Below are 57,671 nucleotides of genomic sequence, written 5' to 3'. Positions count from 1 at the left end.
GACCTCGGCGTGCCCACGGCGTCGGCCAGGAAGGCGGTGGCGTCCCGGGCAGCGGCCACGGCGGCCGGTCCCGAGCCGGGAGCCGTCGACACCCCGTCGCACACGACCGCCACGACCGCCGGGCGGGCCGGGCCGGGCAGGTCGGCTGGATAGGCCGGGCCGGCTGGCCCGGGTGGGCCGACGACGGCGAGGGCGAACCCGTCCTCGTTGCTCCGGTGGACGAGGCCGCGGTCCGACACGCCGGCCGCGATCGTCAGGTCGACATCGATCCGGTCGCCGGGCTCGCGGCCGGCCGCCGTCAGGGCCACGCCGCAGCGTTCGCAGAACCGGTCGTCGGGAAGGACCGGCGCCGCGCAGCCGGGGCAGCGTCCCGCCGTGCCGGGGTCCGCCGTGCCGGGGTCCGCCGTGCCGGGGTCCGCCAGGCCGGGGTCCCGTGGCCCCGACGCCGGTCCCGGCCGCTGTCCGGCGTTCATACCAGGGTCCGCGGGCGGACACGGTTGGCGAGGTCGACGAGGGCGTACCGCTCGTCGGTGGTCGCGGCCAGCCGGGCGAGCTCCCGGTAGGCGCGTTCCAGGCCGAAGCGCAGGTCCGCTTCCCGCAGTGCGGCACCGGCGACCGTGACGCCCGGGTCCACCGGGAGCGTGCCGGCCGCCACCAGGTCGAGCGCGGTGGTCAGCAGATCCCGGGTGAGAGCGGCCCGGCGGCCCGAGTCGAGGTCCAGGCCGGCCAGCACGTCCGACGCGGCCATGATGCCGGCCCGGTTGGGGACGCCGGCCACGGTCACCGTGCCGAGTACCCGGGCCAGCCGGATCTGGGCGTCGACGTGGGCGGCCGAGGCCGGTGGTACCCGGCGGTAGGCGGCCACCGCACCGTCGCGGTTGCCCGCGGCGATCCGCACCCGCGCCAGCCCGAACGCCGCGCCGGTGAACGCGTCGTCGGTGCGCGACACCAGGTCATACAGCTGCTGCGCCCGGGGGAGGTCGCCGGCGGCCTCCGCGGTGCGCGCCAGCGCCAGCTTCGGCGCGAGCTCGCCCGGGACCTCGTCGTAGACCCGGTCGAACGCGCCGCGGGCCGCGGCGGTGTCGCCGTCGGCGAGTGCCAGCAGCCCGCGCTGCCAGTCCACCCGCCACTCGAAGGGGTCCTCCGCCTCGATCTCGGCGAGCATCTCGCGGGCGGCGGCGGTCCGGCCCAGGCGCATCCGCAGGTCGGCCAGGTGCAGGCGCGCCCCGACGCTGGTGGTTCCCATCGCACCGAGCAGCTCGGCGAGCTGCTCGGGCGCGAGGTCCGGCAGGGCGGTGAGCGGGTCCGCCGCCGGGTCGTCGGGGTCGGCCCGTAGCCGGGGCAGCACCGACCACGGCGGCAGCGCGGTGAGGCCACCTTCGCCGGTGAGGCCACCTTCGCCGGTGAGGCCACCTTCGCCGGTGAGGCCACCTTCGCCGGTGGGGTGGAGGTCGCCGGTGAACCGCCGGCTCGGCGCCGGCGCCGGGGCCGGTGTCCCGCGTTCGGCCGCGACGATCTCCCGCAGCACCCCCAGCAGTTCGTCGTGCATCTCCTCGGCGCCGGTGAAGCGGCGGTCGGGATCGGGCGCGGTCGCCTTGAGCAGGAACCGGTACAGCGACTCGTGCCGGGCGAGGACGGGATGGTCCGCCGCCGGTGGCATCGTGTGCAGGTAGGTCGAGGTGTTACCGCGGAAGTCCAGGATGAGGGTCGCGAGAGTGCGTCCCACGGCGAACAGGTCGGAGGCGACCGAGGGGCCGGTGGTGGGCACCTCGGGTGCCTGGTAGCCGAGGGTGCCGCAGCCGGCTCCGGCTACTGCGCCGTCGTCGATGCGACGGATCGCGTCGAGGTCGATCAGGCGCGGTGTCTCCCGGCCGAGCATCACGTTGTYGGGTGTGAAGTCGCCGAACACCAGGCCGTTTCGGTGCAGGTAGGCGAAGGCGGGCAGCGCCGCGAGGAGGTAGGCGACGGCCTGGGTGACCGGCAGCGGGTCGGGCCGGCCGGCGTCGGCCCGACGCCGGCACAGCACCTCCCGCAGCGAGGTGCCGCCGATGTACTCCATCACGATGTAGCTCGTGCCGGCATGCTCGACGAAGGTGAAGATCCGCACGATCGCCGGATGGTCGACGGAGGCCAGGAACCGGCGCTCGGCGATGGCCGCGGCCTGTGCCTCGCGGTCGCCGGAGTCGAGCAGGCCCTTGAGCACGACCCAGGAGCCCTCCGCGACGCTCGGGTCCCGGGCGAGGTAGATCCAGCCCTGGCCGCCGTGCGCGAGGGCCCCCGCGATCTCGTACGGCCCGACGCGGTCACCGGCGTGCAGCGTGGGACGGAACGAGAACGGCTGGCCGCATCCCGGGCAGAAGCCCTCGGGACGCGCGGGCCGGCGGCCCCGGGCGCGTCCCACCGGCGCGCCGCACCCGGCACAGGCCCGCCGCCGTTCCGGGATCTGCGGGTCCGCCAGCAGCATCGACGCCGGGTCCGGCACGTCGGGCTCGGGCACGTCGGGCTCGGGCACCTCGACCAGACCCGCGCCCAGCCGGCTCGGTGCGGTCCGCGACCCGTCCTCGACGACGCCGCCGCAGTCCGGCTCCGGGCAGGGGATGACCGCGTTCACGCACGCTCCTCGGTTGAGATCGTGGTTGAGATCGTGGTTGAGATCGGGGTTGAGGTGAGGGGTGGGCGAGGGGGAGCGCCCCCCGAACGCAGCCGGGTCAGGACCGCGTCCATCTCCCACCGAGAGATCATCATCGGTCAGTCCCGGTAGCGGGCGACCGGTGGCGTCGGCGGCGGGGCGAACGGTGCCGACAGCCACCGCCGGGCCAGCCGTTTCCAGGTGCCGTCGGCGATCGCGCGGGCCAGCACGCCGTTGACGAAGCGGGTCAGTTCCGGATGGTCGAGGCTGACGGCGACCGCGTCCGGCTCGTCCGACAGGGCCGGTCCGACAACGTACAGCCGCGGGTCCTGGGCGGCCATCCCGTTGAGGATGGCCGTGGTGGTCATGACGGCGTCGACCTCCCCGGCCTGGAGCAGCACGAGGCAGTCGGCGATGTTCGGCACGGTGCGCAGCACCGGGCGCGACGGTGCCCGCCGGATGGTCGCCGCCGCGCCGGCCGCCGCGCCGGCCGCCGTGCAGACCCGTCGCCCACCGAGATCGTCCATCCCCTGGTACGGCGAGTCGCGGGGGACCAGGACCCGTTGCGTCTCGTTGTAGTAGACGGCGGAGAAGTCCACCAGCGCGCGCCGCTCGCAGTTCGTCGTCATGGTCGCCACGACGACGTCGACGGCGCCGTCGCGCAGGACCGGGATGCRCTCGGCGTAGGTGACCGCGCGGAACCGCACGTGTCCGTCCGCGCCGAAGATCCTCCGGCCGACCAGGTTGGCGATCTCCACGTCGAAGCCCTCGAACTGGCCGGTGAACGGGCTGATCGACCCGAAGGGCGGGACGTCGGCCAGCACCCCGGCGATGAGGTAGCCGCGGCGTTCGATCGTCTCCAGGACGGTGCCCGTGGGCATCGCGCCCGGCGAGGGCAGCCGGCCCGGCGGGCGCCAGCTGGCCTGCGGATCGTCGCAGGTGGGTGTCGGCGTCACGGCCGCGGCGGCAGGCGTGAGGGCGGCAGGCGTGAGGGCGGCGGGCCGCGGGGGCGTCGGCGTCGCGGGGGCCAGGGGTCGGGCCTGGGCCGGCAGCGGACTGTCGACCGTGCCGCAGGCGGTGACGCCGACCGCCAGGGCGACGGTAATCAGTACCGTCACCGCTCGCGCCGTCGCGACCCGGATGATCATCATCGGCTCACCGGTAGTCGTTGATTCTCAGCTGGATGCCGACGAAGGCCAGGGCCGCGGCGAGCCCGAGCGCCACGGTGGCGCCGAGCGGCAGGCGGTTCAGCGCCTCGCCGGCGGCGGACAGGCGCGCTTCGAAGCGGGTACGGCTGGTCGTGAACACCGCTTCCGAGGCRTCGTCGAACCGGGTGAAGGAGGTCGTGCCCTCGCCGAGCGCCACGGCCACCGCCTGCTGGAACCCGCCGACATCGGACACCAGGTTACCGACCCGCAGGCTTGTCGCCTGGTATCCGCGCCAGGCCGGTTCCAGGGCGGCGCGGGCCGGGCCGTCCGGGCCGCGCAGGGCCACCGTCGCCGGCAGAACCCCGGTCCCGCTCCGGCGCCCCCTGTCGTCGTAGCCCAGTCGGGCGGCCGCGGCGCGGGCGTCCTCGTCGAGTTCCACGCCGTTGCCGTGGGCGACCAGCGACAGGCTTTCGTCACCCCATGCCCGTAATGCCAGCACCCGGGCCTGCGCGGTCAGCGTCATCGGGACGTACCCGTGGTCCCGGCTTTCGACGAGACGGCCACGTTCCACGCCGAACGCGGTCAGCGTCAACCCGAGGATGATCGCGGTGAGCGCCGTGGCGGCGAGCAGCGGCAGATTGAGGATCCGGTGGGTGCGCCGGAACAGCCGCACCTGCAGCGCGACGAGCCCGGCGAGCGTCGCGGCGCCGACGGCGCCGACCAGGAACACCTGGTGCCAGGAGCTCGCCCGCCGGTAGCCGTGGTCGATGTCGGTGGCGTCGGCGGTGGCCAGCGCGTCGGCGGCGGGCAGGATGGTGTCCCGCATCAGCGCGGACGCCTGCCGCAGGTAGGCCCCGCCGACGGCGAGGCCGAGCCGGTTGTTCGCCCGGGCCCGTTCGACCAGGCCGGTGTAGACGGGCAGTTGCGCGCAGAGCACGGCCAGGGGCTGGCGCGGACCACCGGCGCGGGCGAGATCGACGACGCGGTCGCCCGCCGCGGCGATGCTGCGCGCGTAGGCGGCACGCTGCCCCGGTGGTTCGACGCCGCCGGCGAGGAAGGCACGGGCCGCCGTGGCGTCCGCCGCCCAGAGCTCGGCGCGCAGGCTCTGGGCGGCGATGAAGGACGCGCCGCTGTCCTTGGTCAGGGTGTCGATCGCGTGCCGGCGGGTCTGCGTGGCGCCGAGGGCGGTAACCCACAGTGCGACGAGCGCGAGGACCACGAGCACGGACAGCAGGCGCAGCCGGCCCGGCGGGGTCGCCGCCCGGCGCCGTACCCCCGTAGCCACCGCGGTCATGGCTGGTGAGCGTATGGCCTGCGCAACCGCCGGGTAGCCACACTGTCACCTTGGCGTCACCCCGGCTGGTACCTCGTGCTGGCGCTGCGGCTGTGGGGCCAGCCGGTAGCCGCCACGGGCTCAGCCGAGCCGCCGGGAGGAGGTGGCCGGCACCGGTTCCGGTTCGGCGGCCGTCGGCCGGTGCGCGGAGTGCTCCACCCAGGCGGCCCCGGCGGTCGTGGTGGGATGGCCGAGCAGGTAGCCTTGGCCGTAGGGGATCCCGGCCGCCATCGCCGTGTCGAGCTCCATCGGGGTTTCGATGCCCTCGGCGATGACGCAGCCGCCGATCTCGCCGGCGACCTGCACCAGTCCCGTCGCGATGGCGCGCCTGGCCGGATCGGTGTCGATCCCGTGGGTGAGGACCCGATCCAGTTTGATGATCTCCGGGCGCAGGTGGATGAGCTGTTCCAGGCCCGCGTAGCCGGTGCCGACGTCGTCGATCGCGATGCGGACCCCGCGGCGGCGCAGCACGCCGACGGCGACCAGCAGCTCCGAGTCGTCGCCGATGTGCTCGTGCTCGGTGATCTCCACGATGAGGCGATCGGCCCCCCGGTCGGGAAGGATGTCGACCAGGCCGGAGGTGATGGTGGACGGCGAGGCGTTGACGGCGAGGGTGAGGTCGGACGGGAGCGTCGGCAGGACGGTCAGCGCGTGGCGGATCGCCATGAGTTCCAGTTCGATGCTCAGGCCGACGGTTGCGGCGTCGTTGTACCACTGCTGCRCATCGCCGGTCGTGTGGGGGAAGCGGGACAGCGCCTCGACCCCGACGATCCGCTCGTCCGTGAGCCTGAAGATCGGCTGGAAGATCATCTTTGGGCCGCCCGCGTCGATGAGGTCGCTCACCTCCTGCCAGATGCGGCGTCGCTGTTCCCACAGGCGGTGCAGGTCGAGGACCGCGTCGCTCAGGAAGGCCGCCAACAGGTGCAGGAAGTGCACGTCGCGGTCGCGTGGGTGGGGGAGCGCGTCGTGGGCGAGGCAGCCGACTATGCCGTACACCTCGCCGTCGTTGTCGGCGACCGGCGCCGCGGCGTACGCGCCGACGCCCAACTCGCGGACGACGCCCGCGTCCGCGGTGCGCGGATCGGTGCGCGTGTCCGCGACGATCTCCGGTATCTCGCCGGACAGCACCCGCCCGAGCAGRGCATGCTCGCGGCGGATCGTCGAACCCGGCGCCAACCTGAACCCCCGTGCGTCCCCGCTGAGAACCTGCAGGACAAGCAGATCCCCGTCGATCCGGGCCAGCCCCGCGACGTCCATCCGCAGATGCCGGCGCAGGATCTCGAGGAGATCCGTCACTACTGTGTCCGGCTGTGTGACGCCTGCCGGCGGGCCCAACGTCGACAGCGCATCCGTCATCCGGACCACCTCCATGTTCGGCATGCCCGAAACCACCCGCTGTCATGCCGGGCCGGAGCGCTGTCATGCCGGGCCGGAGCTCAGGCCAGGGCGGCCTCGACGGCGTCACCGACCAGCTGGCCCAGCCGCGGTGGCGCTCCGCGACGCACGCGCACGTGCAGGGGTTCGGGCGCAACGGCGGGCAGGTCGTGGCGCCGTTCGAGCCCCGGGGGAACCGGCCCGACGTCGGCGAGCAGAGCCACCCCGACCCCGGCGCGGGCGGCGTGCAGCACACCGGCGAGATGGCCTGCCTCACCGACCACCCATGCCGTGCGCCCGACCCGCGCCAGGGTGCTCAACGCCTGGCTGCGAATGGTGCAGGGATCGTTGATCGCCACGAGGGGCAGCGGCCGGTCCGGCGGCGGAGGAGTCCAGCCGGCGGCGGCGTACCAGGCGAGGGGAAGGCAGCCGGCGGGGCGGGCCACCGCGCCCCGTGCCGTTCCCAGGAGCACGGCGACGTCGACGGCACCCTGGTCGAGGGCCTCGGTGAGCCGGGCTCCCCGGTCGAGGCGGAACCGGATCTGAGCCTCGGGAAAACCGGTGGTCAGGGTGGACATCCACAACGGCAGCAGATGGTCGGCGGCGTGCTCGGTCGCCCCGACGGTGATCGTCCGAAGCTCCGCGGGCGCGCCGCCCTCCCGCCGGCCGACCCCCAGCTGCTCGAGCGCGCYGTCGTGCAGGGCGAGGATCCGCCGGGCCGCGGTCAGGAGCAGCTCACCATCCGGAGTGAACCGGGTGGCGCGACCGTCCGGCTCGACCAGCKGGCGGCCGATCGCCTTCTCCAACCGGCGGACATGCTGGCTCACGGCGGACTGCGAGATACACAGCAGGTGCGCGGCGCGGCGGAAGCCCCCGCAGTCGGCAATGGTGACGAAACTTCGCAAAGCCGTTACATCGAGCACGGGGGACACGGGCGCACTATAACACGAATTGATTACGTTTCGTGATTAGTTCGATCACGAATCCGCGTTGGACATTGGTTGGAAAAGGCACCACTCTCAGGAACATGGTCGGCAGGTCGAGCGCATCCGAGTATGGGCTGGTCATGGMGTACGGGCTGGTCACGGCCCGGGCCGGGGCCTGCCGTCGGGCGCGGGACCCGCTCGGCCGGTGCGTGCTGACGCGGCGGCGAGTCGTCGACTTCGGGATCCTCGCATCCTCCTGCTGTCGCTGCTGTTGACGCGGTCCTCGCCGCCCGGCCCGACGGCGCTGCGCTCCCGACGGCGCTGCGCTCCCGACGGCGCTGCGCTCCCTGATGACCGTCTTCCAGCACGTGCGGCAGGCCCGCGATCCCTTCTGGCCCGACGATCTTTACCGGACGATGATCGCCGACTCGCTGACCCGGCCGGTCCTGCTCAACGCCGTCCGGGCCGAGCCGGAGCTGGGCGCCCCGGTCCGCGGCGGACTGCCCGCCACGAAGATCCGTCGTACCGCCGACGGTTGGGTGCTGACTGGGCACAAAGGCTACGCGACGAGCTCRGAGGGCCTGAGCTACCACCTGGCATGGGCGGCGACCGAGGACGACGACCCGTTGCTGGGACACGCGATCGTGCCGRCTGACAGCCCCGGAATCCGCATCGTGCGCACCTGGGACCACTTCGGGCTGCGGGCAAGCAGCACCCACGACGTGATCTACACCGACGTCGAGATCCCCACCGGGAACTTCCGGGGGGTGYCCCGCTCCGCCCAGCCTGCCGACACGAGCCTGGCCGCCGTCACGATCGGCRCCACCGCCCTGTATGTCGGGGTGGCGCGGGCCGCACAGGAGTTCTTCGTGCGCTTCGCGAACGAACGCGTTCCGACGTCGCTGGGCCGGCCGATCGCCACCACCGAGCGGATCCAGACGATCGCCGGGGAGATCGAGGCGCAGCTCGTCGCCGCCGAGGAGGTCGCCTTCGGGGTGGCCCGCCGCTTCGATGAGGGCGCGCCGGACGCCGCGGAGCGTGCGGTGCTCGCGAAGCCCCTCGTCGCCCGGRCCGCCATCACCGCCGTGCAGACCGCCGTCGCAGCCATCGGCAACCCCGGCCTGACGCGGCACAACCCGCTCGAACGGCACCTGCGCGACGTGCACTGCGTCCGCGTCCATCCCCCCCAGGAGGACACGGCGCTGCTGATCGCCGGTCGCCGGACCCTCGCCACCGCAGCTCCCGCTGTGCGGTCCCCTGCCCCGCCCGCACCACCCGAATCGACGCCGACCTCGTCGTCTCGTCCAGGAGCACCTCCAGGAGCACCTCCAGGAGCACCATCACCATGACTACCCCGACTACCCCGACTACCCCGCACCGGCACCGAACGACGCGAAGGCTGGCCGCAGCGGCCGTCTCCGTCCTCACGACCGTCACGCTCGCGGCCTGCGGGAACGGCGGCGGCAGYACGGCGTCGGGCGGGACCCCCGTCCCCGGCGGGCGGCTGAAGATCGCCCTCTGGTCGGACCTCCAGAACTGCGTCGACCCCAACCAGGTGTACTGGATAGAGACGCGCAGCCTCGACCGGAACATCGCCGACTCACTGACCGATCAGGATCCCAGCACCGGGAAGATCGTTCCCTGGCTGGCCAACAGCTGGACGGTGAGCCCCGACGCCAGCGAGTACACGTTCTCGCTGCGTAAAGGTGTGACCTTCAGCGACGGCACCACGCTCGACGCGGCTGCGGTGAAGACGGCCTTTGACGGGTTGCACGCGCTCGGCGCCAAGTCGACGCTGGGCCTGAGCTACCTGGCGAACTACAAGGCGACGACGGTCGTCGACCCCACCACGGTGAAGGTCGCCTTCAAGGGCGCCGCCCACCTCGACGGCATCGACGTCACCTACATCGCCGAGGACAGCGTCCGCGTCGGCCTTGACGATCCCGTGCCCGGGCAGTACTTTCGCCCCCTCTGGGACGCGCTGCACCTCGACTTCGGCCTCTCGCTCACCCAGAACACGACCGTCGGCGCGCTGCTCGCCGACAAGCTGCCCACGACCCTCGCCCTCGCGGCGGTCGCCGTCGTGCTCATGGCGGTGCTCGGCGTCACGGTCGCCTACCTCGCCAGCTACCTCCAGTGGGGGCCGGCGCGGGCGCTGCTGCCCCGGCTGCCCGCCGTCGCCATCTCGCTGCCGCCCTTCTTCGTGGGGCTGCTGCTCATCCAGATCTTCGCCTTCTCCCTCGGCTGGTTCCCGGCCACGGGCACGGACGGGTGGCGCAGCCTGGTGCTGCCCGCGCTGACCCTGTTCGGCGTCCTCGTCGGCCACATGGTGGCGAACGCCGTGGTCGTCGAGACCGTCTTCTCCCGCAGCGGCATCGGGCTCCTGGCCCAGCAGTCGGTCCTCAGCCAGGACGTGCCTGTCGTGCAGGCGATCGTCCTGATCGCCGCGGCCCTGTTCGTCACCGTCAACCTGCTCGTCGACCTGCTCTACTCGCTTCTCGACCCACGCGTCGCGTGGACGCCCCGGGTCAACTAGGCAGGAACTGATGCCCGAGAACATCCTCGCCAGGAATCGCGACCTCGCCCACCGAGAAGCTGCGCGGCCCGAGCCTCCACCACCTGTTCGGCACCGACGAACTCGGCCGGGACCTGTTCACCCGGGTCATCCACGGCTCCGCCATGACGGTCCGGGCAACCGGGGCGTCCGTGCTCATCGCGGTCGTCGTCGGTCTCGCGATCGGTGTCCTCGCCGGATTCTTCGGCGGCTGGATCGACGTGTTCCTCATGCGCGTGGTGGACGTTCTGCTCGCGATCCCGCTGCTGCTGGCGCTCGCGATCGTCACCGCCCTCGGGTTCGGCCTGGTGCCGATGGCGGTCGCGGTGGCGGTGGCCCTCGTGCCGCAGTTCGCGCGGACCACCCGGGCCCAGGTGTTCCAGGTCAAGGGCCAAGCCTACGTCGAGGCCGCCCGCACCGGGGGCGCATCCTGGGGTCGGGTGCTGTGGAAACACATCCTGCCCAACTCGTGGGGTCCGGTGGCGGTGCTCGCGGTCCTCGACTTCGGGACGGCCGTGCTCGTCATCTCCTCGCTCAGCTTCCTGGGCTTCGGTGCCCCGCCACCGGCGGCAGAATGGGGGACACTCATCTCGAACGGGCGCAACTTCCTCATCACCAGCCCCTGGCTGTCGCTGCTGCCGGGTCTGTTCGTCGGGCTGGTCGTGTTCAGCCTCAACCACATTGCCCGCACGATCGAAGAGGTGCAGCGGTGAACATGGTGAACACGGTGAGCGCGTGAATGCCGTGAGCACGGTGAGCACGAAGGCGGACGCCGTGGYGGGCCGGAACATCGTGGAGCTCACCGGGCTGTCCGTCGCGGGCACCGGCGTGACCGGCGCGTCCGAGCGGGTGCTGCGGACGATCCGCGGCACGGTGATCGGACTGGTCCCGCAGGACCCGATGGTCGGGCTCAACCCGACGATGCGGATCGGCGGGCAGGTGGCCGAGGCCGTGCGCCGCAGCGGCGTTGACAAGCGGCTCGTCTCCGCCGAGGTGGTCGAGGCGCTCGACCGGGCCGGGCTCGACAACCCGGTCCTGCGGGCCCGGCAGTACCCGAACCAGCTCTCCGGCGGCATGCGGCAACGGGTCCTCATCGCGATCGCGATCGCCGCGCATCCGCGCCTCATCGTCGCCGACGAACCGACGAGCGCGCTCGACGTCACCGTGCAGCGGCGGATCCCCGACCATCTCGGCCGCCTGGTTGCCGAGTCCGGCACCTCGCTGCTCATCATCACCCACGACCTCGGGGTCGCGGCCGACCAGGCCGACCGGGTCGTCGTGATGCGGCGCGGCCGGGTCGTCGAACGCGGGGCACCGGCGTCGATCCTGCGCACCCCGCGCGACCCTTACACCCGCCACCTCATCGAGGTGGCGCCGGCGTTGTCGTCCACCGGCGGCCTCGTCCCGCGCTTCCCCGAGGCGCCCCCGGCTCCCGAGCTGCTGCGGCTAGAGGGGATCACGAAGGACTTCCGGCTGCCCCGGACCCGGGGCGGGGAGCGGGTCTTCCGGGCGCTGGACGAGGTGTCCCTGTCGGTGCGGGCGGGCCAGACCCTGGGCCTCCTCGGCGAGTCCGGGTCGGGCAAGACCACCGCGCCGCGCATCGCGATGGGCCTGGAGAAGCCGACCAGCGGCCGGATCCACCTCGACGGGCAGGACATCACCTCCGCCGGCTGGTCGCAGCTGCGGCCGCTGCGGCGGCGGTTCCAGCTTGTCCACCAGAACCCGTTCTCCTCACTGGACCCGCGGTTCACCGTCGGGGAGAGCATCGCCGAGCCGCTGCTCTCCTTCCGCGTCGGCGACCGGGCCAGCCGCGCCGCCCGGGTGCGCGAGCTGCTCGATCAGGTCGCCCTGCCCGCCGCGTTCCGCGGCCGCCGGCCGATCGAGCTCTCCGGCGGCCAGCGCCAGCGGGTCGCGATCGCCCGGGCACTCGCGATCGAACCCGAGCTGGTCTTCCTCGACGAACCCGTCTCGGCGCTCGACGTGTCGGTGCAGGACCAGATCCTGACCCTGCTCCTGCGGCTGCAGCAGGAGCTCGGGGTCGCCTACTTCTTCATTTCCCACGATCTCGCCGTCGTGGCCCAGCTCGCCCACGAGGTCGCGGTGCTGCGCGCCGGCCGCATCGTCGAGAGTGCTCCGGCGGCCGACGTCCTCACCGCGCCGACGCAGGACCACACCCGCGAGCTGCTCGGCGCGATTCCCGGGCAACGGTTCGCGGCCGCACTCGCCGCCGCCCAAGGAAAGGACGCACGATGAGTCGCAGGTACGCACGCACGGTGAGTCGCGGGTACGCACGCACGGTGAGTCGCAGGTACATCGTCATCGGAGCCGGGGCCGTCGGCGCGACCGTCGCCGTGGAGCTGCGGCTCGCCGGGATCGACGTCGTCGTCGTGGCCCGGGGCGCGAACCTCGCGGCGCTGCGGGCGGGCGGGCTGCGCTACATCCGACCGCCGGCCACGCCCGGCGGTGAGCCCGACGAGCGGCGGATCCCCCTCGACGTCGTCGGCGGCCCGGACGAGGTCGACCTGCGTGGTGACGACGTGCTCGTCCTCGCCACCAAGTCGCAGGACTCCGAGGCGCTGCTCGCGCAGTGGGCATGGCGGCCGGTTGACGTTGACGGCACGCGGCGCACGGCGGCGGAGGCGCTGCCCGTCGTGCTGCTTCAGAACGGGATCGAGAACGCCCGTRCGGCGTTGCGCCGGTTCGCCACGGTGATCGACGCGGTCGTCCTCAGCCCCTCCTCGCACGTGCGACCCGGCGAGGTCGTGTCCCCGGCGGCCCCGCTCGCGGCGGCCTTCTACCTGGGCCGCGCCCCTCGCGGCGCCGTTGACGACCCGACCGCCGAGGYTGTCGCGGCCGACCTGCGCCGAGCCTCGTTCGCCGTCGCGGTCGTCGCGGACATCGACCGACGCAAGGCCGGCAAGCTGCTGGGCAATCTGGCCTACAACCTCGACGCGATCTACGCTCCGAGCGAGCTGCGCGACGCGGCGGCTGCCGTGCTGGTCGAGGAGGCGCGGCGGGTGTTCGCCGCGGCCGGCGTGGAGACCGCCGGCGTCTGTCCGGACGACGGGCTCGACCTGTCCGGCCTCGTTCCGCACGAGATCCCCGGCTTCTCCCGGGAGGGCAGCTCCACCTGGCAGAGCCTGGCGCGTGGCGGGTCGGTCGAGTCGGACTTCCTCAACGGCGAGATCGTGCTGCTGGCCCGCCTGCACGGGCTGGCGGCACCGGTCAACGCCGGGGTGCAGCGGCGGATCGCCACCGCGGCGCGCACCGGCACGCCGCCGGGCGGATTCGACCAGGCCGACCTCGCCGCCCTGCTGGTCTCGGCACCTGCCGGCGTGGTCCCCTATGCCGGCGTGGTCCCCTATGCCGACGTGGTCCCCTATGCCGACGTGGTCCCCTATGCCGACGTGGCCCCGGATGCCGGCAGGACACGTGCCGGCGTGGCGCTCGGGGAGGTCCTCGTCAACGTGAGACGTCTGCACGACGAGCTGCTCTCGCCCGGCCCRCCGCTGCTGCTCGACGTCCGCTGGGCCCTGGGTGACCCCCACGGGCACGACCACTACCGCGAGGGCCACCTGCCGGGCGCGGTCTACGTCGACCTGGACACCGAGCTCGCCGCCGCACCGGGCGGGACCGCCGGGCGGCATCCGTTGCCCGAGCTCGTCAACCTCCAGCAGGCCGCCCGGCGCTGGGGGCTGACCGCCGGGCGTGCGGTCGTGGTCTACGACGCGGTCGGCGGGCTGTCCGCCGCCCGGGCCTGGTGGCTGCTGCGCTGGGCGGGCGTCGCCGACGTCCGCATCCTCGACGGGGCACTCGCGGCCTGGCAGGAGGCCGGGTTCCCGCTCGAGACCGGCGAGATCATCTCGGCGCCCGGCGACATCGTCCTGCACGCCGGTCAGCTGCCGGTGCTCGACGCGGACGGCGCCGCCCGGGTGGCCCGCGAGGGTGTCCTCCTCGACGCCCGTGCGGCCGAGCGGTATCGCGGCGAGGTGGAACCGATCGACCCGCGCGCCGGCCACATCCCGGGAGCGGTGAGCGCCGCGACGGGGGAGAACCTCGACGCGAGTGGCCGGTTCCTGCCCCGGGACGAGCTGCGGGCCCGGTTCGCGGCCCTCGGCGTCGGCGGCGGCGGCGACGTCGGCGTCGGCGGCGACGGGAACGGGGCCGGCGGGCGGGCGCGGCCGGTCGGGGTGTACTGCGGATCCGGAGTGACGGCCTCCCACGAGATCGCCGCGCTCGCCGTCGCCGGCATCGACGCCGCCCTGTACCCGGGTTCCTGGTCGGCCTGGTCGGCCGACCCCGACCGGCCCGTCGCCACGGGTCCGCAATGACCCCGGCGCGGTTCGCGGTCGCGCTGCCGGCCGGGCAGTGGAGCACCGATCCGGCCGTCGTCAACGCCCACCGGTGGGACCGGTCCGGCTGGCAGCCCGCGGGCCGCCCGATCGGCGTCGCGTTCGCGCGCGAGGTGACCGACGTCCAGGCGGTGCTGCGGGCGGCGAGCGCGGCGCGGGTAGCGGTGACGGTGCGCGGCGCCGGTACCGGCCTCGCCGGGGGAGCCGCGGCCTCGGCGGGCAGCGTCGTGCTCGACCTGTCCGGAATGAACCGCATCCGCGAGCTGTCGGTTACCGACGCGGTCGCGGTCGTCGAGCCTGGCGTGATCACCGCCGATCTCGATCGGGCGGCCCGCGAGGTCGGCCTGTGCTACGCGCCGGATCCGGCGAGCGCGGCCATCTCCACCATCGGCGGGAACATCGCGACGAACGCCGGGGGCCTGAGCTGTGCGAAGTACGGCGTGACCCGGGAGTCGGTGCTCGGTCTGGACGTCGTCCTCGCAGACGGCGAGCGCATCAGCACCGGGCGGCGAACCGTCAAGGGGGTCGCCGGCTACGACCTGACCGGGTTGTTCGTCGGATCGGAGGGAACTCTCGGGGTGGTCGTCGGCGCCACCGTGCGGCTGCGGCCCGCGCCGCGCTCCACGGTCACCCTGGCGGCCTTCTTCGACACCTTCGCCGAGGCCGCCGAGGCCGTCACCGCGCTCGGCGTCGCCGGGATCGTCGTGGCCGTGGCCGAACTGCTCGACGGCCGCACGGTGCGGGCCGTCGACGCCGCCACCGGCAGCGACCTTGCCTCCGCCGGCGAGGTCTTCCTGCTCGTCCAGACCGACGGGTCGGGCGCGGGAGAGGAGGCCGATGCCGTCGAGGGCATTCTCGCCGAGCGGGCGAGGAGGGTCCGGCGGTCGGTGGACGAGGCCACGGCGGAGGCGCTGCTCGCCGCGCGCCGCTCGGCGCTACCCGCGCTGGAGCGCCTCGGCCGGGTGCTCATCGAGGACATCGCCGTGCCGCGCGGCCGGATGGCGCAGGCCGCCGCGCGCATCGTCGAGATCGGCGCCGCCACCGGCGTGGACATCTTCACTCTGGCCCACGCCGCCGACGGCAACCTGCATCCCATCATCGTGGTCGACCCCGTCGACCCCGTCGACCCCGTCGACCCCGTCGACCCCGCCGACCCCGCCATCCCCGAGCGTGCCTGGCACGCCGCCGAGCAGATCTTCGCCACCGCGCTGGACCTGGGCGGAACGGTGACCGGCGAGCACGGCGTCGGGGTGCTCAAACGGCGCTGGCTCGCCACGGAGCTCGGCTCACGCAGCCACGACCTGCAACTCCGGCTCCGTCAGGTCTTCGACCCGGCCGGCATCCTCAACCCGGGCCCCGCGATCTGACCATTGACCGGCCCGCGCCGCCGTGAGTGTCGCTTCTCGCACGGTGGGCGGGGACCGGGCGAATCTTCCCAGCGCTCCCGATGGTGAGAATCGCTACCGACAGTGAGAATCGCTACCGATGGTGAGAACAGTCCCAACGGCGAGAACACGAGAACGGGGACAGTCTCGGCCGCGCGCSCCATCATTGTCGATGTGGGCAGTGGGGCCGGGCGCGCTGTTCGCCTCATGACTTCGTCGTCCCGAGGAGAAGACCATCATCAAGGGCACCTTCCGTTCCTTGTCCGTCTACAATTTCCGGCTCTTCGCGGGTGGCCAGGTGTTGTCCGTGACGGGAACCTGGATGATGGTCGTGGCCCAGGAYTGGCTCGTCCTTTCGCTGAGCGGCGACTCGGGAACAGCCCTGGGCCTCGTGACCGCCCTGCAGTTCACCCCGATGCTGTTGCTGACCCTCTACGGCGGAAGGCTCGCGGACCGCTACGACAAACGCCGGCTACTGACCGTCGCGAACCTGGCCTCCGGACTGCTCGCCCTGGCGCTGTCGCTGCTGGTGTTAACCGGCACGGTCCGGCTGTGGCACATCTGCCTGTTCGCACTGGGCCTCGGTCTCGTGAACGCCGTCGAGATGCCGACCCGGATGGCATTCGTGAGCGAGCTGGTCGGCGCCGAACTCCTCCCCAACGCGTCGGCGCTGAGCGCGGCGTACTTCAACGTCGCCCGGGTCGCCGGCCCGGCCGTCGCCGGCCCGTTGATCGGCGGCTTCGGTACCGGCCCGGTCATGATGTTCAACGCCGTGAGCTACCTCGCGACGGTGGTGGGTCTGCGGATGATGCGCCCGGCCGAGATGCACCGCGACGCGCGCCGGGCGACCTCCACCCGCGTCGTCGACGGACTGCGGTACGTGCTCGGCCGGGAGGACCTGGTGCTCGTGCTTGGACTCGTCGCGACGATCGGGCYGTTCGGCCTGAACTTCCAGCTCACCGTGCCCCTGCTCGCCAGGACGGTATTTCATGCCGACGCGGCGGCCTTCGGGCTGCTCACCAGCGGGCTCGCCGCCGGATCGCTGCTCGCGGCCCTCGTGACGACCGCCCGCCGCACCCGCCCGTCGGCCGGCACGGTGATCGGATCCGCGCTCGCGTTCGGCCTGCTGGAGACGGTGACCGGCTGGGCGCCCAGCTATGCCACGGCGGCCGTGCTCCTGATCCCTACCGGCTTCGCGACGATCTACTTCGCTCAGGCGGCGAACCACCGCATCCAGCTCGGCAGCGATCCGCAGTACCGAGRCCGGGTGATGGCGATCTATACCCTGATCCTGCAGGGATCGACGCCGCTAGGTGCCCTGTTCGTCGGCTGGCTCACCGAGCACCGTGGCGCCCGCGCCGGGTTCTACATCGGAGGTCTCGTTTCGGTCGCCGCCGCGATCGCCACACTGGTGGTGGACCGCATGCGGGCCGCGGCCGTCGACGACCCGCCACGCCCCGGCGCCCCGGCGCCCGGCGCCCGAACTGTAGAGGGTTAGTCACGGTCCACAGTCTCCGCCATTGCTAACCCGCCACACTTTCCCGTTTCCCACACCGGGCCGCCCGCCACCTAGTGGTCCTGTTGCCGGAGGTGATGTGTCGAACGCCGAGTCGAACGCCGAGCGGAAAAGAGCCCCGGGAACCCTTGCATCGCCTAAGCTGGAGACTGAGGGATTCCCCGGATAATTCGATTCCATCACGAGAGCGGTGTACTATCATCATGCGAGTATCCGACCGCGGCGGTGGCCGTGTCCAGTGACGTCGATCTGTGGCTGAGGCGTTTCCATCCGGCGTCGGCGAGCGCCCCGCGGCTTGTCTGTTTTCCCCATGCGGGCGGCGCGRCAAGCTTCTACGTTCCGCTATCCAGGGCATTGTCGCCGGTCGCCGAGGTGCGTTCGGTGCAGTATCCGGGCCGCCAGGACCGGCGGACGGAGAGGCCCGAGACGGCCATCGAACCCCTCGCGGACCGCATTGCCGACGTGCTGCGTCCCCTCACCGACCGCCCGCTGGCGTTCTTCGGTCACAGTATGGGGTCGACCGTCGCCTTCGAGGTGACCCGCCGGCTGGAGGCGGCGGGCGGCCCGGTGCCGTTCGTGCTGTTCGCATCCGGCCGCAGAGCCCCGTCGGCCTCCCGCGCYGAATCCGTGCATCTCCTGGACGACGAGGGTTTTCTGCGGGAAATCCGTGCGCTTGGTGGAACCGACCCGCGCATCCTCGCCGATCCCGAAATACTGAAGCTGATCCTGCCGCCCACCCGGGCGGACTACCGGGCGATCGAAACGTATTCTGCCCCGTCGGACGCGGTGATCGGTACGGCGATTACCGTGCTGGTCGGGGATTCCGACGCCAAGGCCACCGTGGCCGAGGCCGAACAATGGCGGGCGCACACGACCGGTGCGTTCACGCTGAAGGTCTTTCCCGGTGGCCATTTCTATCTGTCGGACCAGCAGGCCGCCGTCATCGACACCGTCTCGGCCGGGCTGGTTCCCGCGGCCACCGCGGGGCCCTCGCTCTGACCCGTCGGCTTGCCCCGCCGGCTGGCTCGTCGGTCAACGTTGTCGACCTGGACGTGTCGACCTGGACGTGACCCCCACCACGGGCACCGGCGGCACCCCGGGCGGGATTCGCGTCAGCGTATTTCGTTCGGGGCCGTGGCACCGCGGCTACGCTTCGACCGTGCGGTACGGGTCGGGACGCGAGGGACGCGAGGGACACGAGGGTGTGGTGGCCGGTCTGCTCGCCGCGGCCGCGGCCGAGACGGGCGCGTCCGTGGGGACCCCGCCGGCGCGGGCGATGTCCCGCGCCTACCGGGAGTTGTCCGACCGGTATCGCGCGAACACCGCCACACCGGGTGACGGCGAGCTGACGGCGGATCACGTCCAGGCCTACCTCGCCGCCCGACTGCCCGCGACGCTGGCGGTCACCCGCGCGGTTCTCGGTGAGGTGGCGCTGCGCCGCCCGGACTGGCGGCCCGGGTCCGTCCTCGACCTGGGCGCGGGTCCCGGGACGGCGACCTGGGCCGCGCTGGCGGTCTTCCCCGGCGTGACCCGGGCCGTCCTGGTCGAGCGGTCCGCGCTGATGATCGACGTCGGTCGCCGGCTGGCCCGCCGCGGTGGCGCGCCGGCGCTGGGCACCGCGACCTGGCAGCGCACGTCCGTGCTCACCCCGCCCGGCGACGGCGCGGACCGGGCCGACCTGACAGTGGCGGCCTATGTGCTGGGCGAGCTCGCCGACGGCGACCGGGCCGCAGCCGTGGCCGCGTGGTGGCGGGCCACCGCGGCGGAGTTGGTCATCATCGACGCGGGAACCCCGGCCGGCTTCGCGCGGATCCGCGCCGCGCGCTCGGCGCTCGTCGAGACCGGCGCGACCATCACCGCGCCCTGCCCCGCCGACGACGACTGCCCGATGACGGCGGGGGACTGGTGCCACTTCGGCCGGCGGGTCGAGCGCAGCGCACTGCACCGGGCGATGAAGGACGGTGCGCTCGGGTACGAGGACGAGAAGTACTCCTACCTCGTCGCGTCGCGCCGGCCGCCCGCGCACGCCGCCGGTCGGGTGCTGCGCGTGCCGCGGGCCCGCTCGGGCCATGTCCGGCTGACGGTCTGCGAGGCGCCGCGGCAGGGTGACGTGGTCATGCCGCGGCAGCGTGACGTGGTCGTTTCCCRCAGCGAGAAGGAGGCATACCGCTGGGCCCGGCGGGCCTCCTGGGGGGACGCCGTCCCGCCCGGCACCGGGCCGCGCTGACCCGCTGTCAACGTCGGGACCCGCCGGTGACCGGAACCCGGTGACCGGAACCCTTTGACCTGGTACCCGGCAGTCATGGCCAGTTGCCGGCTGTCTACGCTTATGTCTGTTATGCCGTTGTCTGTTATGCCGTGTCGGTGTGCGTCGAAGCCGGTCCATCAGATGGACGGCGGGTCGACGGCGGCCCGCCGCCGGGCCCGCCGGTCGGGCCGCACGCCGGCGCTGATCGTCGCGGCCATCTGCGGGTGTTCGTTTGTCGTCAGCCTGGTCCTGCAGGCGACGCTGTACCGGCACGGCTCGGGTGACGCGGACGAGGCGGCCTACGTCCTGCAGGCGCGCATGCTGCTCGACGGCCGCCTCACCCTGGACGCGAACACCGTCGAGCCGTTCTTCCGGCCCTGGCTGACCGGGGAGCACGACGGGCGGGTGTTCACCAAGTACCTTCCCGGGTGGCCGGCGCTGCTCGCCGCGTCCCAGGCGTTGTTCGCCACCATGGCCGTCGCCCCGGCCCTGGTGGCGGCCGGCTGGGTGGCCGGGACGTACCGGCTGGCCCGCGAGCTCTTCGACGACGCGGTCACCGCGGTCACGGCGGCGGTGTTCGTCGCGCTGTCCCCGCTCGTCCTGGTACACACCTCGCTGCCCCTCGCCTACGCGTGCGGAGCCGCGACGCTGACCCTGGCGTGCGCGGCGCTGCTGCGTGGCGGCCGGACCGGGGCGCGGCTGTCGCTCATCGGCGGCGGGGCAGGCCTGGGATTCGTCCTGCTCCTGCGGCCCTTCGACGCGGTGATCGTCGCCGTTCCCGTCGTGGTGTTCGTGCTGGCGCGGCTGTGGCGGTCCGCGGGTGGCCGGTCCGCGGGTGGTCGGTTCATGCGTGCCGTGGCGCACCGGACCGCCTGGGCACTCGCCGGCCTGGCGCCGTTCGTTGTCGTGCTCCTGGCGTACTGCCGGCGGGTGACCGGTTCTGCGCTCCGGGCGCCGCTGTCGGCCTCCGATCCGCTGGACCGCTTCGGTTTCGGGCCGCGTCGCATCCTGCCCTCGGAGCCGACGTTCCTGTTCACCCGCCGGCTCGCCCTCGAGGCCCTGCACGGCACCGTCGTGGCGGCCCCGAGCTGGGTGTTCGGGGGCGTCGCGGTCCTCGTACTCGCGATCTTCGGCGCGCTGCGGGCGCACCGCCGTCCCGAGCGCGTCCTGCTGGTCGTCATCGTCGCCGCCGTCGGTGGCGGCTACTTCTTCTGGTGGGGTTCGGCGTTCGCGATGCCGGGCCTGCTCAACGGTCTCGGTCCGCACTACCATCTGGCCGCGTTCGCCCCGATCATGATTCTCGCCGCCGACGGCGCCCGCCGGGTGTGGTCCATGAGCGAACGGTGGTTCTCCCCGTGGCCCGGCACCGGCTCTCCGCCGGCCCGACCCGTCCCGCGGCGACCCGTTCTGCGCGGATCAGGTCTGCGCAGACCCGTCATCGCGGTCCTCGCCGCCGCGGGCCTGATCCTCCTCACTGTGGACGCGATCCCGGACAAGGTCGCCGGCCAGCGATGGGTGAACGACCGCAACGCGTTCCTTGACGCGCTGCTGCCGGACCGCTACCCGGCCCCGGCGGTGGTCGTCGTGACGCCCGGCGTCCCGAGCCGTTACACCCAGGTGCCGTACCAGATGCTGCGGAACACCCCGGACCTCGCCGGGCCGGTGGTGTACGCCGCCGACATCGGTGCCGGCACGGYCACCCTGCCCGACCGGATGCCGGGCCGGGCGGTCTACCGGCTGCGTCCCGACGAGATCGTCGACCCGGCCGCGCCCGCGAGCTACTTCGGGTCCTTCACCGCGCTGCGCCAAGTCGCCGGCAACCGCGTCCGCGTCCAGGTGACGGCGCGCGATCCCGGTGGTGCTGGTGGCTCCGGTGGCACCCTATACATCCGGTTGGGTGCCACGACCAGAACCGTCCAATTCGGGCCCGCGAACGCCGGGCCCGCGGACGCTCCCGGGATCACGCACACCTTCACGGTGACGACCGGCACCCCGCTCGGACCGGACGAGCTCGGCATCGCCGGTGCGACGCTGCCCGACGAGCTCGTCGTCGGGTTCACCGTGCCGACGGGAGCCGGTGCGGCACGCTGGGAGGAGCGGATCCCGCTGGCCCGGCGTCCCTCCGGAGAGCTGGCCCTGCTCGTGCCCGGCCTGGGCTGGCGTCAGGTGCCGAACCGGCCCGGAGCGGGATGGCTGCCCGCCCCGGTCCGTCCGGCGCTGGCCGTCTCGGTCGGTGCGACGTGACCGGGGAACGGATCGTGACCAGATAATTCGATGGATTTGACCGGTGCGGCGCCGGGGTCAGACCCAAATCCGCCAGTAGCGTGATGGTGATTGTTTGCCGGTCGGTTTCGTGATCGAAATCGGTGGGGAGGGCTTCCCGGCCGGTTTCGGGTACGCCGAGAGCCCGAATGTTGCTCCGGGCGGGCCGGGGTCCTTTCCGGGGTGTGGGGGTGGCTGTGAGGTCGGGGTGGGGTGGTGCGACGGGTGCGCGGGGGCTCGGCGGCCAGCTGTCAGGTGGCGGCGGGCAGGGCGTCGAGCCGGTCGAGGGCGGCGGCGAGGTGCCGGTCACGCCCTGGTGGCAGCCTCAGCCGGCCAACATCACCCCGCTACTGGCGTAGCTGGGTCAGAACAGCGGCACGCTTCCGCTCTCGGACTGGCCGAGCCGGTGGCAGGTGTCGCTGTCGCGCAGGTAGCCGAAGGAGAAGGCCTGGGCGCGTTGACGGGGGGTGCCGTGGGCGCCGGGGGCGGAGGCCGCCTCCTGGTCGAACCAGCCACTGTCGCGGGTGTCGCCGATGCTGTAGAACAGCAGCGCGCCCTGCAGCGCGTCGGTGAACGCGATGCGCTTGGCGTCGTGCGCGCTCTTGGCCTGGCGGCCGGCGAAGCAGTCGGCCTGGTTCTCCTCCGCGCGCGACACCACGCCGATCGTCCCGCCGATCCGGGCGCCCCGATGGCCCAGCTCGTGCATGATCACAAACAGCGGGTAGGACGCTCCACCCGCCTGGAACAGCTCCGTCATGAAGTCGACGCTGTAGGCGACGGTGTCGTCGAGCTGGCAGTACAGTGCGTTGTCCGCGAACTGCTTGGGATCGTTCACCTGCGCGCCGCAGGCGTCCTGCGGAACCTGGCCGTCCCGGTAGGGGACGAACCGCGGTGGTGTCCACGCGTCGCCGAGTTCGCCGTGCCAGAAGCTGTTCGTGCCGCCCGGGCAGCCGACCGGTTCGGAGAGGAGTTTCTCGACCCCGGCGAGGTCGGTCACCCTGCCTCCGCACTCCCCGGCGGCCGCGATCGGCACCGCCGACGTGCTCACCGATGTCCCCCCCGCGGCCGCGTCCCCCGCGGCCGCGTCCGCCGCGGGGGACGCGTTGCAGCCGGTCAGTACCCCGACGGACACGACGATCGCGGCCAACGCCGCCCAGATGACCCGCACGAGGCATCACCGTAGAGGTCCGCCCCGGTGTGTGGAACCCGACGTCGTCACCCTGACAGGCGCCGACGCCCTGACCTCGCCTAACTGCCGGTCGACGGCCCGGCCACAGGCCCCGRTGGGCGCCCATCGGTGGAACCGGGTGAACCCGCCCGCGCCCGTCAGGCCACCGGCCACGAGGCAGAGGCGGTCCGGGGGCGTCAGGCGAACAGCTCGCGGATGTCGTCGGCGTCGAGCGTCGAGCTGAACACGTCACCGTCGTCCATGACGCTGGAGAACAGCCGTGCCTTCCGGTCCTTCATCGCCATCACCTTCTCCTCGATCGTGTCCCGGGCGACGAGGCGGTAGACCATGACGTTGCGGGACTGCCCGATGCGGTGCGTCCGGTCCACCGCCTGTTCCTCGGTCGCGGGATTCCACCACGGATCGAGCAGGAAACAGTAGTCCGCCTCGGTCAGGTTCAGGCCGAACCCGCCGGCTTTCAGGCTGACGAGAAAAACCGGGGCCGACCCCGTCTTGAACCGCTCGAGCACGGTGGACCGGTCGCGGGTCCGGCCGTCGAGGTAGCAGTGCTCCACACCGAGGGCGGACAACCGTTCGCGTACCTTGCCGAGAAATCCGGTGAACTGGCTGAAGACCAGGGCCCGGTGACCACTGTCGACGACGTCGGTGAGCTGCTCGAACAGAGCGTCGATCTTGGCGCACGGCAGGTCTGYGTGGTGGTCGTCCACCAGGCCGGCGTGCAGGCTGAGCTGGCGCAGCAGGGTCAGCGAGCGCAGGATCGTGAAGCGGTTGCGGTTCATGTCGTCGACCAGGCCCAGTACCTTCTGCCGTTCCCGTTGCAGATAGGTCTGGTAGAGCCTGCGGTGCCGCGGGTGCAGGTCCACCTCCAGGACCTGTTCCTGCTTTGGCGGGAGCTCGGGCGCCACCTGTTCCTTGGTGCGGCGCATCATCAGCGGCCTGATCCGCCGTCGGAGCTGGGCGAGCAGCTCGACGTCGTTCTGCTTCTCGACCGGCCGGGCGTAGTAGTCRCGGAAGCGGATCGGGTTCGGGAACAGGCCGGGCGCGGCCACCGACAGCAGCGACCACAGCTCCATCAGGTTGTTCTCCATCGGGGTCCCGGTGACGGCCAGTTTGAACGGCGCCGGCAGCAGCCGGGCGCACCGGTAGGCCTTCGCCTGGTGATTCTTGATCATCTGGGCCTCGTCGAGGATCAGGCCCGACCAGGCCAGGCTCGCGTACTCCTCGTGCTCGAGGCGGAAGAGCGTGTACGAGGTGATCACCAGGTCGGCGCCCGACACCGCCTCGTCGAGGGCCTCGCCACGCCGCCGCTGCGTGTCGCGGATCGCCACCGTTCGCAGCCCGGGCGCGAACCGGGCCGCCTCCGCGGCCCAGTTCGACACGACGCTCGTCGGCGCGACGACGAGGAACGGCGCGAGCTCGGGATCGGCCTGCCGGGCGTGGCAGACCAGCGCCAGCGTCTGCAGCGTCTTTCCCAGGCCCATGTCGTCGGCGAGCACCCCGCCCAGCCGGTACTTCCAGAGGAACGCCAGCCACCGGAAACCGTCGAGCTGGTAGGAGCGCAACGTCGCCGCGAGCGTCGCCGGCGGCTCCTGTTCGAGCTGGCCCTCGGCACCCAGCTCCAGCAGCCCCGTCACCTGCTGGCGCCACGACCGCGCCTGGCGCTCGACCACACCGAGCCCGGCGAGCTCCTCCCACAGCCCGACCTGGAACCGACTGATCCGCAGCGGGCCGCCGGGTGAGTCCTGCAGTGCCCGCGCCTCCTCGATCAGTCGCCGCAACGACTGCAGCTCGGGCTTCTGCAGGCTGAAGTAGGCGCCGTCGGCGAGGAGCAGGTGCGACTGCCCCTGACTCAGCGCCAGGAAGACGTCCGTGAACGGCACCTGCCGGCCCTCCACGGTGACGGTGACCCCGAGATCGAACCAGTCGGTCTCGCCCACCACATCRTCGGTGGACAGGCCGATGAGCAGCGAGTCGCCGGCCTCCCGGTAGGCCGCGGGGTCACCGCTGACCTCGACGGCCACCCCGGGCCGGTCCGCCAGCAACGGGAGCAGCTCCGTCGTCGCGCGCATCGTGTCGACGCCGCGCAGCCGCACCCGTGGCCGCAGACCGGAACCCTGGTCACCGGCGAGCAGGGCGGCCGTGCCGGAGGGCAGATCCAGCGCCGCCAGCACGTCCCGCAACGCGTCCTGCTCCTGGCGCGGATCCCGTAACCCGTCCGGTTCCGCGGCGGGAGGCGTCGCGGCGGGCAGCATCGTGCCGTCCGGTTCGGTGCCGTCCGGCTCCGTCGCGTACAGCGGCACGTGGATCCGCTCGCCGCCGACCTCGTAGGCCCATCCCCAGCTGAGGTCGAGTTCGTGGTCATCGCCGTAGGAGGCGTGCAGCACCAGGGCCGGCGGCGGCACCTCCGGCGGCTCGAAGGAACCGTCGCTGGACACCACGGGGGCCAGGCGCCGCAGGCGCGGGTAGAACTCCGCGCGGAAGCGGGACTCCTCGCTGCGGGGCACCCGCAGGCTCCGGTTCCCGACCGCCATCCGCTGCAGCCGTGGCGGCACCGGCTGGGCGAGCCGCGCGAGCCGGACGTGCCAGTCCCGATGGTCGTCGGAGGTCAGGACCTCCGCCCGGTCGACGTACACGACGCCGTGGCCGTCGCGGCCGATGAACGAGAACACGGCGGCGTCCGTCGCCGTCCCGCCGAGGTGGAGCAGGGGAGCCACGACCAGCGACTGCGTGCTCTCGTCCTGGGTGACGTTCAGGCACAGTTCCGCGGAACCGTAYCGGCTCACGTCGCCGAGCTTCTTGCGGGCATGCACGAACCGGAGGCCGACCGCCTCGGCCTCGTCGAGCATCGACCAGAGCTGCCGGCTTTCGAACGCGCAGAGATCGAGTCGTTTCGCGCCGSCGGAAGAGTAGGAGGAGTAGTACGAGTACCCATACCGCTCCTCATGGGCCCGGTACACGGCGAAGAACTCCTGCAGCAGCCGTACCTGCGGCTGTTGGTACTCGCGGGTCTGGTACGCCGCGTTGAGGGCGTCCCACCCGATGGCGTTGACCCAGCCGTTCCGGCCCGGCTGCACCAGCCGGGCCGTGACCCGCAGGCCCAGCTCGGRCCCGCCGCCGTGGGCCGGCGGATCCGCCGTGAAGCTCAGCTCGACGGCCAACGGCGTCGTCCCGGCGGCCCCGCCATGGCCGCCGCCGACGGCGGGCGAGGAACCCAGCAGCTCTCCCAGGTCCTCGGTCCAGGCAGCCGACCGGGACGGCCGCGGCTGAGCCGGCCGGGGCCGAGCCGACCGCGGGGAGGACCCGGACCGCCGCGCCGATGGGCCGGGGGCCGCCGCACCCGTTGCCGCGCTCGCCGTGGCCGTCGCGCCTGTCGTGGCCGTCAGCACCAGCGCCACGACGTGCTTGCAGTCGGCGCCCACCGGGCAGGTGCACGAGCCGTACTGGAACGTCCAAGAGGACGGACCGTCACCCGAGAACTGCGCGTTCGTCGCGTAGACCTCGCCGCCGCTTCCACGCACCCGGCCCTGGAGGGTGTTCTCGTCGGGGTCCCAGTCGATCCTCGTGACCGCGCTCTGCTGGGCGTAGTGCACACCTCTGGCATACGAACGTTCGCTGACGGCYGTCYGGAGACCGGCGGTGCCGGGTCCCTGCCACGACACGGAGAGCATGCCGTTAAGGTAGCAGGCGGTGACGGAAGGTCGCCAAGCAGCCCGACTCGGCCGTCGACAGGCATGGCCTATCGCGTCGACGGTGAGAGGGTGCTGGGGATACGTGCGCCCGAGACGAGGCTGCGGTCGAGGTCCGCCACGGTCGCGGCGCCGAGCAGTGCCATCGCGTGGTCGAATTCCACGCGCAGCAGTTCAATCATCCGTAGGACACCGGCCTCGCCGCCCGCGGCGAGGCCGTACAGGTAGGGCCGACCCACGAAGACCCCTGCGGCGCCGAGGGCCAGCGCCTTGACCACGTCGTTGCCTCGCCGGACACCTCCGTCGAGGAACACCGTGAGTCTGCGCGCCGCCGCGTCAACCACCTCCGGCAGAATATCGATGGTCGCGGGGACGCCGTCCAACTGCCGCCCGCCATGGTTCGAGACCACGACACCGTCGACGCCCAGCTCGACGAGCCGGTCGCACTCGTCCCCGCGCATCAGGCCCTTGAGGAGCAACGGGCCTTCCCACAACGACCGGATCCGCTCGACGTCCTCCCAGGTGACGCAGTCCGACGACGATTTGATTGTCGCTCGGGTCTGGTTGAGGCTTAGCCGGGACGGGCCGCCGGGACGGCCGGCGCCGAATTGGCCGCGCATGAAGTCGAATTTGCGCATGAAGTCGAATTTGYGCATGAAGTCGAATTTGCCGCGGATGAAATCGGTCGCCCACGCCGGCTTGCTGGCCCCCTGCAGCAGCATCTTGGGATGCGGCGGCCGACTCATGAGCTTGTTGCGGGTGTCGCGTTCACGGTTGCCCAGGACCGGCGTGTCGATGGTGATGGCCAGGGCCCGGTAACCCGCCGCCGCGATCCGCCGGACGAGGTTCCCGACCTCGGCGCGGTTGGGGGGCAGGTAGAGCTGATACCACAGCGTGCCGGTCGAGCGCGCGGCGACATCCTCGAGCGGGAAGGCTGCCACGGTGCTCTGCATGTACACGATGTCCGCCCGCGCCGCGGCCCTCGCCACAGCGATCTCCGCGGACGAGCGCGCGAGGCGGCCCGCGCCCGTGGGCGCCAGCATGATCGGCATCGACAGCCGCTCGCCGAACACGGTAGTCGAGAGGTCTCGTGTGGCGACGTCGGCGAGCGGCCGCGGGCGGAACTCGATGCGGTCGAACGCCGTGCGGTTACGCCTGAGCGACACCTCGTCGCCGGCGCCGCCCTCCATGGCGTCGAAAACCGCCCGGGGAAGCCTGCGGCGCGCCAGTTCCCGGAAGTCCTCGACATTGATTGCGTCCTGCACCCTCACGAACACGGACCTTTCGCTGTCGGCCTGGCCACGGGATCGCGTTCTCCCGGTCGCCAGGATTGCCAGTCACTCCGGAAGCACTCAAGCGGCAGCCGTTCACGCCTTGCGGGAGCTGGTACAGCCAGCGAGGACCGCCCGGATGTCGGCCGCGATCTCGCTTACGACGGGTTCGCGCAGCACGGTGTCGTGGTCGCCGCCCACGGTGCGGTAGGTCGTCTCGCCGGTCAGCAGCGGGCGCCAGGCCTCCGTACGGTGCGGCGGCGAGGCGGCCGCCAGGTAGACCAGCGCCCGCCCGTTCCAGGGCTTGGGCCGGTAGAACCTCGTGAGCACCCGCGACTGGTTGTAGAAGACGTCGTACTGGTTCATGCCCTTGAACTGAACGACGCCAGCCAACGGGAGTTGGGCCGCCTGCCGGGCCCAGCCGAGCAGGACCCGTGCGGCAGCCCCCGCGCGCGCCGGGCCCATAGCCGATCCCCTCGCAYGGTCCAAGGCTGGGGCCGGATTCGAGCTCCTGGTCGGGCCCCCCGGAACTGGAAGCTGAGAGGGCTGCACTCCTCCCGCGAAGACGCCGGAGGACGTGTCGGGCAGGAAGCTGTCGATGAGGACGAGCAGTTCGACGTGCTCGCCGGCCTCGGTGAGGAGTCTCGCGGTTTCGAGGGCGACGAGGCCGCCGAAGGAGTGGCCGGCGAGGTAGTAGGGGCCGGCGGGTTGGAGTAGGCGCAGGGTGCGGGCGTGACGGCGGGCGGCGGCGTAGATGGACCAGTCGGGGAGACCGCGGTATTCGAGGCCGTGGGCTTGGACGCCGTAGACGGGGCGTTCGCCGTCGAAGTGGCGGGCAAAGCCAAGCATGCCGACAGCGAGGCCGCCGGCGCCGCAGAAACAGAAGAGGGGCCCGCCGCTGCCGGTGGTGCGCAGCGGGACGACGGTGGGGTGGCGTAGGACGTCGGTGCCGGCATTGCGCAGGCGGGCGGTGAACTCGGCGACGGTGGGGGCGTCGGCGACGGTGGAGGTGGGGAGTTTGACACCGAGTTCGTCGGCGACTCTGGTGAGGAGCTCTTCGGCGATGAGGGAATCGCCGCCGAGTTCGACGAAGTCGTCGTGGATACCGACGTCGTCGAGGTGCAGGGCGGCGGCCCACACACCGGCGACGGCCTCTTCCCACTGGTCGCGGGGCGGGTCCTGGCCGGGTTTCGGACCGGCGGGGGGCAGGTTCAGTCGGTCGACCTTGCTGCGGTCGGTCCTCGGTAGCGCGGTGACCAGCATGACGGTGGCCGGCACCATGTAGGACGRCAGCTTGGCCCGTAGCAGGCGCCTGATCGAGGCCGGTGAGACCCGGGCGCCGGTCACGGGGACGACGTAGGCGACCAGGCGGGCCCGCTGCGTGGTCCTGTCGGCCACGACGACGGCTTCTAGCACATCCGAGCTCGCCAGCAGGGCGGACTCGATTTCGATCGGCTCGACGAGGTACCCACGGATCTTCACGGCCGCGTCGTTGCGGCCGACAACCCTGAGCTGGCCGCTGGCGTCGATGCGCCCGAGGTCTCCGGTGCGGTAGGTGGGTGTGCCGTCCGGCCCGATGCCGAACCGCGATGYGCTCGCCGCCGGCGCCCGCCAGTAGCCCCCCGTGATGAAGTGGCCCATCACGACGATCTCCCCCGTCTCACCGGGCGGCATCTCGATGCCATCCGGCGAGACCACCCTCACCGCGACGTCAACCACCGGCCGCCCGGCCGGCATCACGCCGTCGGGCAGGTCGTCGTCCGACCAGATCGGGGCACAGGTCGCCGTGCCGAGCTCCGAGGCTCCGTAGGAGACCAGGAACGCCGCGGCCGGCGGTAGGTGGTGGCGGGCCAACTCGACGTCGCGGGCGTAGATCGCCTCGCCGACCGACATGACGAATCGGAGGTCGTCGAGCACCTCGTCCGGCTCAAGGCAGCCGAACACGATCCGGATCAGCGCCGGCGTGGCCACGATGCCGGCCGGCCGGGTGGCGCGCAGCCAGTCGGCCAGGTCTCGGACGCCGCGGACCCGAGGGTCGTACATCTCGAGGGTGGTGCCGAAGACCAGGCCACCGACCGTCCGGTTCATCCCCGAGATGAAGGAGTAGGGCAGGAAGAGCGGCAGGCGGTCGCCCGGAACCAGCCGCATCACGTCCTGGACCTGGATGGCGTAGTGGATGCCCAGCAGGGCGCGGTGGTGCCACACGACACCCTTCGGTACTCCGGTCGACCCGGAGGTGAAGATGAGCACGGCTGGATCGGTATCGGCCCGGCGCGGCGCGGTCGACGCCACCCGGTCAGCCAGCGCCGGGGACCAGTCGGCGACGCGCTCGTCGCCGACGTCGATAGTCTCCACGATCCCCGGCAGCGCGGCGGCAGTCCGCTGGTCGGCGGAGCCAGTCGGTCCGGTGACGCACACCGAGGCCCCCGCCAGTCCCACGACCTGAGCGAGACGGTCGGTGGGATGCATCCTGTCGAGGGGCACGCAGGGCCGGCCGCTCGCGATGACGCCCAGGACGGCGGCGATCCCGCTCGCGCCGTGGGGCAACAGCACCGCGACGGGCGTGTCCGGGTCAGCCGCGGCGGGCTGMCGAAGGATGCGGTCGGCGACGACGTCCACCCAGGCGACGAGCTGGGCGAAGGTAACGGCACGGTGTTCGTCGCGGACCGCCACGACGTCGTGGCAGACCATGGCGACGGTGCGGATCCGGTCGACGACGTTTCCGAACCGGTCGTCGGGACGCAGCGGCGGCGGTACCGGCACCGCCTGGGTGACCTGGCCTTTCCTCATGCCAGGCCTTTCCTCGCGCCAGCCAGGTCAGTGGCCCCAGGGACGGGCGGYGTTGTCATGGCGCCTCCCGGGCGGGCACTGGTATTGGAGCCGTGACCGCGCTCCGGTCCGTTCAGATCCGTTCATATCTAACACGAACGGCTTTGCGACCGACCATCCAGGCCATATTAATCATTAACGTAAGGGTATGGTTGCCATAAGGACCTGGCGCCCGCGATACGGCTCGACGCGAAGCGCCGCTTCGTCTCCCTATTGGCCGAGCCGGGTCTGTTGCGGCAGGGTCGGTGGAAGCGGTCGGCATGATCRACCGATATGTCTCCGCGCCGTCGGGCCGTTGGTGCCGGTGCCAGAGTTCGCAAGATTCCGGTGGTACTCGCGATTGGCCCGGTCCGCTCGGGATACCGAGGAACTGCTCACCAGGAGTGGTATCGACGTCGACCACGTTACTGAGCCTTTCCGCGTAACCATCTGTTGCATTGTGTAGCATTAATGGCGTGTTTCTGCGYGGTCTCAATAGGTCAGTGCACCACGTGTGGATCCAGTCACAGGGCTGGATCTGATAGGACGTGGTGTCCCTTGACCTGGAGGCGCGGTGCGCCGTCCCAGGCCACCTCGAAGGCCACCTCGAAGGCGATCWGATCATCGGCAAGGGTGRCAAGAGCCAGATCGCGACCCTCGTCGACTGAGTAGGTAGCCGCGGGCGCCGGTGCGTGGAGCGGCGAACACGAATTCGTCCTCGCCGTACATCGGCCAGCCACAACGCCCCCGAAGGGAGCGGTTCATACAACGCCTAACACCTGGTGGCCCGGAGGGAGCTCGAACAGCTCGAACCCCGAGGCGGCCTCGAACCCCGAGGCGGCCTCGAACCCGCGGGAGGGGGACACCGTCCCGCGGGCCCGAGGCGGAGAGGTCCTTCGCCGGATCGTGGGATGCCGTGGCGGACCTCGGCTAGGGGCCTCGGCCAGGGGCCTGGGTCAGGGGGCCTGGGTCAGGGGGCCTGGAATCCCGCGTTGGTCAGCACGGTGCTCGCCTTGTCGGACAGGATGAAGTTGACGAACGCGGTGGCGCCGACGGCGTTKGGCGCGTTCTTCAGCGCGACGATCGGGTAGTCGTTGATCGCCTTGGCGGATTCGGGGAACTCGACGCCGTCCACCTTGCCCGCCGACGCCTTGACGTCCGTGCGGTAGACCAGCGCGGCGTCGACCTCACCGAGGGTGACCTTCGACAGCGCGGACTTGACGTCCTGCTCCAGGGTGACCGGGGTCAGGTTCACTCCGGTGGCGGCGAGCGCCTTCTTCGCGGCGGCTCCGCAGGGCACCTGCTCGGCGCACAGCGCGACCTTCACCCCAGGCTTGGTCAGGGCGGGCAGATCGGTGATGCCCTTCGGGTTGCCCTTCGGTACGGCGATGACGAGCTGGTTGCGGACGAAGACCTTGGGCGCGCCGACGTTGTCGCCGGCGTCGGTGACGGTCTTCATCGTGGCCGGGCTCRCCGCGGCGAACACGTCGGYCGGGGCGCCGGAGGTGATCTGCTGGGCCAGCTGCGAGCTGCCGGCGAAGGAGAAGGTCACCTTCGATCCGGGGTTCGCGGCCTCGAAGTCCTTGCCGAGCTGGGTGAACGACCCCGTCAGCGAGGCGGCGGCGAGCACCTTGACGGTCCCTTGTACTCCGCTCGCGGCGCTGCTGGCCGTGGCGGAGGGTGTCGCGGCAGCGCCRCCGTCGCTGCCGCCACATCCGGCGGTCGCGAGAAGCCCGGCGCCGAGCACCGCCAGGGCCACCGTCTTCATCCTGCGAAATCTCACGTGTCCCGTTCCTCCACCCGTTCACCCGTTGTCCGACTGCCGCAGCCGCGGACCATGTCGCTGAGCTAATCCGCAGATACGAAACTCTGTGCATGATAGTTCCGCATCTGCGCGCTGAACAGGTGGGTTGTTCCGTGGTGTGCCGATGCGCGGCCGGGGCCTGCGCCACGGCGACCGGAGCCCCGCTCGGCGGGCGATGTCGAGAGCGGTGCCGAGAGCGGTGCCGAGAGCGGTGCCGAGAGCGGTGCCGAGGGCAGGGTCGAGAGCGGTGCCGAGCCGGTTGAGCCGGTCATGCTCCTCTGGCCGGCCGCGGGTTACGATGGCAGGACGTGGAAGGTCCGGTCGTGGTAGATGAGCGGGGACGCCTCCGGGTCGGTGTCMGCCTCAAGGACCTGGCCGATGACGAGGAAATGGTCCCCGGCCTCGACGGGTGGCCGGGCGGAGCAGCGCAGCCACGCCCGTCCCCCGTCGAGCAGGGGCTCGCCGGTGGGCAGCCTGGTCYAGCGGGTCGGCGAGGCGAATCGGTCGATCCCGCTGCGGGYGAAGCGCCGGGCGACCTCCTCCTGCTGGGAGGACAACAGGTTCACCACGAAGGTCTCCGCGACCCGCAGACGGGGCCACGTCGATGACACCCAGACTCTGGTCCTCGACTCCGTGCAGGCCAGACGAGTCGCAGCGCTGATCACCTGGCAGCATGCCGTCGGGGGGCAGGCGCACTGCTTGGCCCGGCTGGTGCTGCGCGCCGCACCCGAACCGCCGGTCGCGGTCCTGTCCGAGCTGGCCGACAACCCCGACCGTCTCGGGATCAGCGGAGATATGGCCGGGGTCGCCGTGGCGTTCCTCGCGGCCATGCGGCCCTACGCCACCCTGGACCCCGCATCGCTGGTCTGGATCACTCACCACGGGCCGTTCTCCTTCCCCGATGACGACGGCGGGCCCCAGACCTTCACCCGCGTGGACCTCGACTACCGCGATGGCGCCTTCCGCGACGACCTGCGTGCCGCCCGCAAGGCCGACATCGTGGTCTCCGCCACCGGACAGCCCACCTGCTCACCGGCGAGCACATCGGCGAGCACATCGGCGCCCACCAGTGCCTCGTTGTGGACTCCGGGTTCATGCCGCGCGCCGACGGGTCGGTGGCCGGCGACATCCACCCCAGCGCCGTCGGGATCCCGTAGCGGATCACCCCGGTGCCCGGTGGGGTCGGCCCGGTCGAGATGGCCGTGCTGATGGAACGCATCGTCCGCCAGGAGGCCGACCCGAACCTGCGCCCCTGGGCGCTGCCCCCGGCGTCGCCCCGGACCCGCGCCCAGACCACGACGCGCGCCGCCTTCCCGACCCGCAACCCGTCCCCATCTCGTACCCCACCCCGGCGGGAACCGCCACCTCCTCCACCGATCCCCACCCCGCCCCGGCGGCCCCGGTGAGCGGCGGACTGTCCGCGCTGCGCATCGCCGCCCTGGTCCACGCCGGGGAGCTATCCGCCGAGCAGATGACCCGCGACGCGCTTGCGCGTATCGCGGACGGCGATTCGGCGGTGCGGGCCTTCGCCGCCCTGTGGCCCGAGCAGGCGTACGCCCACGCGGCCGACGTGGACCGCCGGGTCCGCGCGGGCGAACGGCCGCCGCTGGCCGGGGTGCCTCTGGGGGTGAAGGTTACCGAGGGGCTGACCTCGACCCAGACCCGCCGGCTGCTCGCGGGCGGCTGCGTACCGGTCGGTGCCACCGCCACCCCGGGCCCGGGCACTACCTGGCAGACCTGGGGGCACACCGACCGCGGCCCGACTCTCAATCCGCACGACCCGGCTTGGAGCCCCGGCGGGTCGTCCGCCGGATCGGCCGCCGCCGTCGCCGCCGGCCTGGTTCCCTTGGCCACCGGCAGCGACGGCGCCGGTTCGGTGCGCATCCCGGCGGCGTGGTGCGGCGTCGTGGGCCTGAAACTCACGGGCGGCCGGGTGCCCGCCCGCGACCGCGCGGGTCTCAACGCTGCCGGCGTGCTGGCCCGCGAGCCCGCCGACGCGGCCGCCTACCTCGACGCCGTCGCGGGCACCGCGACCCTGCCGGCGCTGCGCCGCCCCGACCGGCCGCTGCGCACGGCGTGGTCGGCCACGCTCGGTTTCGCCGATACGGCCCCGGCGGTCGCCGAGGTGGCCCGCACCCACCTGGACGCCCTCGCCCGAGCCGGCGCGCTCGCGGTGACCGATGCCGTGCCGTGCTTGCCCGACCCGGCGGACTGCTGGGTGTCCCTGCGTCACAGCGGCCAGGACACCGCCGGTACCCGGGCCGCCCTGCTGCGCTCTCTCGGTGGCCTGTTCGCCGGGCACGACCTGCTCGCCACCCCGACCACACCCAACCCCCCGCACGGCCACCAGGGGCCCGGGGAGACGATGAGCGTGGCACTCACCTGGGCGTTCAACATCACCGGCCATCCTGCGATCAGCATCCCAGCAGGCCTAACCGGTGTCGGGGAACCGGTTGGCCTGCACCTGGTCGCCCCACCGGGCCGCGAGGCCGACCTTCTCGCCGTCGCTCTGGTGGCCCGCGCCATGCCCACCGCGCCCATCCGAACATGGCGACGACGGCTACCGGGCCCGGGACTCKGGTTCGTGCCTTGACGGCGCCGACCTCGTCCTGGTCGCCGAACTCCTCGGCCACGCCCGCGTCGACACCGTCCGGATCTACACCCTGCCCACCGACGACGACGTCCAAGACGCCGTCGACCGGGTCACCGTCGACTACGAACCACTCCGAAACGGACCATGCCACTACAGAGAGCTACTTTGCGGCTGGTGGCACGAACCCGAGTCCTGGGCCCTCCAGCGCTGTCCCGTTGCTGTCCCGTGCCGTTCAGAAGATCCCGAAACGTCAGAAGATCCCGAAACGTACGACGCACAGGGCACCGGCCACCAGGCAGTAGACGGCGAAGGGGGTCGCCGTGCGGGTTTCGAACCATCGGGCCAGGAACCGGATGKACACGTAGGCCACGACGCCGGCGACGATCGCCCCGAACAGGGTCTGACCGCGAACACCGTCTCCGAGCGGGCCGAGGAGGTCGGGGAGTTTCAGCAGGCCGGCGGCGAGGATCACCGGGGTGGCGAGCAGGAACGCGAACCGGGCGGCGTCGAGGTGGGAGAGTCCCCGGGACAGRCCGGCGATCATCGTGACGCCCGACCGGCTGATTCCCGGAGCCAGGGCGGCGGTCTGCGCCACCCCGACGAGCAGGGCGTCCAGGCGCGGCAGCGCGGCGAGCCGCCGGTCGGCGTGCCGGGCCGCTGTCTCGGCTTCGGGTAGTGCTGTCTCGGCTTCGGGTAGTGCTGTCTCGGCTTCGGGTAGTGTCACATCCTCGGCTTCGGGTAGTGCCGTCTCGGTCGTCACGGCCTTCGAGTGGTTGCCGGGCCCGGACCCGGGTGCGGATCCGTGAGCTACCAGGGGACCGGAGGCCGGGCGCGTCCCGACCCTGCGGCCCGTGACCGGCGCCGAGCGTGGTATCGGCATGGTGTGCTCGTCCCGGTATCCGGCCGGCCCGGGAGCGCCGCCGGTCGTCGACCGGCGGCGCAGACGCTCCCCCAGCAGCATGATCATGCCGTTCACGGTGAGGAACACGGCGGCCGGCAGCGGCCGGCCCAGGTGGGTGCGCAGCGGATGCTCGAGGAGCAGCCCGACGATGCCCACCGGAACGGTCCCAAGGATGATCAGCCAGGCGAGCCGGCCGTCGGCGGTGGTGACCCGCCGGTCCCGGACCGAGACGGCCAGGCCCGTGATGATGCGCCGCCAGTCGTCACGGAAGGCGACGATAAGCGCCGCGGCGGTGGCCACGTGCACGGCGACGATGAAGGCGAGGTAGGGCGACTCGGGCGCGGAGACGTCGAGGTCCGCTGCCCATCGGCCGCCGATGAGAGCCGGCACGAGCACGCTGTGACCAAGGCTGGACACCGGGAACAACTCCGTGGCGCCCTGCAGGGCACCGATCACGCCCGCCTCGGCGTAGCTGAACGAGGACATGCCCGGCACCGTGCGCCTTCGATCATGTGAACATGKTGTGATGACCGAGTCCCGCGGCGCCACCGGCCGTGACACCGGCCGCAGACCGGAGCGGTTCTGCGCTCGCAGCAGCTCTACGATCCGTTCCATGCGGGTACTGGTCGTCGAGGACGAGGCGCGCACCGCCGCCCTGCTCCGCCGTGGCCTGGTCGAGGAGGGCTACGCGGTCGACGTCGTCGGTGACGGCGCCGACGCGGTCTGGCAGGCGACCGAGATCGGCTACGACGCGATCGTCCTGGACCTCATGCTTCCCGGTCTCGACGGATTCGAGGTGTGCCGCCGCCTGCGCGAGGCGGGCCGCTGGGCCCCGGTGCTCATGCTCACCGCCCGGGGGGACGTTGACGACCGTATCCGCGGTCTCGACGCGGGTGCCGACGACTACCTGCCCAAGCCGTTCAGCTTCGGGGAACTGACCGCCCGGCTGCGGGCGCTCGTGCGGCGCGGGGCCGTGGAACGCCCCACCGTCCTGCGGATCGGGGATCTTCGCCTCGACCCGGCCGAGCACCGCGTCCTGCGGGCTGGATCGCCACTCGACCTGTCCGCGAAGGAGTTCGCGCTCCTCCACCTGCTCATGCGCCATCCCGACGAGGTTCTGACCCGTACCTATATCGTCGATCACGTCTGGGACTTCGCCTTCGACGGCACCTCCAACATCGTCGACCAGTACGTGCGCTACGTCCGCCGGAAGATCGACATTCCGGACGGTCCGTCGCTCATCGAGACCGTCCGCGGGGTCGGATACCGGCTACGGACCCCGGCCGAGACGCCGCCCGGGAGGTCCCGCACACCTGATGTGTCTGCCGCGCCCGGTGCGTCTGCCGCGCCCGGCCCGGTCGTCGACGGGGGATCGTAGCCCGACGTGCCGATCCGGGTGAGGCTGACCCTGCTGTTCGCGCTGGGGACCGCGATCGTGCTCGCCGTCGCTGGCGTCCTGTTCTACCTGCTGCTCCGGGTGAACCTGCGGGACTCCGTTGACGCCGACCTGCGGACCCGGTCGGATCTGCTGACGGTCAGGCTCGCCGATCGGTTTGATGCCGCCCGGCCCGGGGGCGCCGGGGGCGTTGGTCGAGCCGATGCGGCCGATCTGCTCGTGGGCGGCGGATCGATCGCCCAGGTGCTCCGGGCGGACGGGACGCCGATCGTCTCGTCGCCGGACGCCGGGTCGCGGCCGCTGCTGACCGCGGACCAGCTCGCCCGGGCCCGGGCGCAGCCGACCCTGGTCACCCGGGAAGTGCGGGCCGGCACCGGGATCAGGCCGACCGGAGATGTCCGCGTCCTGGCCGTGGCGGTGCACACGGGCCGGGCCACCATGATCGCGGTCGTCGGCACGCCGACGCACCTCACCGACAGGGCCGAGGACCGGGTCCGCAACGTGATGGTGGTGGCGACGGCTCCGACGATCGCGCTGGCCGGCCTCGCCGCCTGGCTGCTCTCGGGGGCGGCGCTGCGGCCGGTGGAGCGGATGCGCCGGCAGGCGGCCGCCATGGCGGCCGCGGAGGTGGTCGCCGCCGGTCCGGTCGCCGCCGGTGGCGGCGACCCGGTCACCGCCGGCAGGAACGGCGAGCTGGCGGTGCCCGCGACCCATGACGAGATCGCCGCTCTGGCCAGAACGATGAACGACCTGCTCCGCCGGCTGAACGCGGCCCGTGCCCGGGACCGTGCCTTCGTCGCCGACGCCGGCCACGAGCTGCGGACGCCCCTGACCGTGCTCAAGGCCGAGCTGGAGCTCGCCGCCCGTCCCGGTCGCACGCGCGAGGAGCTGATCGAGGCGATCGTCAACGTCTCGGACGAGACCGATCGGCTCATCCGGCTGGCCGAGTCGTTGCTCACGCTCGCCCGGATGGACGGTGGTCTCGTCGGACAGGGGCGGGTCGCGCTCGACGAGGTACTCACCCGCTCCGCCCGGGCAGCGACGGGCTTTCTCCAGGCGCGCGGGCTACGACTCCGGCTTGGCGTCGCCGACGCGCAGCGGCCGCTGGAGGTCCTCGGCGACGGGGACATGCTCCGGCGGGCGGTCGACAACCTGCTTGCCAACGCCGCGCGTCACGCACCCGCGGGCAGCGTCGTCGAGCTGCGGGGATGCCGCACACCGCGGCGGGTCGTCGGGCCGTGGGTGGGTGTGGACGGGCCGGGCGAGGTCGTCATCGTGCAGATCCGCGACCGCGGCCCCGGGTTCCCCCCCGAGTTCCTGCCGCACGTGTTCGAACGGTTCCGCCGCGCGGACACCGCCCGCACCCGGGACCACGGCGGCGCCGGGCTGGGTCTCGCGATCGTCGCCGCGATCATCAGTGCACACGGCGGCACCGTCGAGGCGGCCAACTGTCCGGACGGCGGCGCGGTCGTCACCGTCACCCTGCCTGCGACCGCCTGGCCTCCCGGTCCGCCGTCGGCGAGCCTGGCCTCCCGGTCCGCCGCCGACGAGGGTGCACCGGGTCGTCCGGGTGAGCCCCGCCGTCCCGACGGGCCCGCGCGTCAGCCGTCGGCGAGGGATCTCCGGTCCCGGCGCAGGGGATGATCGGGCGGGATCTCCACGACCACGATCGGGACGCCGTCCGGATCCTCGATCCACATCTCGTCGAGTCCCCACGGCTCACGCCGCGGCTCCCGGGTGATGACGACACCCGCCGCGTTCAACCGGGCGTGTTCGGCTGCCAGGTCACGCACCTGCAGCCAGAGCCGCGCCGTCCTCACTGGTTCCCGGCCCGTGCCCGCCGGTTCCCGGCCCGTGCCCACCGGCCGTGCCGGCCGCGGCGAGTGCCCGGACACCTCCAACAGGCCCTGGCCGAGGAAGAACACCAGCCCGGGTTCCTCCGGCGGCCCGAACTCGCGGTAGACCGCCAGCCCGAGGGTCTCGCGGTAGAAGTGATGACTGCGCTGCGGATCCGTGGGCCGGAGCAGGATGCGGCTACTGAGAACCTCCATCCGGCGAGTCTGCCCCGCCCGCGGACCGCCGTCGTCAACCACCGGGGGCAGCGACGGGGAGCAGGTCGCGGTCGGCTCCGGTTCCTCACGAGCGCGCGACGAGCGTGCGTAACGCGTTAACGGCCGTCCAGGTCCGGCGTCAACCACCGCGTAGCATTCTGGTGATTTCGGCGGCGACCGTCGTCGCGAGCGTCCAACCGGCGGCGATGAGGAAGTAGGCGAACCAGACCGTCGCGCCGCGCGGGGTGAAGTGCTGCTCCTGCCCGAAGTCGATGAGGGGCAGCAGCAGGTCGAGGGTGTAGACRGGGGCGTGGAAGGCCGACGCGGCGGTGTCGTCGACCGGCGCCGGCGGCCGTAGGTCGAACAGCACGCTGCCGGCGACCACCAGAAGCGCGATCCACGAGGCGGCCCGCACCGGGCGGAATCCGTATCCCACGAGAAGGTCCTGCAGGTGGCTCCATATCTTCGCCGCCGGCGCCAGCGTCTCGCGTCGATGCCGTTGTTTCACGAGCAGAACCATCCGTGCGTCGGCATCGTGGCCGTGCGCCTGGTAAATGGCCACGAGCTGTTCGTACACCTGCGGTCGGTAGCCGCTGGGGTCGAGGCGCAGCCATCGCCGCCGCACGTCGCCATCCCCGAACGTACCGAGGCTGTCGTAGTGCAGCCCGTCGAGGCGCAGCACGGCGGGCTAGGTCGCCGGATCGCCCCGCAGCCGGACCGGACATCCAAGGACGCTGTGGGAGAGTCGGCGTGGCGCGCATCGAAGCGGCGTCCGGTTCATCCGCGAGGTCCGGCCGGCTACCTGCCGCGGCAGCCCAGGGCGATGCCGTGATGCTCGTGGGATGACGCCTGTGGGATGTTGTCGGGGTGTGGGGGATGCTCGGCAGGCCGGTCCGCGCCCACGTTCCCACGGCCCGGTTGTTCCCGCTCCCGGCGGGAGAGGTGTCCCTGCGGCGAGCGCCGTCCGGAAGGTGTGTCCCGCGTTGGCCRTCACCGAGCACGAACAGCGTTCTTCCAGCCCCCGTCGCCTGCGTTCCTGGATGCTGGAGGGCGCCGATCGGGCGCAGCGGCATGCCGGCCCGCATGCCGCGCCGTCCGGCGAGTACAGGCTGCACCCGTGGTGGCGGGTGATGTGCCTGACCGGTGTCGACTACTTCTCCACGCTCGGCTACCAGCCGGGCATCGCGGCGCTGGCGGCCGGGAGCGTCAGCCCGATCGCGACCGTCGTGCTGGTGGCGGTGACGCTGTTCGGCGCGTTGCCGGTCTACCGGCGGGTCGCCGGGGAGAGCCCCCACGGGGAGGGCTCCATSGCGATGTTGGAGAAGGAGCTGTCCTGGTGGAAGGGCAAGCTTCTCGTCTTGGTGCTGCTCGGCTTCGCGTGCACCGACTTTCTCATCACGGTGACGCTGTCCGCGGCCGACGCGACCGCGCACATCCTGGAAAACCCCTACGCCCCTTCGGTGCTGGCGGGCCATCGGGTGGTGGTGACACTGGTCCTGCTGGCGCTGCTCGGCGGGATCTTCCTGATGGGCTTCACCGAGGCCGTCGGCATCGCCGTCGTGCTCGTCGTCGCCTATCTGGCGCTCAACGCGGTGGTCGTGGCCACCTCCCTCGGCCGGGTCGCGGCCCATCCCCGCGTCTTCGACAACTGGCACGCGCTGCTGGTCAGCGAGCATCCCAACCCGCTGCTGCTGGTCGGTTTCGCGCTGATCATCTTTCCGAAGCTGGCGCTGGGCCTGTCCGGATTCGAGACGGGGGTCGCGGTGATGCCGCTGATCCGGGGCGGACCGGGCGACAGCGAGGAGAACCCGCTCGGGCGCATCCGCGACACCCGCAGGCTGCTCACCACCGCCGCGGGCATCATGGCGGTGTTCCTCATCACCAGCAGTTTCAGCACGACGCTACTCATCCCGGAGAAGGACTTCGCCGCTGGCGGCCCCGCCAACGGCCGGGCGCTGGCCTACCTCGCCCACCAGGAGCTCGGCGCCGTCTTCGGCACCGTCTACGACGTCAGCACGATCCTGATCCTCTGGTTCGCCGGCGCGTCGGCGCTGGCCGGGCTGCTCAACCTCGTTCCCCGCTACCTGCCGCGTTACGGCATGGCGCCGCACTGGGCCCGGGCGGTGCGCCCGCTGGTGGTCGTGTTCACCCTGATCGGCTTCCTGGTGACCGTCGTGTTCCGGGCCAGCGTCGACAAGCAGGGCGGGGCGTACGCCACCGGGGTCCTCGTCCTGATCACCTCCGCGTCGCTGGCGGTCACCCTGTCCGCGGCCCGTCGCGGCCGGCGCCGGCTGGCGGTCGCCTACGGCGCCATCGCGGTGGTCTTCATCTACACGACCATCGCCAACATCATCGAACGGCCGGACGGTCTGATCATCGGCTCGATCTTCATCATCGCCATCATCGCGGTATCGTTCATGTCCCGGGCGGTGCGTTCTCTGGAGCTGCGGGTGACCGGGGTGCGCCTTGACCCGGCGGCCGCCTGCTGGGTCGGCGAGGCCGCCGCTAGCGGATCACTGCATCTCGTCGCCAACGAGCTCGACGTCGGCGACGCCGCGGAGTACCGGGACAAGATCCGCAAGGTCCGCGAGGAGCTGTACGTCCCGGCGGGCGTGCCGTTGCTGTTCATCGAGGTGGAGGTGCCGGACTCCTCCGAGTTCGAACGCRAGCTCGAGGTGCGGAGCGAACAGCGCCACGGCTACCGGGTCCTGCGCGTCACCAGCACCTCGGTGCCGAACGCCATCGCCGCCCTGCTACTCCACCTGCGCGACACCACCGGGGTGCGCCCGCACGTCTACTTCGAGTGGACCGAGGGCAATCCGCTGCTCAACCTCATGCGCTTCCTGTTCTTCGGGGTCGGTGAGGTCGCCACCGTCACCCGCGAGGTGCTGCGGGAGGCCGAGAGCGACCCGCGGCGGCGCCCCTTCGTCCACGTCGCGTAGCGTCCCGTTGTTCCCGTTGTTCCCGTTGTTCCCGTTGTTCCCGTTGTTCCCGGGCCCGGCGGCCGGTGCCGTCCGTCCCGGCGGGGCGGATCAGCCCTTGCTAGATTGATCGAATGTGCGAGCCCGCCGGCCGGCGTGAGCGCAAGAAGCGGCGCACCCACGACGCGCTGTCCGCGGCGGCCATCGCGCTGTTCCTCGACCGCGGCTTCGGTGCGGTGTCGGTGGCGGAGGTCGCAGCGGCGGCCGGGGTGTCGAAGCCGACGCTGTTCACCTACTTCACGAGCAAGGAGGACCTGGTCCTGCACCGGATCCTCGACCATCGTGGGGAGTTCGCCCGGGTGGTGGCGCAGCGCCCGGCGGGCAGTTCGCCGCTGGCCGCCATCGAGGAACATCTCGCCGCCGGGCTCGAGCGYCGGGAGCCGGTCACCGGTCTGAACGACGACCGCGAGGTGCTCGCCTACCACGGCATGGTCTTCTCCACCCCGAGTCTGCTCGGCAGGCTGGCCCAGCACACCGGGCAGGATGAGGATGCCCTCGCCGCCGCGCTGGCCGCGGCGGTGCCGGCGGCCGGCGAGCTCGCGGCCCGGCTGGCTGCCGCGCAGATCATCGCCGTCCGGCGGGTGCTGGCCCGGGAGAACTGGGCCCGGCTGGGGGAGGGACGGTCCGCCGCGCAGGTGTTCCCGGACGCGCTTGCCGCCGCGCATCAGGCGTTCCGCGCCCTGCGGCGTGCCCTCCCCGACTACGCCTGAGTGCCTGCCATGTCCTGACTGTTCCTTCATGATCGCGGGTTGCGGCGGGGAGTGCCGCCTTCGTCCGGATAGTATTCCTTACCGAGTTAAGAAAGGGGTGCTCGGTGATGATTGACGGCATGAACGCCGAACCGGATGCGGATCCGGTCGACCTGGCCGTCGATGTGGCTGTCGATGTGGCCGGACCGGACGCGGAGCTGGCCGCGGAACGCGAGCACCTCCGGCGCAGCCGGCGGGCGCTGGCGGGGATGCGGGCCGAGGTCGAGGGAACGGAGATTGCCGCGGGCGACGCGGTCGTGGACAAGGTGACGAACGCCTACCTGAAGCTGGCGAAGCAACGGCGGCTCGCCAGCTTCACCGAGCAGGAGCATTCGACGCCGCTGTTCTTCGGCCGGGTCGACTACGGGCCCGACGCGCCCCGGGTCCCCGGCCAGCGCTTCTACCTCGGGCGGCGGCACGTGCGCGAGGCTGCCGGGGACGATCCGCTGGTCGTCGACTGGCGCACCGAGGTCGCCCGGCCGTTCTACCGGGCGCATCCGGGCGACCCGATGGGGCTCACGGTCCGACGCAGGTTCGGCTACGACGGGGCGGAGCTCACCGCGTTCGAGGACGAACCGCTCATCCCCCGCCGCTCGGGGGCGGGGACGGCGGCGGGAGAGCCGGCGGCGGCGGGAGAGCCGGCGGGGGAGGCGACCGGGCCGGCCGGCGACCTGCTGGACCGGGAGATCGAACGGCCCCGCACCGGGCCGATGCGCGACATCATTGCGACGATCCAACCCGAGCAGGACGAGATCGTCCGGGCGGATCTCGCCGTGAGCGTGTGCGTCCAGGGCGCCCCGGGGACGGGAAAGACCGCCGTGGGGCTGCACCGGGCCGCCTATCTGCTCTACGCCCACCGTGAGCAGCTGCGGCGCTGCGGGGTACTCGTCGTCGGCCCCAACCGCGCCTTCCTCGGCTACATCGCCGCGGTGCTGCCCTCCCTCGGGGAGTTCACGGTGCGGCACAGCACCCTCGACGACGTGGTGGGCGCGGTCGCCGTGCGCGGCACGGACCCCGACGACGTGGCCGCGCTCAAGGGCGACGCCCGGATGGCGACGGTGATCCGTCGGGCGTTGCACGGGGCGATCCKCCCGCCCACCCGGCCGGTCTCCGTGGACACCCGGGTCGGCCGGTGGACGGTCGGCGCCGACGAGTTCGTGGACCTGGCCGCCGACCTGATCGCGCAGCTGGGCGCGGGCGCGTTGCGCTACGGTACCGCCCGGGCACGCCTGGCCGGCCGGATCGCCGAGTCTGTCCGTCGCCGGGCCGAGGCGAGCGGACACTTCTTCACCGACGGGGCGCTGCGCACCCTCGCCCGCGGCCGGGCCGTCCGCGAGGCCGTCGAGGCGGTCTGGCCGCGGGCCGACGCGCCGGGCCTGGTGCACCGCCTGCTCACCGACCCGGCGTTCCTGGCGTCGGCGGCCGACGGGGTGCTCACCGACGACGAACAGCGCCTGCTGCTGACCGGCGCACCGCGGGGCGGGGTCCGGACGGCGCGCTGGTCGCTCGCCGACGCGTTCTGCGTCGATGAGGCCCGGGACCTCATCGAGAGCGGACCGGGCTTCGGGCACGTGATCATCGACGAGGCGCAGGACCTCTCCGCGATGCAGTGCCGCGCGCTCGGCCGCCGCTGCGCGGACGGCTCCGCCACCGTCCTCGGGGACATCGCCCAGGGCACCACCAGCTGGGCCGCGACCTCGTGGCCGACGTTGCTGGCCCATCTCGGCAAACCCACGGCGCACCTGGAGGTGCTGACCCGCGGTTACCGGGTGCCCGCGGAGATCCTCGACTTCGCGAACCGGCTCCTGCGCCACATCGCCCCGGATCTGCGTCCGGCGACCTCGGCGCGGACCACGCGCGGCGCGCTGACGACGGCCCCAACCACCCCGCAGGGGCTCACCGCCGCGGTGGTCGACCACACCCGCCGGACCCTGCCGCACCCCGGCTCGCTGGCGATCATCGTCGCCGACCGGGAGGTGGCGGCACTCGCGGCGGCGCTGGACGCCGCGCGGCTGCCGATGCCGATCGTCCCGCTCGACGGGGACACCCCACCCGGGCGGGCCTGCCTCGTGCCCGCCTCGCTCGCCAAGGGACTGGAGTTCGACCATGTCATCGTGGTGGAACCCGCCGCGATCGTGGCGGGTGAGGCGTGGCTGTTGCAGGGGTTGCGCCGGCTCTATGTCGTCCTCACCCGCGCCGTGAGCGCCCTCACCGTCGTGCACGCCGACGCGCTGCCCGCACAGCTGCGGTGAGCGACCTCGCGGGCCCGATCCGGGTGGTTGCCGTGTCGCCACCGGACGRGTGGGAGAAACTGTCGATGTGGCAGATGAACGGAACGTTCTCGGTGGGGAACTGGAGCCCTGCGGCACCGATCCGGTGACCGGCTTCTACCRCGACGGGTGCTGCAGCACCGGTCCGGAGGATCTCGGTAGCCATACCGTGTGCGCGGTGGTCACCACCGAGTTCCTACGGCACCAGCGGCAGGTCGGCAACGACCTGTCGACGCCCCGACCCGAGTACTCCTTCCCCGGCCTGCGCCCGGGTGACCGCTGGTGCGTGGTCGCGGTACGGTGGCTGCAGGCCTATGAGGCGGGGGCCGCCGCGCCTGTCGTGCTGGCCTCGACGCACGAACGCGCCCTGGAGGTCATCCCGCTGGAGGCGCTGCGCGCCCACGCCGTTGACGTGCCCGCCGACCCACGATCACTCGGCTGACCTCGGCCGGCCCCGCCGGTCGCCGGCCCTGTCAGTCGATGATCTCGTCAGTCGATGATCTCGGGTTCGAGGCCCACGGTGAGCCAGTCGACGTAGGACAGGCCGGTGATCTCTTCGAGGCGGGCGATGTCGTCGACGAAGTACGGCAGCACGGCGCGGTGCTGCTCGGCGGTGAGCTTCGGGCGTCCGCCCTTCTGCCGCTGCAACGCGGTGAGCAGCGGACCGCGGAAGGTCCTGCGCGCGGGAACCGGGAAGTGGTGCCCGATCCGCCCGCCGGTGCGTAGCGCCGCGCGCAGCACGCTGTTCACGGGGGTGTCCGCGACGAACGGCGTGACGTTCTCGGCGGGCACCAGGTCCACCAGACCCGTCTCGACGCCGAGGAACTCGCAGACCCGGTCCAGCGTGGCGGCGGGGGAGTCGCGCAGGTCCCGGTAGCGCAGCAGCAGGACCTGGTCGCGGGAGAACAGGGTGAACAGATGGCTGAGCTGCTCCCCGTACAGGCCGAGGGAGACGTAGTGCCAGAACTGGGCCCAGCCGGCGTCCCGGCGCTCACGCTCCAGAGCACAGGCCCGGACGAAGTCACGTTCCGACTCCAGCCCCGCCGCCCACAGATGGGTCCAGTTCGAATGTGCGCGGTCGACCGGGTTGCGCAGCATGACGATGATCCGCGCCTTCGGCAGGAGCCGCCTGATCCGGTTCTGGGCGTCCAGGTCGTAGAGGTAGAACGGAGTGACCTCGCCCTTGAGCGTCCCCGCCGGAGCGGCATCGAACAGCGCTTCGTAGTCGGCCCGCCGCCACACGTGCTCCTGGTACGTCTGGGCGTCACCGGGGCCGCCCCGGGCCGGCGGCGGCCCCTGCGACAGGAAGAACTTCGGCTCCTTCACCGACGGGAGGAACAGCGCCGGGTGTCGGACGAGTGCCGCGTGCAGCGCCGTCGTTCCGGCTTTCGGCACGCCGATCACGAGGAAGTCGGGAAGGGCCATATGACGGGCGCTCCTGGACGACTGGGGTCGGTAAGCGACTGGGGTCGGTGGGCGGCCCCGGGGTACGTACCTCGCATACTCCAGTAATCCGACCGGGGACCTCAAGATAGTAGCGGTCAGGGCAGGACGGCGTGAACGGAACGTTCGTCATCCTTACCCGGCCGGTAGGGTTGCCGCGTGGTAGTGAGCAAACAGCACTTGGCGGCGACGGCCGTACCGCTCCCCGGGCTGAGGCCCGCCGTGACCGTGGTCGCGCCGCCCGGTGACGGCCCGGGGTACTGGGCCGGCGCGCCGTGCGCCATCGCGGTGGGCGGCGTATTTTACCTGGCCTATCGGCTGCGCCGTCCCGTTGGGATCGGCCGGGGCTTCGGCGTCGTCATCGCCCGCTCCACCGACGGGGAGAACTTCACCGAGATCGCCGTCGTGCCCCGGGACCCGTTCGGAGCCGAGAGCCTGGAGCGGCCCGCTCTGGTGGTGACCCCGCAGGGATCATGGCGGCTCTATGTGAGCTGCGCGGCTGCGGGCAGCCCGCACTGGTGGGTGGACCTGCTGGAGGCCGACGACCCCGCGGCGTTCGACCCGGCCCGCCGCCGTACCGTCCTGCCCGGCGATCCGGCCRGCCTCGCCGTCAAGGACCCGGTCGTGGTCCATTACGACGGGCAGTGGCATCTGTGGGCCTCCTGCCATCTGCTCGACGACCCGCTGGCGACGGACCGGATGGACAGCCGCCACGCCACGAGCCCGGACGGCGTGACCTGGACCTGGACTGGAACGGCGCTGGCGCCCCGCCCCGGCTGCTGGGACGCCCGCGGCGTGCGGATCAGTTCCGTGCTCACGGGCGGCTCCCAGCCGGTCGCCCTGTACGACGGTCGGGCCACCGCGGCRGAGAACTGGGCGGAACGCACCGGTCTCGCCGTCGGGGTGACCGTCGACCGGTTCCACGCGGTCGGCACCGAGCCGGTCGCGGTCTGTCCGGACGGGGACGGCGCCCTGCGCTACGTCAGCGTGGTCGAGCTCCCGGACGGCGGCCGGCGGCTGTACTACGAGGCCTCCCGGCCGGACGGCAGCCACGAGCTGCGCACGGAGCTGCATCCGGCCCCCTGAGCCGCCCCCGGTGCCCTGAACGCCGCCGTTTTGCCTGGTTGGCGGCATCCTGGCGGGGATGCTGCCGGTTTTAGGGAGGGGTCGCGTTTGAGGGGCCGGGTTCAGGGAGAGGTGTGGCGGCGCTCGCGACGAGGGCGTGCCCTGCCCGCGGATTTTGGGTCAGGCGATGGCCGCTCGGATGGGTTCGCGGTCGGTCAGGCCCACGCCGCCGCGCGGAGCGTCGGTCTCCCCCTTCATCTGACGGAAGATCGAGTCGTTGTCCCAGTACGCGCGCTCGGCAATGATTTTGCCCGGTTCCTGGCCRCTGAAGATGTAGAGCACAACGCCTTCGAAACGAACCGGACGACCCCGAGGGRCAATGCCGGCGAACTCGCCCTGATGTGTCCCTACCAGGGTCACCTCTCGCCAGGAGTAACCGGGGAGGTCGTATTCTCCGGTAACAGTGATGATGAAGTCCGGTAGGGCAAGGGCGAGCATTTCGTAGAAGTCCTGCACACCGCGGATGCCTTCGTAGCGGGCGTTCATCGGGACGACGTCGTAGAAGGCACGCTCGTCGCGCAGGAAGGTGTCGTAGACCTTCTCCCAATCCTTGGCGTTCTCCTGGCGGATGTGCTCCTCGATGGTCGCGCGCTGCCAGGAGATACGTTCCTCGGTAGCAATAGTGGTCATGGTCTCGGTTTCCTGGTCCTTCTCGTAGAAGGAGAATTCGTTGCGGATTCATCGTACGACAGGTCTGGACGCGGAACAGTTCGGCTCTTCGAATTACGGTGGATGTCGTAATTAGGCGGACACGCGTGGCGGGGCGGCTTGGGTTGCGGGATGCAGCCAGCAGGGCCGGGTGGATCGGGACACGGCGTTGCGGCGTCCGCCATGCTGGAGCGGAACGTGCCGCCCGCACCGGTGATGATCGCGACTGTCAGGTCCCTGTGCGGCCCTTGCCGGCTTCTATCGTGACGGGTGACGCCAGGGCTCGGGGGCGCGCGTGCCCGCGGGTTCGCCCGGTCGGCGGGGGAGGTGGGGGTGGTGCGCGAGATCGCCGGCACCCTGCGCCGGTGGCGGGCGGCGGGCACCGCGTTCGCGGTGGCCACGGTCGTCGATGTCCGGGGCAGCGCGCCGCGCCAGCCGGGCGCGGCGATGGCTGTGGCTGCCGATGGCGAGGTCGTCGGCAGTGTGTCCGGCGGCTGCGTGGAGGGCGCCGTGTACGAGGCGGCCGCCGAGGTGGTCCGCACGGGGACGCCGGCCTTCGAGACCTATGGGATCCGCGATGACGACGTGGCCGCCGTCGGACTTACCTGCGGCGGCGTCATCGATCTGGTTGTTACGCCGCACCTGCCGCACCTGCCGGACGTGTCWGATCTGTCGCCCCCGCCGGGTCAGTCGGACCCGGGGCCATTGCCGCTCGACGCGGTCCTTGCGGCGATCGCCGCCGACGAGCCGGTGGCGCTGCTGACCGTGGTCGGTGGCGAGCGGCTGGGCAGCCAGGTCGCGGTGTGGCCGGAGCGGACCGCCGGTTCGTTCGGTTCGTCCGGGTGCGAGGTGACCGGGTGCGAGGTGACCGGGTGCGAGGTGACCGGGTGCGAGGTGACCGGGTGCGAGGTGACCGCGGTCGACGACGCCCGTGGCATGCTCGCGGCCGGGCTCAGCGGCCTGCGTCACTACGGTCTCCACGGGCAGGGGGGTCTCCACGGGCAGGGGCGACTCGACGCGGTACCGGTGTTCGTCTGTTCGTTCGCGCCRCCGCCGCGGATGCTGGTCTTCGGGGCGATCGACTACGCCGCCGCGGTGGTCCGCATCGGGCGTTTCCTCGGTTACCGGGTGACGGTGTGCGACGCGCGGCCGGTCTTCGCCACTCCTCGCCGTTTCCCCGACGCCCACGAGGTGGTATGCGAGCGACCGGCGGCGTTCCTCGCCCGCACCGAGGTCGACGCGCGCACGGTGATCTGCGTCCTCACCCACGACCCCAGATTCGACCTCCCGGTGCTGCGCGCGGCGCTGCGCTCCCCGGCCGGATACGTCGGGGCGATGGGGTCGCGGCGCACCCACGCCGACCGGCTGCGCAGGCTGCGCGAGGACGGGGTGAGCGAGTCCGACCTGGCCCGGCTGCGCTCACCCATCGGACTGGATCTGGGTGCGCGCACGCCCGAGGAGACGGCCGTCTCCATCGCCGCGGAAATCATCCAGAACCGGTGGGGCGGGAGTGGCCGCCCGTTGCGAGCCACCCGCGGCCGCATCCACGCCGAATCCGGTGATCGCCGAATCCGGTGATCCCGGCGGTGCCGCGGACGGACGCCCGAGGACAGCAAGATAATCAACGGTGTTGACGAGCATCCACACCCAAGATCATAAAAAACAAGATCATAAAAGAACAAAGCAACGCTCCCAGCCCCGGTCGGTGGTGCCTGAGTCGCGGCCAGAGTCAAACTCGGGGGTGAGACGCCAGGGTCGAAGGGGCCGTGGCGGGAGCCGGCCGGAGGAGTGGCGTACGTGCGTATCGCGATGTCGCTGGGGTACAGCGGAGGTTTCGAGGAGACCGTCTCGGGGCTCGCCGACTACGAGAAGGCCGGGCTCCAGGTCGTCCAGGTCGCCGAGGCCTACAGCTTCGACGCGGTCAGCCAGCTGGGGTTCCTCGCCGCCCGGACCTCACGCGTCGAGATCGCCTCGGGGATCATGCAGCTCTACACGCGCACCCCGAGCCTCATCGCGATGACCGCCGCGGGCCTCGACTTCGTCTCGCGCGGGCGGTTCACCCTCGGGATCGGCGCGTCGGGGCCGCAGGTCATYGAGGGTTTCCACGGCGTCCCCTACGATGCCCCGCTGGGCCGGACCCGCGAGACCATCGAGATCTGCCGGAAGGTCTGGCGCCGGGAGGTCCTCGAGTACCACGGCCATCACTACGACATCCCGCTCACCGCGGGGCGGGGGACCGGCCTCGGCAAGCCCTTGAAGATCATTAATCGACCGGTGCGGGACCGGATCCCGATCGTGCTGGCCGCGCTCGGTCCGAAGAACGTCGAGCTCGCCGCCGAGCTCGCCGAGGGTTGGATGCCCGCCTTCTACCTGCCGGACAGCGCGGACGAGGTGTGGGGCGAGGCGGTGCGGGCCGGTACGGCCAAGCGGGACCCGGCGCTCGGCACCCTGGACGTCTGGGYCGGGGCGTCCCTGGCCGTCGGCGACGACGTCACCGCGCTGCGCGACACCGACCGGCCGCAGCTCGCGCTGTACATGGGGGGCATGGGCGCGCGGGGCCGCAACTTCTACAACGACCTGGCTCACCGCTACGGCTACGCCGCGGAGGCGAAGCTTGTCCAGGACCTCTACCTCGCGGGTCGTAAGGAGGAAGCCGCCGCCGCGGTGCCGGCCGGCCTGCTGGAGAGGCTCTCCCTGATCGGGCCGCGCGGCTGGGTGGCCGAACGGCTCGCCGTGTTCGCGGAGTCCGGGGTCACGACGCTCGCCGTCAATCCGGTGGCGCCGACGCACCTGGAGCGGGTGCGTCTCATCGAGCAGATCCGCGAGCTCGCCGACGGCCTGTGAGGTGCCGACGGCCCGCGGCGACCCGTGCGGGGMGGCGAGCCGCGACGGCCCCGGCGGAACCGCCCTGCCCCTGATGCTGCCCTGCCCCTTGTGCCGTCCTCGACTTGTGCCCTCCTCGACTTGTGCCCTCCTCGACTTGTGCCGTCCTCGWCTTGTGCCGTCCTCGGCACATCGTGTGATCAGCTCATGCCGGACGTGGTGAGGTCGTAGACCGTCTGCCCGCCGACCGTGGTGGCGGTGAAATGCGCCGCCACCCAGGCGGCGATCTCGTTGCCAGAGGTGGAGTTCCGCCCCCCGCCCATCCCGGTCCCGCCGGCAACGAAGTAGTGGATCTTGCCTTCGCTGACCCACTGCTCGAACTGCGCCAGCGTCGGTGCCGGGTCGCTGCCGTCCCATCCGCCGATCGCGATGACCGCCTTACCGCTGCTGAGCTCCAGCTCGGCGGCGGTGGTCGCACCGCCGGTGGTGGCGGCAGCCCAGGTCGTGGTGCTCGTCCTGAGCAGCGCGACCAGAGCCGTGCTCCCCGTGCCCCTTGCCACCGGCGAGTCGCTGGAGGAAGCGGAGGAACCGCTGGACGAGCCGCTGGACGAGCTCGGTGGGGTTCCACCCGGAGCGCCGGAGGGCAGGCCGCCGCCCGCCGCGGCCCCGCCCGGCCCACCCCCGGCGCCGCCGGCCGTGGCGGCCACCGCGGGACCGGAGATCGGGATGGAGCCGCTGTGCGGGTTCGCCGCGGTGGCAAGCGCATAGGCCGAGGTGCCTGCCGAGGCGCTGATCACGGTCGCTGCCGCGAGCACGGCGGTGATCCTGGTGAGCCGGGCGGCACCGGCCACCAGCGCGACGGCCACCAGCACGCTCGCCGGGAGGATGATCCAGCGCAGCACGGGCAGCCAGGAGGCCACCCGGTCCAGCAGGACGAAGCCCCACAGCCCGGTCACCGCGATCATCGCGGCCAGGGTGGCGCGGTGCGAGATCCGCGCCCGTCCACGCCAGCACACGGTTCCACCGGACGCGACGAGCGCGGCGACGGCGGGGGCGAGGGCGACCGTGTAGTAGGGGTGGGTGATGYCGCTCATGAAGCTGAACACCAACCCGCTGACCAGCAGCCAACCGCCCCAGAGCACGAGCGCAGCCCGGGTCGGGTCGGTGCGCGGCGTCCGCCGGGTGAACCACAGGCCGGCCACGAGAACGATCAGCGCGGCGGGCAGCAGCCAGGAGATCTCCGCCCCCATGCTCGCCCCGAACAGCCGGGTGAYGCCGGTGGCGCCACCGAAACCGGTAGTCATACCCCCACCCCCGCCACCGCTGGCGCCACCACCGGCGGAGCCACCGAAGATGCGGCCGAGGCCGTTGTAGCCGATCGCGAGCTCCAGCAGGCTGTTGTTGGTGGAGCCGCCGATGTAGGGGCGTGACGAGGCCGGCCACAGCTCGACCAGGGCGAGGTACCAGCCGGCCGAGACGACGATCGCGGCCACGGCGCCGGCGAGGTGCGCGAGCCGTCGGCGCAGACCGGTCGGCGCGGCCGTCAGGTACACCAGGCTGAGGGCCGGGACGACCAGGAACGCCTGCGCCATCTTGGTGAGGAAGCCGAAGCCCACGCAGGTGCCGGCCAGCAGCAGCCACCGCAGGCTCGCCCGTTCGGTGGCCCGGACCGTGCAGTAGGCGGCGGCGACGAGCAGCAGCACCAGCAGCGCGTCCGGGTTGTTGAACCGGAACATCAGCACCGCGACCGGGGTCAGCGCGAAGGCGGCGCCGGCGAGCAGGCCAGCGGCGGCACCGGAGGTCCGGCGCACCGTGGCATACAGCAGCCCCACCGCGGCGACGCCCTCCAGCGCCTGCGGTGCCAGCACGGTCCAGCTCGAGAACCCGAAGGCCCGGGCGAACAGACCGKAGACCCACAGCGAGGCCGGCGGTTTATCGACCGTGATGGCGTTGCCGKAGTCCAGCGAGCCGAACAGCAGCGCCTTCCAGCTGTGCGTGGCCGCCTGGGTGGCGGCGGCGTAGAAGCCGTTGCCGTAGCCGGACGCGCTGAGGTCCCACAGGTAGAGGACCGCAGTCGCCGCCAGCAGGGCCAGCAGCGACGGCCGGATCCACGCGGGGTCGCCGGCCGGGCCGCGTACCAGGCGGCCGATCCGGCCGCGGGGCCGGGAAGGCGGGGGCGGACCGGATGGGTGGCCCGCGGGATGCCGCACGGGCACGTCCGCGTCGGGTGCGTTCACGAGGGGGGAAACGATGGTCATCTCGAAGGCCGTCTCGGGACCGGGAAGTACGTCATGGGTAGACGATCGGTCCGGCGGCTTCGCGGATCCTGTGCCCTTACTGTGTGAATCCTGTGCGCTACGCGGATCCTGTGCCTTTACTGTGCGGGCCCCGTGCCCTGTGTTGTGCCTGTCCGGGTGCGGCATGCGCCGAGATGACTCTTACGTCACGGTAGAGTTGTCGGCGTGAGCGGATCGCGGTGGGCGTATCCTGACGGCCCCGCCGTCACCGACGGTCTGACCATCGGTGCCACGCGTGAGCATATCGCGGCGGCTCCAGCGGCGGATCTACCGGCGGCCGATCCGTACCCGTCCCGGTCCCGCGGCCGGATCAACGCGCTGTGGACGATCGTCGACCAGGTCGTGTCCAGTGGCACCAACGCGGCGATCAACTTCATCATCGCCCGCCGGGTCGACCCGACCGAGTTCGGTGCGTTCGCGATTGCCTACACGATCTTCGCGATCGTCGTCGGCCTGTCGCGCGCCRCTGCCACGGCGCCCCTGGGGATCAGCTATGCTGCCGCCGCCCCAGCCGCGTTCCGCACCGCCGCTCGCGCCGCGTCCGGCCTGGCCCTGGTACTCGGTGCCGTCGTGGGCGCCGGCCTGATGGCGGTCGGTGGCGTCCTCAAGGGCGTGGTCGGGACGAACCTGATCGCGATGGGTGTGGTCATGCCGGCCCTGCTGGTGCAGGATGCCTGGCGCTACACGTCGTTCGCCCAGGGACGTCCCCTCCGCGCCGTCGTCAACGATCTCGTCTGGGCTGCCGGGATGGGCGTGGGCATCGTCCTGCTGGCCATCGGCGGGCCGGATGCGGCCGGCGGCGCGCCGGTGATGGTCCTCGTCTGGGGTGCCGCCGCGGCGCTGGCCGTGCTGGTCGGCATCGGGCAGCATCGGGTCTGGCCCGMCCCGCGGCGGGCGCTCGCCTGGTTCACTGGTCACCGCGAGACGACCGGCTTCATGACCGCCGAGTTCGTGACGGTCCAGGGGGCGCAGCAGACGTCGACTCTGATCATCGCCGCGGTCGGCTCGCCGGCGCTCGTCGGTGCTCTGCGCGGTCTGCAGACCCTGCTCGCCCCCACGACGAACCTGGCCGTCGCGTTGATGAGCTTCGCGATCCCCGAGTTCGCCCGCCGCAGGGGTGCCCCGGCCCGTCGGATCATCCGCGCCGCCTACGTCGTGTCCGCGCTGGTGGTCGCCTCCAGCGTGCTGTGGACCCTCATCTTCCTGATCCTCCCCGACGATTTCGGGACGGCCCTGCTGGGCGATACCTGGAGCCAGACCCATGAACTCCTTCTCCTCGCGATGATCGCGCAGGCCGGGCCGGCGCTGGCGGTGGGACCGGCCGCCGTGCTCTACGCCTTCGGCCGGACCAGACTCACCTTCTGGATCAATCTTTTCTTCACGCCCTTCCTGCTCGCCGGCCCGGTCACGGGCCTTCTCCTCGGCGGAGCCAAAGGGGTGATCATCGGTAACATCATTGTGTTCTGGGCGACGATCCCGCCCTGGATTTACCAGCTCCACAAGCAGGCCCATGCCGTCGACCGTGGGTGACCTCCCCGCCCGCGCGGATTCCCGAGCCCGGGCGTGGTACCCGGCGGCGGACGAAGGTGGGGGCCCGGCCGGGGTCATTTCCCTGATCTTGGATCTGGCAGGCATGATGAGCGGGATCTGAACGGCCGGACCGCACCGGGCCGGGCGTGTGAGGCCCTGACCTTCCCCGGGAAGGTACATCGCGGGATCGAGGGGGAGTGGCGACCTATCTGCTCGGCCTTGGTTCCGCGGTGTGTTTCGCGGTGGCCGCGGTGATCCAGCAGCGGGTTGCCTTCCGGGCGCCGCCCGATGAYGTCCTGCGGCTGCGGCTGCTGCTGTGGTTGGTGCGGCGACCGTGGTGGGATGTCGGGGTCGCCGTCGCGGTGATCGGCAGTGTGCTGGCCGCGGCGGCGCTGAGCCGGGGCGCGGTGGCCCTCGTCGAATCCCTGCAGATCTGCCAGCTACTGTTCGCCCTGCCGCTCGCCGCCCTGCTGGCGCAGCGGGCGGTGCCGCGCCGCGACTGGGCGGCGGCCGCGGCGACGGCCAGTGGCCTCGTGCTCTTCCTGATCGCCGGAGATCCGCATCCGGGCGATCCGGGGGCCGTCTCGACGTTCGGCTGGGTCCTCGCCGGCGCGGTGGTCGGCGGGCTGGTGTGCGGTGCGGTGTGGGGGACGCGGCGGCTCGCCGCCGCCCGGCGGGCCCCGATGCTGGCCACGGCCGTGGGCCTGCTGTCCGCGACGCAGGCCGCCCTGACCAGCAGCATCGGTCACCTGCTGACCACCCGCGGGATCGATGCGGTCCTGGTGTCCTGGCAGCCCTGGTCGGTCGTGGCCACGGCGATCGTCGGTGCGTTGCTGCTGCAGAGCGCCTACGAGATGGCCCCGCTGCCGGCGTCGCTGCCCGCCGCGGTGAGCAGCGAGCCGCTGGCCGGGGTGGTGATCGGGGTGGCCCTGCTGGGCGGCGACCTGCGGCTGGCGCCCCTCGCGTTGGTCGGTGAGGTGCTCGGCCTGGCCGTGATGGTCACGGGTGTCCGTACGCTGGCGACGTCTCCGCTGATCACCGGGCAGATGTCGCGGCTGGTAGCGAGGCAGGCCCAGGGGCGGCTGTCCCGGCTGGAGGAACAGGTGCACCATGACCTGGAACGGCTGCGCGCCGACCTGCGCCGCAGCCGGCGGGCCGGCGTCCCGGGGCCGGCGTTGCGCCGCGCGCGTCGCCGGCTGCGCCGGGACCTCGACCGCATCGGCGCGGAGCTGGCGAGCCTCGTGGACGAACGGCACCGGTTCGACGATCGGATGCGGCCGGTCGCCGGGCAGGTGGGCTCGAACGGGTCCCGATCGGGGGAGCGGGGCCTGCTGGGGGACGACGCCGTGCCGGAAAGGGAACTGCTCGCCGCGCGACGTGCTCTCGACACCCGGGCGGACGAGCTTCGCCGGCGGGCGGATCGACTGCGCGGTGAGGCCGGTGCCGTCCTGGCTCAGAGGAATCATGCGCGATAGTCAGTCGACCGGGACCTGCCCGCGGGCGTGGCCGGGAGCCGAGTATCACCAGCCTCGGCGAGTGAGTGCCAGCGGCGCGCGAGGGCGCGGCCGACCACGAAGATCAGCAGCTCGGTGAGCAGGTGCCAGATGAAGTGCGTGCCGATCGGGAAGGACCCGCAGGCCTCCTCGTCGATCGTGCGGGCGAGCAGGCCTGCCGCGAACACCCCGGCGGCCGTCGCGAAGTCCCGCCAGTACCTGGACCGGTCCTCATGGTGTGACCCGTACAGTGCCACGGTCAGCCCGATCATGAGCAGCAACACCRGCACGTACGGTGCGGAACGGTTGGGGATCTGGCTGCCGAGGAGGGCGATGAACGCGGCGGTCACACAGGCGAACCCGGCCACGCCGGCCAGGCACCACGTCCAAGGCAGCCGGTAGAACCAACGCAGGAAACTTCCGACATAGATGAACACGAACAGGCCGATGGGCGCGATGTCCAGAACCTGGGCCCACCTGGTCGCCAGCGTGTGGAACGCGAAGCTGCCGACCCCGATCAGCACCGCGAGCGGCGGCATGAACGCGACGCTGGCCGGCACGCCGCTATGGCGCCGCAGGAGGCGCCATAGCGCGAACGCCGCGGTGAGATACGCGAGGTTGCTCACCGCGTCGAACTGCCGGACCGCGTTGTACGCCCCGGCCCCGGCGCCTGCCTGGTGCGGCGGCAGGTTGTGGGCGGCGCGGCCGCGGCGAGCGTTGGCCAGATGGCGGCGTTGGCTGTCCCGACCAGCCCGGCGCCCACCAGAAACACGGCGACCGGCGAAGTCAAGCCCTGCTGGCCTACCAAGGGCTGACCTGCGACGCTGTGTCGCTGGGCGGCATGCCAGCGATCAATGGCCCTATCCGCCCAGTCCATTGTGACTAC

At 72.1% G+C, this 57,671-nt stretch carries 43 protein-coding genes and 2 pseudogenes (1 of these 45 only partly in view); 26 read left to right on the top strand and 19 right to left on the bottom strand.

Annotation, left to right across the window (positions count from 1 at the left end; genetic code table 11):
* From Manayef4_RS05095 to Manayef4_RS05070, 6 genes are all read right to left on the bottom strand, one after another.
* Positions 1 to 473: the start of a protein phosphatase 2C domain-containing protein gene (locus Manayef4_RS05095; RefSeq protein ID WP_070130809.1), read on the bottom strand. 562 nt of this gene lie to the left of the window's left edge; only the first 473 of its 1,035 coding nucleotides appear in the window; the start codon lies at positions 471 to 473; its stop codon lies off the left edge, out of view.
* Complete coding sequence (locus Manayef4_RS05090; protein WP_254665465.1) at positions 470 to 2,731, bottom strand: serine/threonine-protein kinase; 2,262 nt, start codon at positions 2,729 to 2,731, stop codon at positions 470 to 472. Before Manayef4_RS05090 ends, Manayef4_RS05095 begins: the two co-directional genes overlap by 4 nt.
* 17 nt (positions 2,732 to 2,748) lie before the next feature.
* Positions 2,749 to 3,780 carry a glutamate ABC transporter substrate-binding protein gene (locus tag Manayef4_RS05085; protein ID WP_070130807.1) on the bottom strand — a complete coding sequence of 344 codons (1,032 nt, stop codon included), beginning with the start codon at positions 3,778 to 3,780 and terminating at the stop codon, positions 2,749 to 2,751.
* A gap of 4 nt (positions 3,781 to 3,784) precedes the next feature.
* Positions 3,785 to 5,071: a hypothetical protein gene (locus tag Manayef4_RS05080; protein WP_011436834.1), complete on the bottom strand. Its 1,287-nt coding sequence runs from the start codon at positions 5,069 to 5,071 to the stop codon at positions 3,785 to 3,787.
* A gap of 120 nt (positions 5,072 to 5,191) precedes the next feature.
* The gene (locus Manayef4_RS05075) at positions 5,192 to 6,466 is read right to left on the bottom strand and encodes an EAL domain-containing protein (RefSeq protein ID WP_254665464.1); all 1,275 of its coding nucleotides are present in this window, start codon (positions 6,464 to 6,466) and stop codon (positions 5,192 to 5,194) included.
* Between the two features lie 80 nt (positions 6,467 to 6,546).
* Entirely contained in the window at positions 6,547 to 7,416 is an 870-nt protein-coding gene (locus tag Manayef4_RS05070) for a LysR family transcriptional regulator (protein ID WP_070130805.1), read from the bottom strand.
* A 344-nt stretch (positions 7,417 to 7,760) separates the two neighbouring features.
* On the opposite strand from Manayef4_RS05070, the gene Manayef4_RS05065 reads away from it, so the two are divergent.
* The 11 genes and pseudogenes from Manayef4_RS05065 to Manayef4_RS24770 all read left to right on the top strand — a co-directional run bounded on the left by Manayef4_RS05065 (position 7,761) and on the right by Manayef4_RS24770 (position 22,086).
* On the top strand, positions 7,761 to 8,759 hold the full coding sequence (locus Manayef4_RS05065) for an acyl-CoA dehydrogenase (protein ID WP_070130804.1): 999 nt from the start codon (positions 7,761 to 7,763) through the stop codon (positions 8,757 to 8,759).
* A complete protein-coding gene (locus tag Manayef4_RS25680) occupies positions 8,756 to 9,946 on the top strand; it encodes an ABC transporter substrate-binding protein (protein ID WP_011436830.1) in 1,191 nt (396 codons plus the stop codon). Before Manayef4_RS05065 ends, Manayef4_RS25680 begins: the two co-directional genes overlap by 4 nt.
* 38 nt (positions 9,947 to 9,984) lie before the next feature.
* Positions 9,985 to 10,677: pseudogene (locus tag Manayef4_RS05055) on the top strand (ABC transporter permease); the annotation flags it as partial.
* 22 nt (positions 10,678 to 10,699) lie between these two features.
* The gene (locus tag Manayef4_RS05050) at positions 10,700 to 12,217 is read left to right on the top strand and encodes an ABC transporter ATP-binding protein (RefSeq protein ID WP_070130803.1); all 1,518 of its coding nucleotides are present in this window, start codon (positions 10,700 to 10,702) and stop codon (positions 12,215 to 12,217) included.
* A 44-nt stretch (positions 12,218 to 12,261) separates the two neighbouring features.
* Positions 12,262 to 14,295: a rhodanese-like domain-containing protein gene (locus Manayef4_RS05045; protein WP_070130832.1), complete on the top strand. Its 2,034-nt coding sequence runs from the start codon at positions 12,262 to 12,264 to the stop codon at positions 14,293 to 14,295.
* Positions 14,292 to 15,683: an FAD-linked oxidase C-terminal domain-containing protein gene (locus Manayef4_RS05040; protein ID WP_070130802.1), complete on the top strand. Its 1,392-nt coding sequence runs from the start codon at positions 14,292 to 14,294 to the stop codon at positions 15,681 to 15,683. The genes Manayef4_RS05045 and Manayef4_RS05040 overlap by 4 nt, the downstream gene beginning before the upstream one ends.
* Before the next feature lie 256 nt (positions 15,684 to 15,939).
* On the top strand, positions 15,940 to 17,199 hold the full coding sequence (locus tag Manayef4_RS05035) for an MFS transporter (RefSeq protein WP_070130801.1): 1,260 nt from the start codon (positions 15,940 to 15,942) through the stop codon (positions 17,197 to 17,199).
* 243 nt (positions 17,200 to 17,442) lie between these two features.
* A complete protein-coding gene (locus tag Manayef4_RS05030) occupies positions 17,443 to 18,216 on the top strand; it encodes an alpha/beta fold hydrolase (RefSeq protein WP_070130800.1) in 774 nt (257 codons plus the stop codon).
* A gap of 160 nt (positions 18,217 to 18,376) precedes the next feature.
* On the top strand, positions 18,377 to 19,444 hold the full coding sequence (locus tag Manayef4_RS05025; RefSeq protein WP_083282277.1) for a small ribosomal subunit Rsm22 family protein: 1,068 nt from the start codon (positions 18,377 to 18,379) through the stop codon (positions 19,442 to 19,444).
* A 162-nt stretch (positions 19,445 to 19,606) separates the two neighbouring features.
* Entirely contained in the window at positions 19,607 to 21,709 is a 2,103-nt protein-coding gene (locus Manayef4_RS05020) for a hypothetical protein (protein ID WP_254665463.1), read from the top strand.
* Positions 21,710 to 21,918: 209 nt separating this feature from the next.
* The gene (locus Manayef4_RS24770; protein WP_157493410.1) at positions 21,919 to 22,086 is read left to right on the top strand and encodes a hypothetical protein; all 168 of its coding nucleotides are present in this window, start codon (positions 21,919 to 21,921) and stop codon (positions 22,084 to 22,086) included.
* Between the two features lie 5 nt (positions 22,087 to 22,091).
* On the opposite strand, the gene Manayef4_RS05015 is transcribed toward Manayef4_RS24770, so the two are convergent.
* The 4 genes from Manayef4_RS05015 to Manayef4_RS05000 form a co-directional block, all read right to left on the bottom strand.
* On the bottom strand, positions 22,092 to 22,895 hold the full coding sequence (locus Manayef4_RS05015) for a metalloprotease (protein WP_011436821.1): 804 nt from the start codon (positions 22,893 to 22,895) through the stop codon (positions 22,092 to 22,094).
* A 197-nt stretch (positions 22,896 to 23,092) separates the two neighbouring features.
* Complete coding sequence (locus Manayef4_RS05010; protein ID WP_070130798.1) at positions 23,093 to 26,584, bottom strand: DEAD/DEAH box helicase; 3,492 nt, start codon at positions 26,582 to 26,584, stop codon at positions 23,093 to 23,095.
* Between the two features lie 68 nt (positions 26,585 to 26,652).
* A complete protein-coding gene (locus tag Manayef4_RS05005) occupies positions 26,653 to 27,873 on the bottom strand; it encodes an alpha-hydroxy acid oxidase (RefSeq protein ID WP_070130830.1) in 1,221 nt (406 codons plus the stop codon).
* Between the two features lie 96 nt (positions 27,874 to 27,969).
* Positions 27,970 to 30,663: an AMP-binding protein gene (locus Manayef4_RS05000; protein WP_070130797.1), complete on the bottom strand. Its 2,694-nt coding sequence runs from the start codon at positions 30,661 to 30,663 to the stop codon at positions 27,970 to 27,972.
* 310 nt (positions 30,664 to 30,973) lie between these two features.
* Here Manayef4_RS05000 and Manayef4_RS25675 point away from each other — a divergent pair.
* A pseudogene (locus Manayef4_RS25675) lies at positions 30,974 to 31,111 on the top strand (IS6 family transposase); the annotation flags it as partial.
* Between the two features lie 540 nt (positions 31,112 to 31,651).
* Here the strand turns inward: Manayef4_RS25675 and modA are convergent.
* Both modA and Manayef4_RS04990 read right to left on the bottom strand, forming a co-directional pair.
* Complete coding sequence (gene modA, locus Manayef4_RS04995) at positions 31,652 to 32,464, bottom strand: molybdate ABC transporter substrate-binding protein (protein WP_139140008.1); 813 nt, start codon at positions 32,462 to 32,464, stop codon at positions 31,652 to 31,654.
* Between the two features lie 314 nt (positions 32,465 to 32,778).
* Positions 32,779 to 33,096 carry a flavin reductase family protein gene (locus tag Manayef4_RS04990; protein WP_254665461.1) on the bottom strand — a complete coding sequence of 106 codons (318 nt, stop codon included), beginning with the start codon at positions 33,094 to 33,096 and terminating at the stop codon, positions 32,779 to 32,781.
* A gap of 22 nt (positions 33,097 to 33,118) precedes the next feature.
* On the opposite strand from Manayef4_RS04990, the gene Manayef4_RS25295 reads away from it, so the two are divergent.
* The 3 genes from Manayef4_RS25295 to Manayef4_RS04975 are packed head-to-tail and all read left to right on the top strand — an operon-like array spanning position 33,119 to position 35,078.
* Positions 33,119 to 33,694: a hypothetical protein gene (locus Manayef4_RS25295; RefSeq protein WP_070130795.1), complete on the top strand. Its 576-nt coding sequence runs from the start codon at positions 33,119 to 33,121 to the stop codon at positions 33,692 to 33,694.
* Positions 33,655 to 33,891 carry a hypothetical protein gene (locus tag Manayef4_RS25290; RefSeq protein WP_035958255.1) on the top strand — a complete coding sequence of 79 codons (237 nt, stop codon included), beginning with the start codon at positions 33,655 to 33,657 and terminating at the stop codon, positions 33,889 to 33,891. Before Manayef4_RS25295 ends, Manayef4_RS25290 begins: the two co-directional genes overlap by 40 nt.
* Positions 33,888 to 35,078 carry an amidase gene (locus Manayef4_RS04975; protein WP_070130794.1) on the top strand — a complete coding sequence of 397 codons (1,191 nt, stop codon included), beginning with the start codon at positions 33,888 to 33,890 and terminating at the stop codon, positions 35,076 to 35,078. Before Manayef4_RS25290 ends, Manayef4_RS04975 begins: the two co-directional genes overlap by 4 nt.
* A 250-nt stretch (positions 35,079 to 35,328) precedes the next feature.
* Here the strand turns inward: Manayef4_RS04975 and Manayef4_RS04970 are convergent, their stop codons facing one another.
* Entirely contained in the window at positions 35,329 to 36,465 is a 1,137-nt protein-coding gene (locus Manayef4_RS04970; protein ID WP_070130829.1) for an undecaprenyl-diphosphate phosphatase, read from the bottom strand.
* Positions 36,466 to 36,592: 127 nt separating this feature from the next.
* Between Manayef4_RS04970 and Manayef4_RS04965 the strand changes: the two genes are divergently transcribed.
* Both Manayef4_RS04965 and Manayef4_RS04960 read left to right on the top strand, forming a co-directional pair.
* Complete coding sequence (locus Manayef4_RS04965; RefSeq protein ID WP_023840282.1) at positions 36,593 to 37,357, top strand: response regulator transcription factor; 765 nt, start codon at positions 36,593 to 36,595, stop codon at positions 37,355 to 37,357.
* 6 nt (positions 37,358 to 37,363) lie between these two features.
* On the top strand, positions 37,364 to 39,019 hold the full coding sequence (locus tag Manayef4_RS04960; RefSeq protein ID WP_070130793.1) for an ATP-binding protein: 1,656 nt from the start codon (positions 37,364 to 37,366) through the stop codon (positions 39,017 to 39,019).
* Here Manayef4_RS04960 and Manayef4_RS04955 read toward each other — a convergent pair.
* Together Manayef4_RS04955 and Manayef4_RS04950 are read right to left on the bottom strand one after the other, a co-directional pair.
* A complete protein-coding gene (locus tag Manayef4_RS04955; protein ID WP_070130792.1) occupies positions 38,977 to 39,426 on the bottom strand; it encodes a VOC family protein in 450 nt (149 codons plus the stop codon). The genes Manayef4_RS04960 and Manayef4_RS04955 overlap by 43 nt on opposite strands.
* A gap of 139 nt (positions 39,427 to 39,565) precedes the next feature.
* Entirely contained in the window at positions 39,566 to 40,108 is a 543-nt protein-coding gene (locus tag Manayef4_RS04950) for a hypothetical protein (protein ID WP_051623843.1), read from the bottom strand.
* 358 nt (positions 40,109 to 40,466) lie between these two features.
* On the opposite strand from Manayef4_RS04950, the gene Manayef4_RS04945 reads away from it, so the two are divergent.
* The 4 genes from Manayef4_RS04945 (at position 40,467) to Manayef4_RS04930 (ending at position 45,868) form a co-directional block, all read left to right on the top strand.
* Positions 40,467 to 42,368 carry an amino acid transporter gene (locus Manayef4_RS04945; RefSeq protein ID WP_070130791.1) on the top strand — a complete coding sequence of 634 codons (1,902 nt, stop codon included), beginning with the start codon at positions 40,467 to 40,469 and terminating at the stop codon, positions 42,366 to 42,368.
* Between the two features lie 113 nt (positions 42,369 to 42,481).
* Complete coding sequence (locus Manayef4_RS04940) at positions 42,482 to 43,117, top strand: TetR family transcriptional regulator (RefSeq protein WP_011436810.1); 636 nt, start codon at positions 42,482 to 42,484, stop codon at positions 43,115 to 43,117.
* Between the two features lie 119 nt (positions 43,118 to 43,236).
* Positions 43,237 to 45,408 carry an ATP-binding protein gene (locus Manayef4_RS04935; protein WP_070130790.1) on the top strand — a complete coding sequence of 724 codons (2,172 nt, stop codon included), beginning with the start codon at positions 43,237 to 43,239 and terminating at the stop codon, positions 45,406 to 45,408.
* Between the two features lie 67 nt (positions 45,409 to 45,475).
* Positions 45,476 to 45,868 (top strand): DUF2237 domain-containing protein, encoded by a 393-nt coding sequence (locus Manayef4_RS04930; protein ID WP_070130789.1) that lies wholly within the window; start codon positions 45,476 to 45,478, stop codon positions 45,866 to 45,868.
* Between the two features lie 47 nt (positions 45,869 to 45,915).
* Here Manayef4_RS04930 and Manayef4_RS04925 read toward each other — a convergent pair whose 3' ends face one another.
* Positions 45,916 to 46,851, bottom strand: a complete 936-nt coding sequence (locus Manayef4_RS04925; RefSeq protein WP_011436807.1) for a sulfotransferase — start codon at positions 46,849 to 46,851, stop codon at positions 45,916 to 45,918.
* Positions 46,852 to 47,028: 177 nt separating this feature from the next.
* On the opposite strand from Manayef4_RS04925, the gene Manayef4_RS04920 reads away from it, so the two are divergent.
* A complete protein-coding gene (locus tag Manayef4_RS04920) occupies positions 47,029 to 47,955 on the top strand; it encodes a hypothetical protein (RefSeq protein ID WP_070130788.1) in 927 nt (308 codons plus the stop codon).
* A gap of 159 nt (positions 47,956 to 48,114) precedes the next feature.
* Here Manayef4_RS04920 and Manayef4_RS04915 read toward each other — a convergent pair whose 3' ends face one another.
* Entirely contained in the window at positions 48,115 to 48,624 is a 510-nt protein-coding gene (locus tag Manayef4_RS04915) for an ester cyclase (RefSeq protein WP_070130787.1), read from the bottom strand.
* Between the two features lie 354 nt (positions 48,625 to 48,978).
* Between Manayef4_RS04915 and Manayef4_RS04910 the strand changes: the two genes are divergently transcribed.
* A complete protein-coding gene (locus tag Manayef4_RS04910) occupies positions 48,979 to 50,220 on the top strand; it encodes an XdhC/CoxI family protein (RefSeq protein WP_070130828.1) in 1,242 nt (413 codons plus the stop codon).
* A gap of 219 nt (positions 50,221 to 50,439) precedes the next feature.
* The gene (locus tag Manayef4_RS04905) at positions 50,440 to 51,486 is read left to right on the top strand and encodes an LLM class F420-dependent oxidoreductase (RefSeq protein WP_070130827.1); all 1,047 of its coding nucleotides are present in this window, start codon (positions 50,440 to 50,442) and stop codon (positions 51,484 to 51,486) included.
* Positions 51,487 to 51,665: 179 nt separating this feature from the next.
* Here the strand turns inward: Manayef4_RS04905 and Manayef4_RS04900 are convergent, their stop codons facing one another.
* A complete protein-coding gene (locus Manayef4_RS04900; RefSeq protein ID WP_070130786.1) occupies positions 51,666 to 53,723 on the bottom strand; it encodes a glycosyltransferase family 39 protein in 2,058 nt (685 codons plus the stop codon).
* Between the two features lie 204 nt (positions 53,724 to 53,927).
* Here Manayef4_RS04900 and Manayef4_RS04895 point away from each other — a divergent pair, with 204 nt between their 5' ends.
* Together Manayef4_RS04895 and Manayef4_RS04890 are read left to right on the top strand one after the other, a co-directional pair.
* Entirely contained in the window at positions 53,928 to 55,292 is a 1,365-nt protein-coding gene (locus tag Manayef4_RS04895) for a hypothetical protein (protein WP_070130785.1), read from the top strand.
* Between the two features lie 197 nt (positions 55,293 to 55,489).
* Positions 55,490 to 56,767 (top strand): DMT family transporter, encoded by a 1,278-nt coding sequence (locus Manayef4_RS04890; RefSeq protein ID WP_011436800.1) that lies wholly within the window; start codon positions 55,490 to 55,492, stop codon positions 56,765 to 56,767.
* Here Manayef4_RS04890 and Manayef4_RS04885 read toward each other — a convergent pair.
* Positions 56,755 to 57,411 carry a ceramidase domain-containing protein gene (locus Manayef4_RS04885; protein ID WP_070130784.1) on the bottom strand — a complete coding sequence of 219 codons (657 nt, stop codon included), beginning with the start codon at positions 57,409 to 57,411 and terminating at the stop codon, positions 56,755 to 56,757. The two genes, Manayef4_RS04890 and Manayef4_RS04885, sit on opposite strands and share 13 nt — an antisense overlap.
* Positions 57,412 to 57,671: the final 260 nt, after the last annotated feature.

The organism is Frankia sp. CgMI4 (assembly GCF_001756285.1).
In the GTDB taxonomy this organism is placed as follows: domain Bacteria; phylum Actinomycetota; class Actinomycetes; order Frankiales; family Frankiaceae; genus Frankia; species Frankia casuarinae.
This window is presented reverse-complemented; position numbering and strand designations above follow the sequence as displayed.

Bases quoted from the DNA above. Each gene is read 5' to 3' on its own strand.
- Manayef4_RS05040 (WP_070130802.1), top strand. From the start codon at position 14,292: ATGACCCCGGCGCGGTTCGCGGTCGCGCTGCCGGCCGGGCAGTGGAGC.
- Manayef4_RS04965 (WP_023840282.1), top strand. From the start codon at position 36,593: ATGCGGGTACTGGTCGTCGAGGACGAGGCGCGCACCGCCGCCCTGCTC.
- Manayef4_RS04955 (WP_070130792.1), bottom strand. From the start codon at position 39,426: ATGGAGGTTCTCAGTAGCCGCATCCTGCTCCGGCCCACGGATCCGCAG.
- Manayef4_RS04925 (WP_011436807.1), bottom strand. From the start codon at position 46,851: ATGGCCCTTCCCGACTTCCTCGTGATCGGCGTGCCGAAAGCCGGAACG.